Raw genomic sequence first — 57,259 nt, 5'->3', positions numbered from 1 at the left:
ATTTTTCGATCAAACGTTGCTGCGATGGGCGCATGCAAAACTCTGTTTCCTTGAACCGATCCTTGTCCATAGTCTAGACCTGCTGGAGTTGTCCAAGTCCGGGTAGTCGTGTCAAATTTTAGCTCTACTGCACCACCTGTCGCTTTTGCACCAACTCAAATTTTCCCTTTGATATGATTCCGCCACGGCACAAGCAGCCCCTCCAGCAGGACTCGATCAATAACACCATCATCAATGGCGCCGACAAAAGTAGTATCTAGCTGAAACTCAAAGGAAAGACTTTCTTTTTCAGATAGTTTTTTTACGGCACAGATTAGTTCCTCTACTTCATCTAGATTTTTCGAGTCCATATCAACAGAGAGTATATTTGGTTGCAGTGCTGAATAAATTTCCAACATTCCACCCACTACTTCCGCGCCCCCTTCGTCTATCGCGTCAATAAAGGTTGGCGGGGCAACGCTCCATATTCTTGACGCGGCGACCTCATTCACAAGCTGCCGCACATTAGATCTAATGGACTGATCCAAATCCTGAGCCACGTAGAAAATAAACTTTTGCTTCTCATGCTCTAGCGGTACGGAATGCATTATTCAGCTCCTTTTTTCGGAGGGTATGCCGGGAGAGCCGACCCTGGACCGCCCGGATTATATCTAAACCCTCCTGGCATATGCGCGTCCAAATGCCGTGTATCAGGCAGTGGCACAGTAAGTGGAGACCCCTGAACATGGTGCATAGGAATTCTCTCGCCCTTTAGCCCTGCATCTTCAGGAAAAACCTTAACCCATGTATCGTCGACTTTTGGAGTCCTTCCTTTAGCAATCGCGGCCCGATTTTCAGTACTTAAGATTTGACCATACCCAAGGTCATCCCAGTTATCACGCAGTGCTCTCCAGTCTGCGGCATTTGTACGAACAACACCTGTCCGAGTCGCACCAGAAGTAACAATAGGCGCGGGAGGCACTACTTCGCCTGTCGCTTTTGCACCGCCGGTTTCAGCGTTAACCTTACTCCAGTACGCCTCTGATTTACCAGCCTGCGCACCTGCTGTCTCACCCTCTCGAAGCGTAGGCTGTTTAGGACGCACGCCTCCAGCAACACCACCAGCTATGCCTGCAATATAAGGCTCATAGGTGTTAACCAACGTATGGAGCTTATCCAGATTCTCATACGCCCTAGCCTCCAATGTCTGCTTGTAGTTAAAACACACATCTGTTTGGCAGTTGAGCGATTTAAGCGCAAACAAACCACCTTCGAGCGTTGTTATCTGAGACTTTGCCCACGCCGGGCCAGCGGTTTTCATGGCCTCTTCATAATTTCCGAGGCTGATATCGTCGTACTTACCTGCCTTCCACGTTTTCTGCTGGCACGTCACGTCTTTCCCGCAGATATTCATATCTGCTACAAAATCGGCGGCATCTTCATGATTTAAGCTGTTGTAATTGGTGGCATTCTGAGCAGCCCATGCGGCAACTTGAAGATTTTTCGTGTCGGCGCCACCATCAACAACTGCTGCTGCAGCGACACCAATCAGTTGAGCGGCGGTGGTTAGAAGGACGTCCCGCTTCTCAGGGCTTATATCGGTAGCCAAGCGGCGTAGATGGTTTGCCAGTGCTTCGTTAGCTCCGGCGGCGATAGCCCCGCTAACAAAATCTCCTCCGGCCACCTCCGCGATAAATCCACCAACGAGCGCGTGGGTAGCTACTTTTTCGATGCTGCCCGTCTTCAAACCTATTTCACCAACTGCGTTGAAGCTGGTGGCCGCTAATGTATTGAATAACACGCTGGTGAGTGCATCACCCAAATCGGCATCCTGACCCAGCGCTTTTTTAAGCACGGTCGATGTGCCGTTCTGTAGCGTCTGGTTGGCCGCAAACTGCCCTACGCCCTTCAGCGTATTAGTTGTAAGTCGATTTTTCCGGAAGCTTGAGTCGTTTTACTTCCCGTCCAACCGTCAAAATATGCCGCCGTGAAACCTGCTGTGAGGCCAGATACTGCGTATCCCTTCATCGCATCAGACGAAGTGACGTCTTTAAATACCGCGCCGAGGTTGCCGCGATTATTAACCGCACTCACCGTGGCATTAGTCGCAGCACCTGCGGCAATAGCGCCCGTGCCAGCCGCGACGCCAATACCAGCCCCTGCGGTGGTCATTGCCCCCATGGCTGCAGGTCCAACAAATGCAGCCATCACAATCGCAATAATGATCTGCGAAGCCGGCCCCAGCCCCGAGTTGCTGTACTTGAAGCTGTCGTGAATCTCCTTGACCTGCCTCCAGTCCACATCCCCACGAGCCTCGGCCTCTTTAATCCAGGCCAATTGCGGATCGGCCTTGACCATCGCATCAATCGATTGGCTGACGGTTTGCTGGTTGACCTGCCTGACGTCGATCTCCAGGCCTTCCACCGCCTTGATCGCGATATTTCCCTCAGCCACCATTTGGGTCTGGCGCAGGGTCTCATCTGTATTTCCTTTTCCTTTTGACGATGTCCAGAACGCATCTCCCTTGCTCTTCTCGTGGCTCTCCTGATGCAGATCCTTCACCGCCTCAAACTCGACCGCCCCCCCACTGACAATCGCAATATCCCCCCCACTCTCAAGCTTCGCCGCCTGATACTTCTGATCCCCACCGCTCTCCAGCGTCAAATCTCCCCCAGTCTTGACCTCACTCCCGACATTCTTCACATCGGTCACTTCATCACGCTGGGTCTTCTTGCTGCCCCAATTACCCTTCTTGCTCATGTCATACAGCGAGTAGTGGCTGTCCTGCGCCGCCAGCATTTGCAGTTCGTTATCAGCGTGCACATAGGCTTCATTGCCGGCGCTGATTTTGCTGGCGACCAGCGTGAGGTCGGTGCCGGCGATGGCGATCAGGTCGCCGCCAGTGACCAGGCTCACGTCCTGGCCCTGGATCAGCGCGCCGTTGGGGGCCAGGCGGTTGTTGGCCTGGGCCAGGTAGAGCACCGGGGTCAGGACTTTCTGGCCGTTGACCTCGGCTTCTTCCATCCACACGATGTCGTGGGTCAGCGCCGCGACTTGCTCGGCAGACAGCGACACGCCCAGTTGCAGGTTGAGCGAGTCCTTGTAAGAGATGGCGTTGTCCATCAGGTAGCGGAACAGTTGGTCATCGCTGGCGAGGCCATTGATGTAGCGTTGGCCCGTGCGGGCCACCACGGCTTCGCGGATCAGGCGTTGCTCGTACAGGCCGTCGCCCAGGCGCTTCCAGCTGGCGTCAGGGTCGTAGCCCAGTTTGCCGAGCAGGTAGTCGGAGCTCATGAATTGCTTGAGGTCGGTGAGCGCCGGGTTGGTTTCGATCAGGTACTTGTGGCTGTTGTCTACCGGGGCTATGTCCGGCATTCCTTGAACGCGGGTGACGGAGGGCGCGCGGTTGTCCAACGCCAGCGGGCCCTGGCCGTTGACTGCCCCGCTGAGGGGCTGGCCGTCGAGGTTGAAACCGCGTTCTTGCACGGCGCTGTAGTCGAGGGTTTTCTCGCGGCGATCAGATAGAGTTGTTACAAGGATAGTTTGGTGACTTGCACCGTCTCATACCGCAGGCTTATAGTCCGCCGGTCGCCCACATGGCGATTCAGGTTTGGCGACCTGACGGTAGAGAATGCGCAAGCTGGTGGCTTTTTTGCAGCCACTTGCGCGGCTGCAAAGTCGTTTTATGACGGCTGTGCGCGGGAGACCCTCGGGTCTGCCGGTTTTCTCTACTGCCGGTTCGCCAACCTGCGTACAGCTGTCACCCATTCGTTTGGCGACGATTGAGTGATCGCATTTATCACTTAAGTAGAGAGCTTAAACATGAACCGATACATGCCATTAACAGGCCACGACTCAACCATTCCCGCGCTGGTGATCGACACCCAAGCTCCCGTTGATGTCCTCTATGATGCAGCCGCATATCGTATTCGAGCGGTGACTCAGTTTTTGGAAAACCTGGCGTTTCGGGAGCAGATTAGTAGTGATGCGGTTGTGCTTCACGATTTTGCATTGCTGCTGGCCATCCCTCTGAGGGATGGGTGTGATTTGTTGGATGTAATTAGTCGAAAAATGAGTTCGCAGGATTCATAAATAAAAAAGGGCGGTCTGCAACCGCCCGCTTGACTAAGCTCAAGCTCGTCAAGTGCACAAATAAAAAATAAATTATTAAAGAGCTATAATACGCCAAACCACTTCTAAACCAATAGAGCAAAAAACCAAACCCGCCCAACTTCCACTTTTGGCTAGTACGGAACAGCGAGCGCCAAGCAAGACTTCATGCAGGGAGCCCGGCTATTAGCTCATTTACCTTGGTGATATCTTCTGGATGAAGTTGGAGGTATTTCTCGCAAGCGAGCCTCACAAGACGGTAACCATCCGTTTCGGAAACAACAACTTCCCCATCAAAAACACCAAACATCAATCCATCGAATTTTAGTTCCTCATCTGAACCTTCTAGGTCCGGCAGATGAAAGTATGCCTCATCAAAACAAAAGCCAACACCATCAGCAAGCAAAGACAACCCGCACAAAAACTTCTTACTCATATTTATAGAGTTAAAGAATTCCTTAACAACCCAAAACTCATCATTATCATAATCGATACCTTTAAAAATATACTCACTTAAGACCCCCTCACCTGCGAAATCACTAGCCATTCAGTTAGCCTCCGGAAAGAAATTTTTCACAGTCTTACCGTCCAAGTAAACTCTAAACTTCACACCGCCTGCTGCTGCCGTGTACTCTCTCAACCCCTGTGAAATTGCTGAGTTGTATCCACTAGCAGCGGCCTGCTGCCCAAGGTCCAATATTTTTGAATCAGTAAACACCTTGGGATCATAAACAGTTTTTGTAAACACCTCTGCTTTATAGCCAGTCACATTTCCTGCTCTGTCATAAGCTGGAATTTGATATTTAATCTCGGATATTCCATTTACCCCTCCCGGAGTCTGGCTAACAACCTTGGCCCCGTTCTGGGTTGCGGCCTGAGAAAAAGCATCAAGATTGTGGGTTCCATTTATCCCTTTCCTCTGAGTTAACCCATCAAAACCACTCAGGTGATTTTTGATACTTGGATTAAAACTCATCCCCTCAGGGAACGTGGCTACTCCTTTTGCACTCGCATCTACAATATTCCTATCAACCAGCGTACCAGCTTCCGAATCAGTCCGCGCACTCGTCCCGTTTGGATTTTTAGACGGTGTCTCTTTCGCCGCACTCGCCATCGCACGCTTATAAGCCAACGCCCCAGCCGCAGTCCCTAACCCCACCGCCAGCGCGACTTTCAGGTCATCCGTGATGGCTTGCGCCTGCGCATCACTAAGCCCCCATTTGGCTTTGAGCGAATCAACCATCGCGCCTACCGAATGCTCAGTGGTAGCAGTGGCCAACATCTCCTGGAATTCATAATTTGAATTTATGAGGCTTTGTACTGCGTCTCGGGCCTTCGGTGAGCCGTAATCGACGATGTCCTTGATGGGGTCCAGGTCCGCCATAGTATTGGCGACCACTTTGGAATGGTCAGCGCAAGACGATGGAGTGGCCCGGCAGCTGGCTATCGCCTCCAGGTCCTGTTGAATACTCAGCTCTTTGAACTTACGCGTGGTGTCTTCAATACAGGCATCAGAGGTACACGCCGCTATCTTTTTCGCCGCTCTCTCAAGTTGGTTGTGAGACAGGTAGTTATATTGCGTAGAGTTCTGTGCAATCCATTTCCCTTGCTCCAGAGTGGCTGCATCTGCATCCTTCTGCCCGGCAGCGGCCAGTACACCCACGATCTGCGAACTCATCGTCAGCAACTCTTCGTTGCCTTTAACCAATGCATCCAAGTGGGTAACCAGTGCCTCGTTCGCTCCCGCCGCCAACGCACCGGTTTTAAAATCGCCGTCTGTAGCCTCAGCCAGCAAACCACCCACCATCGCGTGAATCGCAACCTTAGGTACCGAGCCATCGGCAATTACACCTTCGGTGTAATTTCCCACTAGGTTGAAACTGGCTGCCGCCAACGTATTGAACAGTGCACTTTTCAGCGCATCGCTGGCACTGCCGCCCTGCCCCAGCGCCTTGCTCAGCAGCATGGATGTGCCGCTTTGCAACGTCTGGTTGGCGGCAAATTTACCGACACCGCTCCACGTATTCAGTAGACCTGGCGTCGTGACTTTCCCAGTGATTGTGTTTGTTTGAGTCCCCGTCCAATCACCAAAATAAGCCGCGGTCATGCCAGCAGTGACGCCAGCAATCACATATCAGCGTGCACATAGGCTTCATTGCCGGCGCTGATTTTGCTGGCGACTAGCGTGAGGTCGGTGCCGGCAATGGCGATCAGGTCGCCACCGGCTTTGAGCTCGGCGCTTTGTTGGGTGACGTCGTCCAGTTGGGTGGTGGTTTTGGTGCCGCCTTTTTTGCCTTTGGAGTAGTCGTGCTGTTCGTTGGCGGCGGCGGCCAGGGTCAGGTTTTCGCCGGCCTTGACGCTGAGGTCTTTGGCGGCGCTGACGGTGCTGGCGACCACGGCGATGTCGCGGCGGGCGTCGATGGCGAGGTTGCCGCCCACGTCCACGGAGGAGGCGTGTTGCAGGATAGTTTGCTCGGTGCCGCTGATGCGGCGGCGTTGGTAGGCGTAATCGTCCTGTTCGGTCTGGCTTGCGATCAATACGTCACGCCCTGCGGTCGCGCTGGCGTTGCCACCGGCTTTCAGGTTGCTGCCGAGGTTGAGCACGTCGCGGCCGGCGTTCAGTTTGAGCGTGTCGGTGGCTTCGAAGCGGGAGGCTTCGCTGGCCACGTCGTTGCGCAGTTGGTAGCCCTGGCCGTCCTGTTTGAAGGTGGTGACGGTGCGTTCGTTGATGATGGCAAACTAACATCGTCCGCCCCTCACGCCAATAAACCGACTGTACTTTAGGAAATTTCTTAAAAACTGCTTAAGCAGCTGAAAAAAAAGAAAAAACAAGAAAACAGTAAAGAATTTCGTTTGAAGTTTCGGGTTGGTTTCCGACCAGCGGTATCAGATTTGATACGCACTAAACACACACACGAACGACCGGACTATCGGTCAGCGCCGGTCCGCGTATGAGTATTTGAATTTAAGGAATGCTTTTTGGACTGCGACGGAATCTGAGCAAGAGATGACTCAGCGTCGACTCGGACCCGCCAAGTGACAGGCAAAAAAAAACCCGGAAATCCTCACTTACGTGGGCCTTCCGGATTTTCTAAACCGCCAAAAATGGTGGGTCGTGTGGGATTCGAACCTACGACCAATTGGTTAAAAGCCAACTGCTCTACCAACTGAGCTAACGACCCGCTGTGTGGTGGCGCGTATAATACTGATTTCTAAGGATTATTCAACACCTTATTTGAAATAAATCAGAAAAAACGCATTTGAACGGTAATTCGGTCGGTAGAACGCCTCTCGCAGCCGCCTGATCAACGTCCCGGCTCGTCGTTCCACAGGTACTTATGCAGCTGCAATTGCAGGCGCACCGGCAGGTTGTCGGCCACGACCCAGTCAGCCAGGTCGCGAGCGTTGAGGTCGTGGTGGCTGGGCGAGAACAGCACCTCGCCCGCGCGACGGTCCAGGCCGTATTGGATCAGCTTGGAGCTGGCCCAGTCATAATCGTCGCGGGAACAGATGACGAACTTGACCTGATCATTGGCCGTCAGCAAGTCGATGTTCTCGTAGCGGTTGCGGTGGGCTTCCTTGGAGTCGGGGGTCTTGAGGTCGACCACTCGGCTGACACGCGGGTCGACCGCAGAGATGTCCAGGGCGCCGCTGGTTTCCAGTGAGACCTCGTAACCCGCGTCACACAGCTGCTTGAGCAAAGGAATGGCATTGGGTTGCGCCAATGGCTCACCGCCCGTCACGCAGACGTAGCGCGGCCGGTAGCCGGCAACCTGTTCCAGGATGTCGTCGAGGGTGCGCACGGTGCCGCCGCTGAAGGCGTAGGCGCTGTCGCAGTATTGGCAACGCAATGGGCAGCCGGTCAACCGTACGAATACGGTAGGCAGGCCAGCAGTGCGCGTTTCACCCTGCAACGAGTAAAAGACTTCGGTAATACGTAATGTGTCTTGCATAGTCGCCACGGGCGTAACAGCTAAACAGGCTGTCCGCCTCCGTCAGGCACTTCAAGGGATTGCGCCAACGCGCCAACCCCAGGAAGCGTATTTCATAAAAGGGCGTGGATTCTAACGAAAAAACCCGCGCCAGGCGCGGGTTTCTTCTCAACGGGAAAGATGCGCTTACAAGCGCTGCAGATCCCGCTGGGCCAACTGGGCGGCGGATGTCCCCGGATATTGGGCAACCACCTGTTGCAGAATGCCTTTGACCTTGTCGGTATGACCCAGGCGGCGTTCTACGTCAGCAAGCTTGTACAGCGAGTCCGGCACCTTGGCGTGCTTGGGGTACAACTGGCTGACCTTGGCGAAAGCCTGGCCTGCCCCCTGCAAATCGCCCTTTGCCAGGTTGACCTCGCCCAACCAGTACTGGGCATTGCCCGCGTACTGGCTGTTGGGGTACTTGCGCAGGAATGCGGTAAAGGCCTGGCTGGCCTTATCGAAATCCTTGGCTTTGATCAGGTCGAAGGCTGCATCGTAATACAGTTTTTCCTTCGCCGGATCACCCGGTTCGCTGCTGGCGGCAGGGGCAGCCGCGGCGGCCCCTGCTGCTGCGCCACCGGCGGCAGCGCTTGGCGCGCCACCGGTAGAAGAATTATCAGGAGTAGCGGCAGGTGCAACACCGGCTCCAATACGACGATCAAGATCCTGGTATCGCTCCAGGCCTTCTTGCTTGAGCTGGTTCACCTGATTCTGCAGCACTTCAATGGCGCCTTGTTGCTGCGACAATTGATCCTGCATGCGTTGCAGTTGGTTGAACAGCTCGCCCTGTGCCGAGGGAGCGGACGTAGCCGCTCCCCCAGCATAGGCGCCGTTCGTGCCATAACCCGCTGGCGGATAACTGCTCCCGCTATTGTTATAGCCTGAGTTGCTATCCGTTACAGGAACCGCAGCCCACACCGCAAGCGGCGCGAGGCTGAGAGCCAATACAGTTAGAGCACGACGGCACGTTCGCATGACGAATTACTTACGCAGTTCGACGCGACGGTTCTGAGCCCACGACTGCTCGTCGTTGCCAGTTGCAACTGGACGCTCTTTACCGTAGGAAACCAGTTCCAGTTGGCCTGGAGCAACACCTTGCAGTACCAGGTAGCGCTGAACGGCTTTCGCACGACGCTCGCCCAGTGCCATGTTGTACTCACGAGTACCACGGGCGTCAGTGTTACCTTCCAGAACAACGCGAGCGCCGTTAGCTTTCAGGTCCTTGGCGTGAACGTCCAGAGCGCGCATGGCTTCTGGCTTCAGGTCCGAACTGTCGTATTCGAAGTAGAAGGTGGTGATAGCGCGCAGAGCAGCTTCTTCGCTCAGGGAGCCGTCAACTGCACCAGTGTTAGCGCCGTAACCAGCGTTTGGATCAACAGCAGCGCCTTCACCGGCGTTGTCGCCGCCTTTAGAGGAGCAACCAACGGCTACGGACAGAGCCAGAGCCAGAGCAGCAAACTTACCAAACTTCAGCATTTCCATCGTGAAACTCCTAATGAACCCCAGTGTGTTAAGTACTTCTTTTTGTAGCGCCGCGTCAGTTCAGGTAAGGGGACCAGGATGGTTCTCTGACTTCGCCTTGTGCGGTAGGAAGCGGGAGCCTTACGCGTCCGTTAATGGACACGAGCATCAAGACTCCCCGGCCCTGCTGGCGGGTGGCGTAGATTACCATGGTGCCGTTGGGCGCAACAGTGGCTGACTCATCAAGGTTGGTATCTGTAAGGATTTTCACGGTTCCGCGCTGCAAATCCTGGGCCGCAACCCGGAAATTAGTGAAACCATCCTGACGGTGAATCATCACCAACGTTTTTTCGTCCGCTGAAAGCTTAGGGTTGGCGTTGTAGTTACCGATAAAGGTCACTCGTTCCGCACCGCCGCCGTTCACGTTTGCCTTGTAGACCTGAGGCTTGCCGCCACGGTCGGAGGTGAAATAAATGGTGGAACCATCTTTACCCCAGAACGGTTCGGTGTTGATACCCGGGCCGCTGGTTACGCGACTCAGTTGGCGCGAGGCCATGTTCATCACGTAGATATCCGGGTTGCCGTCCTTGGACAGTACGAAAGCCAGGCGCGAACCATCCGGCGACCAGGCCGGTGCACCGTTGAGGCCTTCAAAGTTGGTGATCTGCTCACGGCGACCTGTATCAATGTGCTGCACGAAGATACGCGGACGGCGCTGTTCGAACGATACATAGGCAATACGCTTGCCGTCCGGCGCAAAGCGCGGCGACAGGATAGGCTCACGGGACTGCAGCAAGGTCACTGCACGTGCACCGTCGTAGTCCGAACGTTGCAGGGTGTAGCGGGTGTTGTCCACCGAGAAACGCTCAGCCGTCACATACAGCAGGCGTGTCGAGAAAGCGCCCTTGATGCCGGTAAGCTTTTCAAACGACTGGTCCGAGATGTAGTGGGCCATGTCGCGCAGTTGCTCTGCGGTACCCGATACGCTGCCGGTCAGGACCTGCTGCTCGGTAGCCACGTTGAACAAGGTGTACTGGATCTGCAGGCGACCACCGGCCGGCGTGATGTTGCCGACCATCACGTACTGCGCGCCCACGGCTTTCCAGTCACGGAACACAACTTCGCTGGCCTGGTTGGGCTGGCTGATCATGTTGCCTTTGGGAATCGGCGCGTAGTAACCGGAGTTACGCAGGTCGTCGCTGACGATCTGCGCCATGTCATCCGGCAGCACGCTGCCGCCCTGCCAACCGAAGGGTACAACTGCAATCGGAGTGGCCCGATCGCTGCCGCTGGTTACCAGGATGTTCTTTTCATCCGCCGCCGCTATCCCTGCCATACAGCAAATAACGACAAGCATTCCTCGAAGAAGGTTTCTCACAAGGCTAGATCCTCAGGTGTGAATGTCATCTTGAATGAACGATAGGGAGCGAAGTCACTTGGTTTCATTCCCTGCATCTCGGTCAACCGGCCAATATTCTTGACCGCGGCAACCGCTGAACTGTCGAACGTACCGTCACCACTGGACTTGGCCACGCTGACCGAGGTCACCGTACCGTCCGGCAACATGCCGATCTGCAATACTACTGTCATGCCTTTGCGTGCCGAAGGTGGTCGTGTCCAGCCTTCCGCTGCCCGCGCCCGAATCAGATCGTCGAAACTGCCCGCGACTTCATCACCACGTTCATCGGCCAAGGCTTGCTGACGTTGCGGCGTGTCGGAAAGCAAATCTGCCAGGGCCTGGGCCTTTTTCTCTTCCGCGGATTTGCGCGCTGCTTCCTGGGCCTTCTTCTTGGAGGCGTCGGCGGCAGCTTTCTTCTTCGCTTCGTCGGCGACTTTCTTTTTCGCCTCGTCTGCTTCAGCTTTTTTCTTGGCGTCTTCGGCGGCTTTCTTCTTCGCGTCTTCGACTATCTTTTTCTTGGCTTCTTCAGCGGCCTTTTTCTTGGCCTCTTCTTCGGCAGCCTTCTTGGCTTCTTCTTCAGATTTCTTCTTGGCTATATCAGCCAGTTGTTTCTCTTCGGCCTTTTTCGCTTCGGCAGCTTTCTCGGCTTTCTTGGCTTCATCAGCCTTTTTCGCCTCGTCGGCTTTCTTGGCTTCGTCAGCCTTTTTCGATTCCTCGGCCTTTTGAGCCGCCTCTTCTTTCTTTTGTTCCGCAGCAGCCTTCACCGCTTCCTGCTCGACCTTCTTCTGTTCCATCTGCTCGACTTCAGTCTGGCGCGCAGCCGACTTCTGGGCCTCACCCGCAATCTTCTGATTGGTCTGGGTGGTGGCCTGGCTCTTCGATTTCAGCTGATACAGGGTCGCCTGCACGATCGGCTTGGCTGGCGGCAGGTCCGGGGTCATGGCAAAGCTGACGAACAGCATGCCGAACACCAGGACGTGCAGGGCAATTGCCCACACGCCAGGCCAGAAGTAGCTTTCCGAGGCGGACGGCTCTCGCTGTTGCTGCATCAGGGCGCCTCGGTAATCAAGCCAACGTTACCGACGCCGGCCTTCTGCAGTCCGCCCATGGCGCCCATGACGGAACCGTAGTCGACCGATTTGTCGCCTCGGATGAACACCTGGGTGTGCTTGCCGCCTTCGTTGCCGGAGCGAATGATCTTGGTCACCGCATCGGTCATCGCCGGCAAGGTCAGGGCCTTGTCCTGCTGCTTCTGGGTGTCGACTTCGCTGCCAAGGTTCCAGTAGTAGGTCTTGTCAGCCTTGATCGAAATGGTCAGGACCTGAGTGTTGTTGTCTTGCGGCAAGGCTTCACTGGAAACCTTGGGCAGATCAACCTTCACGCCCTGGTTGAGCATCGGCGCGGTCACCATGAAGATCACCAGCAGCACCAGCATCACGTCGATGTAGGGCACTACGTTCATCTCGGCGACCGGCTTGCGCTTTTTGCGAGCTCGAGCGATTAAAGCCATTGGGAATTACCTGCTTATTCTTCGCTGGTGTGCACTTTACGGTGCAGGATCGCCTGGAATTCATCGGCGAAGGTGTAGTAACGGCCGATCAAGGTTTCGCTGGTTGCAGCGAAACGGTTGTAGGCGATTACTGCGGGGATCGCGGCGAACAGGCCGATCGCGGTGGCGATCAGGGCTTCGGCAATACCCGGGGCCACGGTGGCCAGTGTGGCTTGCTGGGCCTGGGCCAGGCCGCGGAAGGAGTTCATGATCCCCCACACGGTACCGAACAGGCCGATGTAAGGGCTGACGGAACCTACGGTGGCGAGGTACGGCAGGCCTTGCTCGAGCTTTTCTTCCTCACGGGAGATGGCCACGCGCATGGCCCGGGCCACACCTTCCATCACGGCTTCCGGGTCAACCCCAGGCTGCTGGCGCAGGCGCGAGAATTCCTTGAAGCCGGCACGGAAGATCTGCTCGACGCCCGAATCCGGGTCCGGGTTGCTGCCGGCCTGGCGATACAGCTTGGACAGGTCGATACCCGACCAGAAGCGCTCTTCAAAGCTCTCCAGGGCACGTCGACCGGCGCGCAGCATGTTGCTGCGCTGAAAAATCATGACCCAAGAGGTAACCGATGCGGCTACCAGGGTCAGCATGACCAGTTGAACCACGACACTGGCATTGCTGACCAGGCTCCACATGGAGGAATGGTCGACGACGGTAGGTTCCACGCTAAATCTCCTGCTTTGATTGTTGACCCGCGCCGCTCACGGCAGCAAAGGCCGCACGTAGAGTTTCGGGAATGGCCCGAGGTTTCAAGCTGTTGGTGCGCACACACGCCACCAGGAACTGCCCCTCGCAGAGCAGCGTTGCATCCGTGGCCCGCCTGACCTGCTGCTTGAAGCGCAGGCTGGCACGGTTCAATTCGATGACTTCAGCGCTGACCAGCAACTCGTCGTCCAGTCGCGCCGGCGCGTGGTAACGCGCCTCGCTGGAATGCACGACGAATAACAGGTCCTCCCCTGCAAGCTGGGATTGGGCAAAGCCCAGCTCCCGTAGCCGCTCGGTGCGAGCCCGCTCCATGAACTTGAGGTAGTTGACGTAATACACGATGCCGCCGGCATCGGTGTCCTCGTAATAAACGCGACAGCGATGTGCGAACGACTGATCCCCGTTTTGCGCGCGCATACTCTAGTGCTTACTCCTCAGGTTGCCAATTGGCTGGGCAACTGTTTTTTCAATACCTGAAAACATTTCCACTGCCTGAATGACGACACCAGACACTGGGACAGCACAAACTTCAGATAAATCACCCCACGTGGCAAATACCCTGTAGGAGCGAGCTTGCTCGCGAAAAACCCTTAGGCGCCGCGTTTACTCAGGAAGCACGCGTTATCGTTGCCGTTTTTCGCGAGCAAGCTTGCTCCTACATTTTTTAATCGTCCCCTGCATCGAGGAATTCGTCTACAGCAGGCATCTCCCCCAATCGTGACGGAATATTTAACCCGAAGTGCAGGTAAGCATGGCGCGTGACCACCCTGCCCCGCGGTGTACGCATGATGTAGCCCTGCTGGATCAGATATGGCTCCAGCACATCCTCAATGGTATGGCGCTCCTCGCTGATGGCCGCGGCCAGGCTGTCCACGCCAACCGGGCCACCGTCGAACTTCTCGATCATGGTCAAGAGCAGGCGCCGGTCCTGGTGATCGAAACCATGTTCATCCACGTCCAGCAGGTTCAATGCCAGGTCCGCCACCGCCTTGGTGATGTGGCCCTTGGCACGCACTTCGGCAAAGTCGCGCACCCGGCGCAGCAAGCGGTTGGCAATCCGTGGCGTACCGCGGGCGCGGCGGGCGATTTCAAATGCGCCTTCCGGGTCCAGGGGCAAGCCCAGGATGCTCGCCGAACGGCTGACGATGGTCGCAAGGTCGGCAGTGCTATAGAACTCTAGACGTTGAACAATGCCAAAACGGTCTCGCAGCGGATTGGTCAGCATGCCCGCGCGGGTGGTCGCCCCGACCAGGGTGAACGGTGGCAGGTCGAGCTTGATCGAACGGGCCGCCGGGCCTTCGCCGATCATGATGTCGAGCTGGAAGTCCTCCATCGCCGGGTACAGCACTTCCTCGACAATCGGCGACAACCGATGGATCTCGTCGATAAACAACACATCGTGGGGTTCAAGATTGGTCAACAGCGCCGCCAGGTCGCCAGGACGCTCCAGCACCGGGCCGGAGGTAGACTTGATCGACACGCCCATTTCCTGGGCGATGATATTGGCCAGGGTGGTCTTGCCCAACCCCGGCGGGCCGAAGATCAAGGTGTGGTCCAGGGACTCACTGCGCCCGCGCGCAGCCTGGATGAACAGCTCCATCTGCTCGCGCACGGTAGGCTGGCCGATATACTCGGCCAGGCTCAGGGGGCGGATGGCCCGGTCCTGGACTTCTTCACGGTCACGCGGGCCGGTGGCCGCGATCAGACGATCAGCTTCAATCACTTAAATCATTCCCTTCAGGGCTCGGCGGATCATGTCTTCGCTGCTCAGGTTCTTGTCTTTGATGGCCGATACCGCCTTGCTCGCCTCCTGGGGCTTGTAGCCCAGGGAGATCAGCGCACTGACCGCATCGCTTTCGGCGCTGGCGACCTGGCCCGCCGGCATATCCGGCTGGTTCGGCACCAGGGCGAACATGCTCGGCACCACCTCCCAGGCCTTGAAGCGATCCTTGAGCTCCACCAACAGGCGCTCGGCGGTTTTCTTGCCCACGCCCGGCACCTTGGTCAGGGCCGAAGTGTCCTGGGCGGAAACGGCACGTACCAGCTCATCCACTTCCAGGCTGGACATCAATGCCAGGGCCAGTTTCGGCCCCACGCCATTGAGACGGATCAGTTCGCGGAAGAAATCGCGGTCGCGCTTGCCGATGAAACCATAGAGCAGTTGCGCGTCTTCACGCACCACTAAATGCGTGTGCAAGGTTATCGGCTCGCCGACCGACGGCAGGCGATACAAGGTAGTCATGGGCACTTCCAGCTCATAACCCAATCCATTCACATCCAGAATCAGGTGCGGCGGCTGTTTCTCAGCCAGGGTGCCGCGCAAGCGTCCAATCACGGTTCAGATCCTTAAGGCTTGAGGGTCAGGTCAGGGCCTGACCGCAAATAACGAATGCGCTGATGCTATCAGAGACGTAGCCGCCCGCCACGACTACGTGCGGTGCCCAAGCCGTGAGGCAACAGGCTGGAGCGGGTGTGCGCATGGCAAATAGCGATGGCCAGGGCATCGGAGGCGTCGATCTGCGGCTTTGACGTGAGCTTGAGCATGTGCATGACCATCATCTGCACCTGCTCCTTGTTCGCTGCACCAGTGCCAACGACGGCCTGCTTGACCTGGGTCGCGGTGTATTCGGCGATCTCCATGCCCTCCTCGGCCCCCGCCACGATAGCGGCGCCACGGGCCTGGCCGAGTTTCAACGCAGAGTCGGCGTTCTTGGCCATGAACACCTTCTCGATGCCCATGGTAACGGGGCCGTAAGTCTGGATGACTTCACGTACGCCGCGATAGACGATCTGCAGCCGTTCGGCCAACTCACCGGCGCCGGTACGGATGCAACCCGAGGCCACATAGATACAGCCGCGCGGGGTGTGCTGCACCACGCCAAAACCGGTGATGCGTGAACCGGGGTCGATACCTAGGATTAAAGTCATAACGCCTGCGGAATAAATAATACTTTTTTCGATACAGCGAGAATCCAATGTGGGAGGGGGCTTGCTCCCGATAGCGGTGGGTCAGTTACTTATAAATCGACTGAACTACCGCCATCGGGGGCAAGCCCCCTCCCACACAAGCCCCTTCCACATTGGGATCTACATCGTTCTTCAGCCTAGCTGTTCAGCCACCGATTCCGGGATGTCGGCATTCGAATACACATTCTGCACATCATCCAGATCTTCAAGCATATCCAGCATTTTCAACACCTTCTGCGCCCCCTCCAGGTCCAGTTCGGCACTGGTGGTCGGCAGCATCACGATTTCTGCATCGGTGCCGTTGAAACCAGCGGCCTCCAGGGCATTACGCACGGCGTAGAAACTGGCGAACGAGGTAAACACGTCGATAGAGCCGTCTTCGTTGGTGACCACGTCGTCGGCGTCCGCTTCCATTGCGGCTTCCATCAGTGCGTCTTCATCGGTGCCAGGGGCGAAGGTGATCTGCCCTTTGCGTTCGAACAGGTACGCGACCGAACCATCCGTGCCGAGGTTACCACCGCACTTGCTGAACGCATGGCGCACGGCTGCGGCGGTCCGGTTGCGGTTGTCGGTCATGCACTCGACCATCACCGCCACGCCGCCTGGGCCGTAGCCTTCATAGGTCAGCTCGACCATGTCGTCGGTATCGGCCGCACCGGCACCACGGGCCACAGCGCGGTCAATGATGTCGCGGCTCATGTTTGCGCCCAGCGCCTTGTCCAGCGCCAGGCGCAGACGCGGGTTGGAACCCGGGTCACCGCCGCCCTGGCGGGCAGCGACGGTCAGTTCGCGAATCCACTTGGTGAAGATCTTGCCCTTCTTGGCATCCTGACGCTCTTTGCGGTGCTTGATGTTCGCCCACTTGGAATGGCCAGCCATAACACAACTCCGAAATTCTCTAGAAACCTTATCAATCCCGCCCCAGGCAGGATTTCCCTCTTTTAAACGCAAAGGCGCATCCGAAGATGCGCCTTTTTGACTGCGTACAACCTTATTGCGCTTTCACGCCGCAGCCTTACTCAGCCTTCGGCGCCTCGCGCAGGCGAATGTGCAGCTCGCGCAGTGCCTTGGCATCCACCACACCCGGAGCCTGGGTCATGACATCCGCAGCGCTCTGGGTTTTCGGGAAGGCAATCACTTCACGGATCGACTGGGCGCCGGTCATCAGCATGACCAGACGGTCCAGGCCAAAGGCCAAGCCACCGTGGGGCGGTGCACCGTACTTCAGGGCGTCGAGCAGGAAGCCGAACTTCTCTTCCTGTTCCGCTTCGTTGATGCCCAGCAGGCGGAACACCGCTTGTTGCATCTCTTTGCGGTGGATACGGATCGAACCGCCACCCAGCTCGGTACCGTTCAACACCATGTCATAGGCACGGGACAGCGCGCCTGCCGGGTTGGCTTCCAGCTCCTGCGGGGAGCACTTCGGCGCGGTGAACGGGTGGTGCAAGGCGCTGAAGCTGCCGTCGTCGTTCTCTTCGAACATCGGGAAGTCGACGACCCACATCGGGGCCCATTCGCAGGTCAGCAGGTTCAGGTCGTGACCGAGCTTGATGCGCAGGGCGCCCAGGGCTTCGCTGACGATCTTGGCCTTGTCGGCGCCGAAGAACACGATGTCGCCATCGACCGCACCGACGCGATCGAGGATCGTGTTCAGGTTGGCTTCAGGGATGTTTTTCACGATCGGCGATTGCAGGCCGTCAACGCCATTGGCGCGCTCGTTGACCTTGATGTACGCCAGGCCCTTGGCGCCGTAGATGCCGACAAACTTGGTGTAGTCGTCGATCTGCTTGCGCGGCATGCTCGCGCCGCCAGGCACGCGCAGGGCGGCGATGCGGCATTTGGGGTCGTTGGCCGGGCCGCTGAACACCTTGAAGTCGACGTCCTTGAGCTGGTCGGCCACGTCCACCAGTTCCAGCGGGTTACGCAGGTCTGGCTTGTCGGAACCGTAGCGGCGCATGGCCTCTTCGAAGGTCATGTGCGGGAATTCGCCGAACTCCAGGTTCAGCACTTCCTTGAACAGGTTGCGGATCATCTGTTCGGTCAGGCCCATGATCTCTTTTTCATCGAGGAAACTGGTCTCGATGTCGATCTGGGTGAATTCAGGCTGGCGGTCGGCGCGCAGGTCTTCGTCACGGAAGCACTTGGCGATCTGGTAGTAACGGTCGAAGCCGGCGACCATCAGCAGTTGCTTGAACAACTGCGGCGATTGCGGCAAGGCAAAGAAGCTGCCCGCGTGGGTACGGCTGGGCACCAGGTAGTCACGTGCGCCTTCCGGGGTAGCCCGGGTGAGGATCGGCGTCTCGACGTCGAGGAAGCCGTTCTCATCCAGGAAACGGCGGATGCTGGTGGTCATGCGCGAACGCAGGCGCAGCTTCTCGGCCATTTCCGGACGACGCAGGTCCAGGAAGCGGTAGCGCAGGCGGGTTTCTTCGCCCACATCGGAGTATTCGTTGAGCGGGAACGGCGGGGTTTCCGATTCGTTCAGCACTTCCAGCTCATAGCCCAGCACCTCGATGCCGCCGGAGGCCATGTTCTTGTTCACGGCACCGGCCGGACGCAGGCGCACCTTGCCGGTGATCTTCACTACATATTCGCTGCGCACACGGTCGGCGGCGGCGAAGCTCTCGGCGCGGTCCGGGTCAAACACCACCTGGGCCAGACCATCACGATCACGGATATCGAGGAAGATTACCCCGCCGTGGTCGCGGCGACGGTGAACCCATCCGCAAAGGGTGATTTCCTGACCTTCCAGGGTCTCGTTCAGTTGGCCGCAATAGTGGCTGCGCATCATGGTCGTGGTTTCACTTCTCGTAATTCGAATTTCGGTGGCAGGCTTGCCTCGTCACCGTACATTAAAGCAGGGGACGGATAATGCAGGAGCCTGCGCGTAGAGTTCAACTCAGTCTGCTTTGTCGCCGCCCGCCAGGTTCTTCTTGGCGCCGGTCTTGAAATCGGTCTCGTACCAGCCACTGCCGCTCAGGCGGAAGCCCGGCATGGACAACATCTTCTTCAACTCAGGTGCCTGGCAGGCAGGGCAATCGACCAGCGGCGCTGCGCTGATCTTCTGAATGGCTTCCAACTGGTGACCACAGGAAGCGCATTGATAGTCGTACATGGGCATGGGGATGTCTCGGCGATCAGAACGTTACAGCGCCACGCCCTGCCCTGTGCATTAAAGCCCGGCATGCGCAGCAAAGCGCGGGATTATATCTGGTAAATCGAGGCAGCGCAGCCGGCTTTCTGCCCCAGGGCAGGCCCGCGAGGTTGAAGGGCCGGCCCCGAAGCCAGCGGGCTATTGCACAAGCGTGTCCGCAGACGCGGCGGCGCGGCCTTTGAGTACATGAACCACGCACACCACCCTCACCAACCCACTGAAGTTCTTCACTCCTCCGTAACGCAGATGCACTTCCCGATCGACATAGGACAACAAGGCACTGACTGAGCAGGTATTGATCCTGGCGATCTCCGTCAGGATATTCCAATAAATCTGTTCAAGCCGCAGGCAGGTAGAAAACCCGTTGAGCCTGACCGAACGGGACAATGGCTTGGCCATCCCCATATCAAACCCCTTGTCAAAGGGGTCGACCTTCATCTTGTGAAAACCACAGGTTTCCATCACTCCCTTACCTACTCCACGTGACATACACCTGACACTCCATTGCCAAACAGCAGCCAATGGGCTTCTCCCATTGGGCGATGGGTCTATAAAACCGCAGGACGCGCGGAGCAGCCAGAAGACGGGGAGTTGTTAGTCGTAGGACAACGCCAGGAAGCGCAGGGAAACAAGCAGGCAGCGCCCAAAAGGCGCCGCCCGGGTTCGACAGTTACTGGTTTTCGAGCAGGGAACGCAGCATCCACGCGGTTTTCTCGTGAACCTGCATACGCTGGGTCAGCAGGTCCGCCGTCGGCTCATCACTGACCTTGTCGAGCAATGGGAAGATGCCACGGGCGGTACGCGTGACCGCTTCCTGACCGGCCACCAACTGCTTGATCATCTCTTCGGCGCTCGGCACGCCCTCTTCTTCCTTGATCGAAGACAGGCGGGCGTAGATCGAATAGGCGCCAGGTGCCGGGAAACCCAGGGCCCGGATGCGCTCGGCGATGGAGTCCACTGCCAGCGCCAGCTCGTTGTACTGCTCCTCGAACATCAGGTGCAGCGTACGAAACATGGGGCCCGTGACGTTCCAGTGGAAGTTGTGGGTCTTCAGATAAAGAACATAGGTATCGGACAGCAGCCGCGAGAGTCCATCGACGATGGATTTACGGTCTTCTTCACTGATACCAATATCGATTGCCATGTTTTTCCCCTTCAATTGACGAGCATTCATTGATCAGGTGCAGGACCACTCTAGCAAGAGAGCGGGCCTCGTGCAGCCCTACACACCCAGGCTGCATGCGGCAAATCGACCCTGCCCCGCCTGCAGATGTGAACTGGCAAGCCTTTCTCCCTGTAGGAAGAGTCTCTGCAAGCCATTAAAAAAACCTGCACCTGTCTAGGACAAGCGTTTGCCGCAGAAATGCCGTGCCCGGCGCAACACCCCGAAATGCTTGATTTGAGTAGGCACGGCCTTTGCTGTTAAATAGACGCCGTGTGGCTGCCGTTTATGTCTGCGGCACGCCACATAGGCTGATACCCGCGCACGTGCTCAACGCCTCCCATTGTTCAGAAGCGAACCGTGCCAGTCAGCTCTTCCTTGTGATCCGTCTTAACGTGAGTTAATCAAAATGTTGAAAATCGTCCACCTGCTAACGGGCGTTGCAGCTTTGCTGCTGTCCTTTATCCCGAGCCTGCAGCCTGAAAGCCTGCCCTACCTGCAACAACACGACGCTCTGTACCTGGCCTTGTTCGGCCTTCTTAACCTGACGCTCGCACCGGTAATCCCTTACTGGAACAAAGGCACACGTCATCAACTGCAAAACCTGGTCAGTGCGCTGCTGGTGCTGACTGTTGTCGTACAAACCCTCACCCTCCTGGCGCCCATGCCTGAAGTCGGTGGCCATCCGGCTATCCTGCTCAGCCTGGTGATTGCTGTGGTTGCCATCGTTCTTCACCTGGCCATCAGCTTCTACCGTTCGTCCCCAGCGGCCGCCTCGCAAAACTACGACATGACCAATCGGGATACCGGGACCGTCAAGTGGTTCAACACCTCCAAAGGCTTCGGCTTCATTTCCCGCGACTCGGGCGATGATATCTTCGTCCACTTCCGGGCTATCCGTGGCGAAGGCCACCGCGTCCTGGTCGAAGGCCAGCGCGTGGAGTTCTCGGTGATGAACCGTGACAAGGGCCTGCAAGCCGAAGATGTCATCGCTGCCCTGCCGCGTCGCTGATCCTAAGCTTTCGCAGCAAAAAAAACCGCGATCCAGCGTTGCCTGGATCGCGGTTTTTTATTGTCTGCCCGTTCAATAGTGCGGCGGCGGCGCTTCTTCTTCGGACGACTCGAACTGCCCGCCCATTTCTTCCTGGCGCTTGAGCAGGGCCTTCATCTGCAATTGCAGGCGCTCGACCGCCCGCTGCTGGGTGACCAGGATGTCATTGAGGGTCTCGATAGTGTCGTCCTGAAAGGCCAGGCGGCTTTCCAGGTCGGTGACGCGATCTTGCAGGTCCATGGTTCAGTCCTGGGTAAAGATGAAGTCGGCGGGCAATAGCTCACGCAAACGGGCGCGGATCGCCGACACTTGCTCGTGGTTATAAGGTTGAGCGGGATGTTTGCCCCACACTGGAGCCGGCCAGGCGGCGTCATCGCGTTTACGCACGATCACGTGCACATGCAACTGGCTGACCACGTTGCCCAGCGCGCCAATGTTCATCTTATCGGCGGCCAGCCCTTCATTAAGCAGCTGCGCCAGGGCCGTCGTCTCTTGCCACAAGGTTTGTTGATCTGCGACATCCAGTTGAAACACTTCGCTGATACCGTCGATGCGCGGTACCAGGATGAACCAGGGGTAGTTCGAGTCATTGGACAGCAGCAGGCGACACAGCGGGAAGTCCCCAATGGCCAAGGTATCTTGTTGCAGGCGTTGATCTAGGGCGAACACGTGGGCACTCCGTTCGGCAGGTCAGTTTCAGGCGTCCAGCATACCTTCGAATGCCCACGCGTTCACGGCGAATGGGCACAAGCCTTGAAGCAATCGGATAAAAACTACGCACCCTTTCGAGGCAGGCGCACAGTCGAACACGCTACGTCGGGCCTCGGCGGCACGCACCAAAATGACCCGCTTGTGCCTCAAAGGGATCCGCCAAGTACCCACTGACGGGGTGGACCGGTAACGTTTTACCCAGGCGAACGCTTTTGTGAATGAACGCACAGGTGTAACACCCCGGCGCCAAGCTCGAACCTAAGGGTCTAAAAGCCCCGTGTTTATGCGGTTTTTACACTCCCTTCACGCTTTTCACGAAAAAATGACATTCGGCTACCAGTTTGAGCACGCTTGTTGCATTCACCCTCATATCGTCGGCAACGGCACCCGTTTGGAAGCAGGTGTTTCGCGATAAAAACCAGCGGCGGTTCAATGCGCATCAAGGAAGCTTTCAAACTTTGAAAGATGTAGGAAAAGAGCATTGAAGTTGTCAGCCCGGTTACATTTGGGCTGTGAATTTGCGACATGGATCTAGCGATTTACGACAGCCTCGTAAAGAAGCTGAAAGGAAAGATGGGTAAGTATCGTCATTAGAGTCTGCGTGATATAACTTTGCGCCGACACAAATAAAGAAAGAGCCGCCCAGACAAAAATACAGGTGGGACGGCAGTACTCTTCCTAAAACCAAAGGAGCAAATCACGATGCGCGTGATGAAGTGGAGCATGATCGCCCTGGCTGTTTCAGCAGGCACCTCGCAGTTCGCAATGGCGTCCGCCCAAAGCGATTCCAAAGGCTTTGTTGAGGACAGCACTTTCAGTATCAATACTCGCGCGCTGTACTTCAGCCGGGACTTCCGTAACAACCCGTCGGGTCCGGGTTCGAAGAGCCGTGCAGAAGAAACCGGCCTGGGCTTCAACGCCCTGTACGAATCGGGCTTCACCCAAGGCACCATTGGTGTCGGTGTGGACGTGATCGGCCTGATGGGCCTCAAGCTCGACAGCGGCAAGGGTCGCGCTGGCACGGGTCTGTTCCCCACCGGTTCCGACGGTCGTTCGCAGGACGATTACTCCAAGGGCGGCGGCGCGGTTAAGTTCCGCATCTCCAATACTGTGTTGAAAGTCGGTGACCAGTACACCACCGCGCCAGTGTTCGCTTCCGACGACAGCCGTCTGTTGCCGGAGCTGCCACAAGGTATCTCGATCACCAGCAACGAAATCAAGGGCCTCAAGCTTGAGGGCGGCCACTTCACCTCCAGCGTCGCGCAGGCACAGACCTACCACGACAGCCTGGGCCTGACGAAAACCGACTTTGTCGGCGGCGTCTACGCGTTCACTCCGGAATTCACCGGTAGCCTGTACTACGCGAAAACCGAAGATTACTTCCGCAAGTATTACAGCAACCTGAACTGGACCCACGCGCTGAGCGATGATCAGTCCTTCGCGCTGGACTTCAACATCTACGACACCAAAAGCGATGGCGCAGGCCTGCAACGCGCAGAGAAGGATGGCGTGACCAAGCTCGACAACCGCGCCTTCAGCTTGCAGGGCGCGTACACCATCGGCGCTCACACCTTCACCCTGGCAGCCCAGAAGGTTACCGGTGACGGCGACTACGGCTACGGCGTAGACGGCGGCGGCACGGTATTCCTGGCCAACTCCGTTGCCCGTTCCGACTTCAACGCCGAAGGCGAGAAGTCCTACCAGGCGCGTTACGACATCAACATGGCGACCTTCGGCATTCCTGGCCTGAGCTTCATGACTCGCTACATCACCGGTAGCGGTGCCAACACCGGCACTACCAGCAACGGTAAAGAGTGGGAACGCGACATCGAAGCCAAGTACGTGATTCAGAGCGGCCCGGCTAAAGACCTCAGCCTGCGTCTGCGCCAAGCGACTTACCGCTCCGGTGATGGCGTTTACTACGGCTCGCCATCTATCGACGAACTGCGCCTGATCGCGAACTACCCGCTGAACATCTTGTAATCGTCTGTTTAATTACATCGATGGCTTAAGGCTTCGGCCTTGAACAAAAAAGCCGCTCCCTGTTTAAACAAGGAGCGGCTTTTTTATTGCAGTTTTGTTTCAATCAAAAAAACAACTAGCAAGCTAAGTAACTAGTTTACCGAAGCTGACCTATCGGCCAAGTTTGACAGCCTCAAACCCAGTTATTTCGCCGCACTTTCCTGCATCACACGAATAACCCGCTGCGGAAACGGAATATCAATCCCCGCTGCTTTCAAACGATCACGCGCCAGTTCATTAAACATGAACATCACGTCCCAATAATCCGGGGTACTGGTCCAGCAGCGCAGGGAAACCGTGATGGAGCTGTCGCCCAAGGTCGAAACCACCGCCACCGGTGCAGGATCAGCCAGCACCCGTGGGTCCTTGGCCAGTTCCAGCAGGACTTCGCGAGCTTTTTGCAGGTCTGCCTCGTAATCCACACCGACATCAAACACCACCTTGCGGGTTGGCTGGCGGTTGGTGTTGGTGATGATGCCGTTGGACAGGATGCCGTTGGGCAGGATCACCGTCTTGTTGTCGCCGGTACGCAGCACGGTGTGGAAAATCTGGATGCTGTCGACGGTGCCGGAGGTGCCTTGGGCTTCGATCCAGTCGCCAATACGGAACGGGCGGAACAGCAGGATCAGCACGCCACCGGCAAAGTTGGCCAGGCTGCCTTGCAATGCCAGGCCAATGGCCAGGGTCGCGGCGCCGATAGCGGCGACGAACGAGGTGGTTTCCACACCGATCATCGAGGCCACGCTGACCACCAGCATGACTTTGAGCACGATGTTCGCCAGGCTGGTAATGAAGTGCTGCAGCGCCAGGTCAGCGTTGCGTACCGCCAGCAAGCGGCCCACGCGATGGGTCAGTTTGTTGATCAGCCACCAGCCGATGGCCAGGGTCAGCATGGCCAGCAATACACGGCTACCGTATTCCATGATCATCGGGATCCAGGACTGGGAGGTCTTGATCAAATGATCCACTTCTGCGTTTAAATCCATGTAGCTTCTCCTGTCTTTGCGGATATGCGGCTTGATTGACTGCCTGAAAACGCAATTGAGCCCCGTAGGGCTCAATTGTAGGCGCTGAGTCTGGGGCGTGGGACGTCAAAAAAACCCACAGGTTCCCCAAAGCGCCATCAGTCGCGGAAGTTATTGAACTGCAGCGGCATGTCGAAGGTCTTGGCGCGCAGGGCCGCGATGGCCTCTTGCAGGTCGTCGCGCTTCTTGCCGGTGACACGCACCTGCTCGCCCTGGATGGCGGCCTGGACTTTCAGCTTGGCATCCTTGATATGCGCGACGATCTTCTTCGCCAGCTCCTTGTCGATGCCTTCCTTGAGCACGGCTTCCTGCTTCATCAGCTTGCCGGAGGCGTAGGCGTCCTTGACTTCAAGGCACTGCACGTCGATCTTGCGCTTGACCAGGGCCAGCTTGAGGATCTCGATCATCGCTTCCAGCTGGAAATCGGCTTCAGCGGTCAGGTTGACGGTCAGTTCCTTTTCCTTGAATTCGAAGCTGCCCTTGCCTTTCAAGTCATAGCGACGGTCCAGTTCCTTGACGGCGTTCTCGACGGCGTTGGTGACTTCGTGTTTGTCCAGTTCAGATACCACGTCGAACGAAGGCATGTGATTTCTCCAATATAAGGGGCGGGCTCAGTAAAGATGGAGCGCGCCCGAGCTAAAATGCCGAGGCATTATAGCGGTTCTTTCGCCCCGTTCACTGTGAGCGACCCTACGGAGCACAAACTGATGTCGACCCCCTGGCATATTCTCGGCGCTGGCAGCCTGGGCACCCTCTGGGCCACGCGGCTGGCGCGTGCCGGCGTGCCGGTCAAGCTGATCCTGCGTAATGAGGCGCGCCTGGCCAGCTATCGAGCCGGCCAGGGCCTGACCCTGGTTGAGCACGGTGTGGAACACACCTATGCGGTGATTGGCGAAACAGCCGAAAGCCCGGAGCCGATTCATCGCCTGCTGGTGGCATGCAAAGCCTACGACGCCCAATCCGCTATCGCCCAGTTGCAACCTCGACTGGCGCCGGATGCTGAACTGATCCTGCTGCAGAACGGTCTCGGCAGCCAGGACGCCGTGGCTGCACAAGTGCCATCGGCCCGCTGCATTTACGCGTCCAGCACCGAAGGCGCATTTCGCGATGGCGATTGGCGGGTAGTGTTTGCCGGCCATGGCTACACCTGGCTGGGCGACGCCAACCATCCCACCCCACCGCTATGGTTGGACGACCTGCAAGCTGCGAGCATTCCCCACGAATGGGCCACCGATATCCTCACGCGGCTGTGGCGCAAGCTGGCGCTCAATTGCGCCATCAACCCATTGACCGTGCTTTACCAATGCCGCAACGGCGGCTTGCAAGACCACGAGTGTGAAGTGGCAACCTTGTGCGCTGAATTGGCACAGCTGCTGGAGTGCTGTGGCCAGCCCGCCGCCGCACAGGACCTGCACAACGAAGTACAGCGTGTGATCCAGGCCACCGCCGCCAATTACTCGTCCATGTACCAGGATGTCGCCAACGTCCGGCGTACCGAAATCAGCTACCTGCTGGGCTACGCCTGCCAGGCCGCCGCTCGCCACCAGTTGGTATTGCCCCATCTGCAACAGCTGCAAGCGCGGCTGGTCGAACATTTGCTGGCACGCGGATTGGCCAGCGACTGAGGCACGCGCTACCCTGCCTACCTGTCTATCACCTGGGAAACCCCTGATGCCACTGCGCCAGCGTCTTGAAAATCTACCGGTAGGGCAGAAATTGCTGGTGGCCCTGCTGGTGCTATTGACCACGGTGTTGCTGGTGGCCAACCTCACGTTTATCAGCGCCGCCTACTGGATCTCCCAGGAAAGCATGGCGCCCCAGGCATTGCAGGCCATTGGACGACTGGTGTCCAACCCATCGCTCGCCGCCGAGGCGCTCGAATCCCCGGCGAAGGCCGAGGCGCTGCTCAATGAACTGACCAGCTACTCACCCCTGCGCGCCGCCGCTCTCTACGACGGTGAAGGCAACCGTCTAGCGCAGATGCAGCACGGCGACCGCCTGCACCTGCCGGACAATTACCGGCATATCGAGGCCTGGCGCCTGACCGAGTTTCGCAGCAACCAGGTCATCACCCTGCCCCGCGGCACCCAGCCTTCCGGGCATTTACTGCTGGTGGCCAGCAGTGAGCTACCGGTGGCCTTCTATACCGGCACGCTGACCGCAAGCCTGGGCATCCTGATTTTCAGTGTGCTGTTGTGGCTGGTCATCGCCCGGCAAATCAAACGCCTGATCACCCGTCCCATCCATGAGCTGGAAGAACTGTCGCGGCAGGTCACCCGTGAAGAGAACTACGCCCTGCGCGCCGGGCGTGGCAACCATGACGAGATCGGCAGCCTGGCCGAAGCCTTCAACACCATGTTGTCGCGTATCGAAGCCCGCGAGCAGCAGCTCAAGCGTGCGCGTGACGATTCCCAGGCTGCTTACGACCAGGCCCAGGGGCTGGCCGAAGAGACCCGGCATACCAACCGCAAGCTGGAACTGGAAGTCCAGGTGCGCAGCAAGATCGAGAAAAAGCTCACGGGCTTCCAGAACTACCTCAACAGCATTATCGACTCGATGCCCTCGGCGCTGATCGCCCTGGATGAACAGCTCTACGTCACCCAGTGGAACCAGGAAGCCACCGCCCTTTCCGGCACGCGCCTGGATGAAGCCCTGAACCAGCCGATCTTCCTTGCCTTCCAGCCGCTCAAGCCGTACCTGCCGCAAATCAAGGCCACCGTGGAGCAACATACGGTGGAGCGGATCGAGCGGGTCACCTGGATCAAGGATGATGAACCCAAGCATTATGCCCTGACGTTTTACCCATTGATGGGTGGTGCCGGGCGTGGCGTGGTGATCCGAATCGACGACATCACCCAACGCCTGTCCCTGGAAGAAATGATGGTGCAGTCGGAAAAAATGCTCTCGGTGGGCGGCCTGGCCGCCGGCATGGCCCACGAAATCAACAACCCACTGGGCGCGATCCTGCATAACGTGCAGAACATCCGTCGCCGCCTGTCTTCGGAGCTGCCCAAGAACCTGGAGTACGCCGAGCAGGTGGGCATCGAGCTGGACACGGTCAATCGTTACCTGCAAGGCCGCGAAGTCCCGCAGTTGCTCGACGGTATTCAGCAGGCCGGGGCGCGGGCGGCGAAAATCGTCACCCATATGCTCAGTTTCAGCCGCCGCAGTAATCGCCAGATGGCCCCCTGCGACTTGCCGGCCTTGATCGACCAGGCCGTGGAAATCGCCGGCAACGATTTCGACCTGACCATCGGCTTCGACTTCAAGGGCCAGGCGATCATCCGTCAGTTTGACCCGCAATTGGGCCCTGTGCCCGGCACCGCCAACGAGCTGGAGCAAGTGCTGCTCAACCTGCTGAAGAACGCCGCCCAAGCCATTCACTTGCGCGAAGACGACAGCGAGCCGGGGCGTATTATCCTGCGCACCCGCCTCAACCCGCCGTGGGCAGAAATACAGGTGGAAGACAACGGCATCGGCATGAGCGAAAACGTGCGCAAGCGCACCTTCGAACCGTTCTTCACCACCAAGGAAATCGGCCAGGGCACCGGGCTTGGGTTGTCGGTGTCGTATTTCATCATCACCAACAACCACAAGGGCCAGATGGAAGTGCACTCCACCCCGGGCCAAGGCACCTGCTTTACCTTGCGCCTGCCCCTGGCCGGCAGCCAATTGTCCCCCACAGAACTCACCCAACTGGAGCACTGACCATGGGCTTTCGCCTGTCGAAGATCTACACCCGTACCGGCGACAAGGGCGAAACCGGCCTCGGGGATGGCCGCCGCGTGCCCAAGGACCACCCGCGCGTGGAAGCGATCGGCGAGGTGGATACGCTGAACAGCCAGTTGGGCCTGTTGCTGGCCAACCTGGAAGAACAAAGCGGCAAGCACCCGGCGTTAAATGATGTGATTGAAGTGCTCACGCCGTGCCAGCATCGTCTGTTCGATCTGGGCGGTGAGCTGGCGATGCCGGTGTACAAGGCGCTGAACGCGGCGGAGGTGGATCGGCTGGAAGCGGCGATTGATCGCTGGAACGAAGAAGTGGGGCCGCTGGAAAACTTCATCCTGCCCGGTGGTTCGGCGCTGATCGCCCAAGCCCATGTGTGCCGCAGCCTGGCGCGCAGTGCTGAGCGGCGGTGTCAGCACCTGAATGCGCTGGAGCCGCTGGAGGGGGTGGGATTGGCGTATATCAATCGGTTGTCGGATCTGTTGTTTGTGGCGGCCAGGGTGATTGCCAAGCGCCAGGGTGTTGCTGAAGTGTTATGGCAGGCCGCTGCCAAGCCACACTGACATTTTTCAGGTGACTGACGGGGCCTCATCGGGGGCAGGCCCCCTCCCACATTTTTGAATTGTGAATACATTCAAGTGTGGGAGGGGGATTGCCCCCGATAGAGCCCGTCAGGGCACCATCAAGCCTCAGGCCAGAACGCCCGAATACCTGCCACACCTTGCGCACCAGCTTCCCAAGCCTGCTCCCGTTGCGCAGGCCCAACCCCGCCCAGCAGGAATACCGGCTTACTGAACCCGGCAATCAACTGCGCCGCCTGCTCCCAACCCAACGGCTGCGCATCCGGATGAGTCTGGGTCGGCTGCACCGGCGACAGGGTGACAAAATCCACGTCCATCATCTCTGCCAGCGCCAGCTCTTCAGCGTTGTGGCAAGAAGCCGCCAACCAACGGTCCTTCGGCAGCGGGCGGCCCTTGCTCGCATATTTGCGCAATTGCGCCGAGGTCATGTGCCAGCCGGCGGCGGGGAAATCCCCCAGCCACTCGAACGGCCCCTTGAGCATCAATTGCGCCTTGCCGGCACACAGGCCAACCGCATCCACCGCCAGGTCACGGTATTTAGGGTCGTAGCCGTTGGGCGCACGCAGTTGAACCAGCTTGATCCCCCCTGCAATGGCCTTCTGGATGCCGCGCAACAGCGTTGAGGTTTCCAGCTCGCCCGGCGTGATCAGGTACTCGGCGGGCAAGCGCGCAGCGGCAACAATCGGCGCATTTGCCGCCGGGAACTCATAGTTGACCAGGTCTCGTTGCGTCACCCATTCCAACGGCTGCCCTTCGGCACCATGGGGCTCGCCGGTAAAGGCCGAGACTTCCCAGACGTCCAGCAATACCTGCTTGTCCGGGTAATCATGTTGCACCTTGATCAACGGCCGCGCCGTAGTGACCTGGATGCCCAGCTCTTCCTGCAGTTCTCGTGACAAGGCCGTGGCGACCGACTCATCGGCCTCCACCTTGCCACCGGGGAACTCCCAGAGCCCGCCCTGATGCTGGGTATCGGCACGGCGCGCCAGCAGGATCCTGCCATCGACACCGCGGATCACCGCTGCTGCTACATGCACTCGTTTCACGCCACTGCTTCCTCTCGTTATAGCCCTTGTAGGAGCGAGCTTGCTCGCGAAGAACGGCAACGATAACGCGCACATCCTGGATAAACGCGGTGGCATTGAGTTTTTCGCGAGCAAGCTTGCTCCTACATCAGGTACGGTATTCCGCATTGATCTTCACGTACTCGTGGGACAGGTCGGTGGTCCAGATGGTTTCGCTGCACGCGCCGCGCCCCAATTCGATGCGGATGGTGATTTCTTCCTGCTGCATCACCGCCGAACCCTGGGCTTCGGTGTAGGTTTCGGCACGAGCACCCCGGCTGGCAATGCACACGCCGCCGAGGAATACGTCGATCTTGCTCACGTCCAGGTCCGGCACGCCGGCACGACCGACAGCCGCCAGGATACGGCCCCAGTTCGGATCCGAGGCAAATAGCGCGGTCTTGATCAGCGGCGAGTGCGCCACGGTGTAGCCCACGTCCAGGCATTCCTGATGGTTGCCGCCGCCGTTGACTTCAACCGTCACGAACTTGGTCGCGCCCTCGCCGTCGCGCACGATGGCCTGGGCCACGTCCATGCACACTTCAAACACCGCCTGCTTCAACGCCGCGAACAGCGGGCCGCTGGCTTCGGTGATGGGCGGCAGGTCAGCCTGGCCGGTAGCAATCAGCATGCAGCAGTCGTTGGTCGAGGTGTCGCCATCGATGGTGATGCGGTTGAACGACTTGTTGGCCGCGTCCAGGATCAGGCTCTGCAGCACGTCGCGGGAGACTTTGGCATCGGTGGCGATATAGCCGAGCATGGTGGCCATGTTCGGGCGGATCATGCCCGCGCCCTTGCTGATGCCGGTCACGGTGACCGTCACGCCGTCGTGCACGAACTGACGGCTTGCGCCTTTAGGCAAGGTGTCGGTGGTCATGATGCCAGTGGCCGCAGCCGCCCAGTTATCCACAGACAGGTCATCCAGCGCGGCTTGCAGGGCGCCTTCGATTTTTTCCACAGGCAGCGGCTCACCGATCACGCCGGTGGAGTACGGCAGCACCTGGCTGGCGTCCACGCCGGTCAATTGGGCCAGCTTGGCACAGGTACGCGCCGCGGCCACCAGGCCAGGCTCGCCGGTGCCGGCGTTGGCATTGCCAGTATTGGTCAGCAGATAACGGATCGTACCGGCCACGCGCTGCTTGGCCAGGATCACCGGCGCGGCGCAGAAGGCATTGAGGGTGAACACACCGGCGACGGTCGAGCCTTCGGCACAGCGCATCACTACCACATCCTTGCGCCCCGGGCGCTTGATGCCGGCCGAGGCGATACCGAGCTCAAAACCGGCAACCGGGTGCAATGTGGGCAAAGGACCAAGACCAACAGCCATGAATGCGCTCCTCAAAAATAGGTGATGTCTGTGCCGTCGTGATCGACGGTGGGAATTAATGGCAAAACGCCGCGACGGCTAGTGCCGGTCGCGGCGCGGGGTGTTGCAGCGTCAGGCGAAAATCTTAGTTGATTTCGCCGTGGCAGTGTTTGAACTTCTTGCCCGAACCGCACCAGCACAGTTCGTTGCGGCCCAGCTTCTGATCGTTGCGCACCGGGGTTTGCGCAAGGGCCACATCGACCTCTTCGCCCAATGCCTCAGGCGCTTCCAGGCCCGGTGCTTCGTCATGCTGGAACTGCAGGCGCGCAGCCAATGCCTCGGCTTCCTGACGCAGGCGTGCCTCTTCCTCGATCGGGTCTTCGCGACGCACCTGAACGTGGGACAGCACGCGGATCGAATCGCGCTTGATCGAATCCAGCAGCTCGGAGAACAAGGTGAACGACTCGCGCTTGTACTCCTGCTTCGGGTTCTTCTGGGCATAGCCACGCAGGTGAATGCCGTGACGCAGGTGGTCCATGGTCGACAGGTGGTCTTTCCACAGGTCGTCCAGCACGCGCAGTACGATTTGCTTCTCGAAGGTGCGCAGTGCTTCGGCACTCGCCTGCTCTTCTTTTTCGTTGTACGCGGCCAGCAGTTCGGCCATCAGTTTTTCGCGCAGGGTTTCTTCGTACAGGTGATCGTCTTCGTCCAGCCATTGCTGGACCGGCAGATCGACCCCGAAATCGCTCTTCAACGCGGCTTCCAAACCGGCGACATCCCACTGCTCAGGCAGGGACTGTGGCGGGATGTGGGCGCTGACGGTGGCGTTGAGCACGTCCTGACGGAAATCGGCGATGGTCTCGCCAATATTGTCGGCGGCCAGCAACGTGTTACGCATGTGATAGATCACTTTACGCTGTTCGTTGTTGACGTCATCGAACTCGAGCAATTGCTTACGAATGTCGAAGTTGCGGCCTTCGACCTTGCGCTGGGCCTTCTCGATGGCGTTGGTCACCATGCGGTGCTCGATCGCTTCACCGGACTGCATGCCCAGGGCCTTCATGAAGTTCTTCACGCGGTCCGAGGCGAAGATGCGCATCAGGCTGTCTTCCAGCGACAGGTAGAAACGGCTGGAACCGGCGTCACCCTGGCGACCGGCACGGCCACGCAGCTGGTTGTCGATACGACGCGATTCGTGGCGCTCGGACGCGATCACCTGCAAGCCACCGGATTCGAGCACAGCCTGGTGGCGTTTCTGCCAGTCAGCCTTGATCTGGGCGATCTGCTCGGGGGTCGGGTTATCGAGGGAGGCCACTTCCACTTCCCAGTTACCGCCCAACAGGATGTCGGTACCACGACCGGCCATGTTGGTGGCGATGGTCAGCGCGCCTGGGCGACCGGCCTGGGCGATGATCTCGGCTTCTTTCTCGTGGAACTTGGCGTTGAGGACCTTGTGCTCGATGCCTTCCTTGTTCAGCAGGTTGGACACGTGCTCGGACGTCTCGATGGTGGCGGTACCCACCAGGATTGGACGGCCCTTGGCCATGCCATCCTTGATGTCATTGATGATCGCCGCGTATTTCTCTTCGGCGGTCAGGAACACCAGGTCGTTGTAGTCTTTACGGGCCAGCGGCTTGTTCGGCGGGATGACCACCACCGACAGACCGTAGATCTGATGGAATTCGAACGCTTCGGTGTCGGCCGTACCGGTCATGCCGGACAGTTTGTTGTACAGACGGAAGTAGTTCTGGAAAGTAGTGGACGCCAACGTCTGGCTTTCAGCCTGGATGTTGAGGTGTTCCTTGGCCTCGATGGCCTGGTGCAGGCCTTCGGACAGGCGACGGCCCGGCATGGTACGGCCGGTGTGCTCGTCGACCAGCACGACCTGGCCGTCCTGGACGATGTATTCGACGTTGCGATGGAACAGCTTGTGGGCGCGCAGGCCGGCATACACGTGGGTCAACAGGCCCAGGTTGTGCGCCGAGTACAGGCTTTCACCTTCGGCCAGCTCGCCGATCTGGGTCAGCATCTCTTCGACGAACTGGTGACCGGCTTCGTTGAGTTCGACCTGGCGGGTCTTCTCGTCGATGGTGAAGTGGCCTTCTTTGGTCACCACGCCTTCGACTTCCTCGATGTGCTGCTCCAGGCGCGGGATCAACTTGTTGATCTCGGTGTACAGGCGCGAGCTGTCTTCGGCCTGGCCGGAGATGATCAGCGGAGTACGGGCTTCGTCGATGAGGATGGAGTCGACTTCGTCGATCACGGCAAAGTTGAGTTCGCGCTGGAATTTTTCTTCCATGCTGAACGCCATGTTGTCGCGCAGGTAGTCGAAACCGAATTCGTTGTTGGTGCCGTAGGTGATGTCGGCGGCATAGGCGGCGCGCTTTTCTTCCGGCGGCTGGAACGGCGTTACCACGCCGACGGTCAGGCCGAGGAACTCATACAGCGGGCGCATCCAGTTGGCGTCCCGGCGAGCCAGGTAGTCGTTCACCGTCACAACGTGCACGCCCTTGCCGGACAGTGCGTTGAGGTACACACCCAGGGTGGCTACCAGGGTCTTGCCTTCACCGGTACGCATTTCGGCAATCATGCCTTCATGCAAGGTCATGCCGCCAATCAACTGCACGTCGAAGTGGCGCATGCCCATCACACGCTTACCGGCTTCACGGGCGACCGCGAAGGCTTCGGGGAGCAGCTTGTCGAGGGTTTCACCTTTGGCTATGCGGGCCTTGAACTCTTCGGTCTTGGCGCGCAATTGCTCGTCCGACAGGGCAACCATCTGCTCTTCGAAGGCATTGACCAGCTGCACCGTCTTGAGCATGCGTTTGACTTCGCGCTCATTCTTGCTTCCAAAAAGTTTCTTTAACAAAGGCGCAAACATATCGGCAGGTTCTTCCACACATAGGGATGGAGGGCGCACCGTCAGTGGCCCGAGCAGCCCTCACGGCCGCATGCGAACGCGCATTCTACCCTGAAACGTGGGTGAGGAAAGTGGCGTTGTTCCCCGATGCTGGCATGGGCCTGTGAGAGGGCTTGTTTAAAATAAGGGCTTTTGCTGGAACTTCAACCCATGAAGTGAAGAAGTTACCTATTGATTTCATGGGAAAAGCCCTGCAGAAGCATGGCTTGGGGCCGTATCGGTGCTTTCTGTTAAGATGAGCGCTCTGTTACTTAAGGTGTCCAGACATGGCATTTCGCCCTCTTACAGCCCGCGCTCCCGGCGTGTTGCTCCGCGAAGCCAAGCCGTTGAAAGCCATCTTCGGCCAGGCGCGACGCTTGGGCCATTTACAACGCCTGCTTGAAAGCCAACTGCAACCAGCCGCCCGTGAACACTGCCACGTGGCGTCCTGGCGAGAAGGCAACCTGCTGCTAATTGTGACCGACGGCCATTGGGCGACCCGTTTGCGCTACCAGCAAAAACGCTTGCAGCGGCAATTGATGGTATTCGATGAATTTGCCGGTTTGACGCGCATTCAATTCAAGGTACAGCCGCCCGCCGTGCCGCAGCGCACGGTGGGACACACGTTGGACCTGTCGGTAAATGCGGCCGAAACCCTGCAGGCAACGGCCGACGGGATCAGCGACCCGGACCTGCGTGCCGCCCTGGAGCGGCTGGCCGCCCACGCCCGGCCCAAGCCCTGAGTCGCTATTTGCGCTTGCTGCCGCCCAGCAGCGAGCCCAGCAAGCCACGCACCAACTGGCGCCCCATCTGGTTGGCGGCCTGCTGCATCGCTGACTTCAACGCCTTGCCTGCGGTGGTGCCGAGGAATGCGCCGGCCTTGTCGGTAAAGCTCGGTTCTTCGGCGGTCGGTGCAGTCTCGCCAGTAGGCCCAAGTTCCTTGCGCGCCATCAGCACCTCATAGGCCGACTCACGATCAACCGGCTTGTCATAGCGACCCAGCAGCGGCGAACTGGCGACCAAGGCCGCACGTTCGGCTTCGCTGAGCGGCCCGATCCGCGATTGCGGGGGGGCAACCAGCACGCGCTGGACGACTTCTGGCGTGCCTTTTTCCTGCAAGGTGCCCACCAACGCCTCACCGGTGCCCAGCTCTGTCAGTACCGACAAGCTATCGAACGCCGGGTTGGGCCGAAAACCATCCGCCACCGCCCGCAGGGATTTCTGTTCTTTTGCGGTAAAGGCGCGCAAGCCGTGCTGGACACGTAAGCCCAGTTGCGCCAGCACCGTATCGGGCAGGTCGCCTGGCGATTGGGTGACGAAGTACACGCCGACACCTTTGGAACGGATCAAGCGCACCACTTGCTCCAGACGCTCCTGCAGGGCTCTGGGCGTGTCGGCGAACAACAAATGGGCCTCGTCGAAAAACAGCGCCAGCAAGGGTTTGTCGGCATCGCCGCGCTCCGGCAACTGTTCGAACAACTCCGCCAGCAGCCACAACAGGAAGGTCGCGTACACCTTGGGCGCTTCATGCACCAGGCGGCTGGCGTCCAACAGGTGGATGCGCCCACGGCCATCGCTGGCTGGCTGCAAAATATCCTCCAATTGCAGCGCTGGCTCGCCAAACAAGGCTTCGGCGCCTTGCTGTTCCAGCACCGCAAGCCGCCGCAGCAACGCCTGACTGGAGCCCGTGGTCATCAATGCCGCGTCTTCGCCAAGCAGTTCCGGGTGATAGCGCAGGTGGTTAAGGAGCGCCTTGAGGTCCTTGAGGTCCAGCAGCAACAGGCCTTCGCGGTCCGCCACCTTGAATGCCGCGTAGAGCGCCGATTGCTGGCTGTCGGTGAGTTCCAGCAGGCTGCCGAGCAATAACGGGCCCATTTCGCTGATGGTGGTGCGCAGTGGGTGGCCGGACTGGCCATGGATATCCCAAAGGGTGACCGGGTACGCCTGGGCCGTGTAATTCAGGAACGGCATGCCGGCAATCCGCTCGGCGACCTTGCCCTGGGGGTTGGCGGCGGCGCCCAGGCCGCACAGGTCGCCCTTGATGTCGGCGGCGAACACCGCCACACCCGCATCACTGAAGGCTTCGGCCAGGCGCTGCAAGGTGACGGTCTTGCCGGTGCCCGTGGCGCCGGCGATCAACCCATGACGGTTGGCCAGGCGCATGGACTGGGCGATGGGCTGGCCGTCTGGGCCGGCACCGATAAGCAGTTGAGTGGAGTCAGGCATTTCGTCACCTATGGTTAATCTTTAGTGCTGCGAGGTCGATATAGACAAATGTAAGCCCGACAAAGACTAAAAAATGGTCAGATAATTCCGATATGGACCAACGGAGCTATCACCAGAAATACCACACCTTTTTTGACGCTGCCATTTTGCGCCTCCCGCCCAGGACGCGCCTCGGATATTAAGACCTTAGCGGACCCTACAAGCCATGAATAAAAATCTGCGCTTCAGCCACAAAATCCTGCTTGCAGCCTCCCTTATCGTCATCGCCGCCTTCGCGTTGTTCACCCTCTACAACGACTACCTGCAACGCAACGCGATTCGCGACGACCTCAATAACTACCTGCATGAAATGGGCGACGTCACCGCCGGCAATATCCAGACCTGGCTCACCGGGCGTATCGCCCTGGTGGAAAACGCAGCACAAAATATTGCTATCAACCCTGAACCGTCCGTGGTCGCCAGCCTGCTGGAACAGAAAGCGTTGACCTCTTCATTCATGGCAACCTACGTCGGCGACAGCCAGGGCACTTTCACCATCCGCCCTGATACAAAGATGCCCGACGGCTTCGATCCGCGCGTTCGTCCCTGGTACAAGGGCGCCCAGGCCAGCAACGGCTCAACCCTGACCGAACCCTATATCGACGCGGCCACCGGTCAACTGATCATCTCGGTTGCCACTCCCAGCGCCAAGGCCGGCCAGAGCATCGGCGTGGTAGGCGGCGACCTCAGCCTGCAAACCCTGGTGGATAACATTGGCGCGCTGGACTTCGGCGGCATGGGCTATGCCTTCCTGGTCAGCGCCGACGGCAAAGTGCTGGTGCACCCGGACAAAACCCTCGTGATGAAGACCCTGGCTGACGTGTACCCAAAGGACACGCCGAAGATCAGCGGCGATTTCAGCGAAGTACAAGCCAACGGCAAAACCAACATCGTGACCTTCACCCCGATCAAAGGCCTGCCATCGGTGAACTGGTACCTGGGTGTGTCGGTGGATAAAGCCAAGTCGTTCGCCATGCTCAGTGAATTTCGCACCTCGGCCGTGATCGCCACGATCATTGCGGTGGTGATCATCATCGCCCTGCTGGGCATGTTGATCCGTGTCTTGTTGCAACCGCTGCACCTGATGACCCGCGCCATGCAGGACATCGCCGACGGCGAGGGCGACCTGACCCGCCGCCTGGTCATCCAGAACAACGACGAGTTCGGCACCTTGGGCACTGCCTTCAACCGTTTCGTCGAGCGCATCCACACCTCGATTCGCGAAGTCTCGTCAGCCACCGAGCAGGTCAATGAAGTGGCGCTGCGCGTGGTCAGCGCCTCCAACTCGTCGATGGTCAACTCCGACGAACAGGCCAACCGCACCAACAGCGTCGCCGCCGCCATCAATCAACTGGGGGCCGCTGCCCAGGAGATCGCTCGCAACGCCGCCCAAGCTTCCAACCAGGCCAGCGATGCACGGCACTTGGCCGAAGACGGCCAGCAGGTGGTTGAACGCAATATCAAGGCGATGACGCAGCTGTCGAGCATGATCAGCGCCTCGAGCAGCAATATAGAAGCACTTAATAGCAAGACCGTGAATATCGGTCAGATTCTTGAAGTGATCACCAGCATTTCCCAGCAAACCAACCTGCTGGCGCTCAACGCGGCCATCGAAGCGGCACGCGCTGGAGAAGCCGGACGCGGCTTTGCGGTAGTGGCCGATGAAGTGCGCAACCTGGCCCACCGCACCCAGGAGTCGGCGCAACAGGTGCAGAAGATGATCGAGGAGCTGCAAGTCGGCGCGCGGGATTCGGTAAGCACCATGAGTGAAAGCCAACGCCACAGCCTGGACAGCGTGGAAATCGCCAACCTGGCCGGCGAACGCTTGAACAGCGTGACCCAGCGTATTGGTGAGATCGACGGCATGAACCAGTCGGTCGCCACTGCCACCGAAGAACAGACCTCGGTAGTGGAGTCGATCAATATGGACATCACCGAGATCAACACCCTCAACCAGGAAGGCGTGGAAAACCTGCAATCGACGCTGCGCGCCTGCTCGGACCTGGAACGGCAAGCTTCACGCTTGAAGCAATTGGTGGGCAGCTTCCGCATCTGATAGACAGAGGGGGGCTGGCGGTACTCAGTCAAAATGTGGGAAGCGGTGCGACAACTCGACTACACAACTTCGGGTCCAGCGGCGTACCCCTCCCACATTTGCCAGCATTTTCAATGCTTGAACATACCTCACGGCATCAATCCCAATCGAACATCTCTGCGCGTCTCAGGTCCACGTTAATGAGAGCAATGGATCGGAGGGATGTTTATCGTGCATATCGCTGACATAACCATGTTCTACGCCCCGGCGAGTGGCGGCGTACGCACTTATCTCGACGCCAAGCACCGGCGCCTGGCGCTCAAGCCTGGGATTCGCCACAGCCTGCTGGTGCCTGGCGCTCACTTGAGCGAGCACGACGGGATCTTCAAGGTGCCGGCGCCTGCCCTGCCCTTTGGCAAGGGCTATCGCTTCCCCCTCCGCTTGGCGCCCTGGCGAAATGTGCTGCACGATTTACAGCCCGATCTTATCGAAGTCGGCGACCCCTACCTCACCGCCTGGGCCGCGCTCGATGCACGGCGCCAGCTGGACGTACCGGTCATCGGCTTTTACCACTCCGACCTGCCACTGCTGGTAAGCAACCGCATGGGGCCCTGGTTTACGCCCAACGTCGAGGCGTATGTCAGCAAGCTCTACGGGAATTTCGACCGGGTGCTGGCCCCCAGCAAGGTGATGGCCGACAAACTCACCGGCCTTGGGGTCAGAAATGTCTTCGTCCAACCGCTGGGGGTGGACCTGCAGACCTTCACCCCCGACGTGCGCGATCCTGGCCTGCGCGCCGAGCTGGGGATAGGCGAAGACACCCGATTGTTAATCTTCGCCGGGCGCGGTTCCAAGGAGAAAAACCTGCCGGTGCTGCTCAATTGCATGAAGCGCCTGGGCGACGGCTACCATTTGCTGCTGGTGGGCTCGGGCATGCCGGCCAACGTGCCGGATAATGTCACCGTGGTCGATGGATTCCGCCCTGCCCAGCATGTCGCCCGGCTGATGGCCAGCGCCGACGCCTTGCTGCATGGCGGCGACCAGGAAACCTTCGGCCTGGTGATCCTGGAGGCCATGGCCTGTGGCATCCCGGTCGTCGCCGTTGCGGCCGGGGCCTTCACTGAAATTGTCGACGAGCGCTGTGGCCTGCTGTGTGCGCCCAACAACCCCAAGGCGATGGCTGACGCGGTGCGCGAACTGTTCGGTGCCGACAGCCGACGCCTGGGCGCCCAGGCGCGGCAGCACGTTGAGCAGCATTATGCGTGGGACACCGTAGTCGATAGCCTGCTGGGCCATTATCACGCCGTGCTGGGCACGCACAAACCGATGCTCGCCCATGGCTGAGCGTTCGGTCATGCTGGTGTTGCACGATGTAGCACCGAGCACCTGGGCCGACTATCGGCCGTTTGTCGAGGCCGTGGATGCACTGGGCAACGTGCCCATCACCTGGCTGGTGGTGCCGGACTTCCATCGCCATGACGACCTGGCCGCCCACGCCGACTTTCGCCGCTTGCTCGACAGCCGCGTAGCCAGGGGCGATGAACTGACCTTGCACGGCTATTATCATTGCGACGACCAGCCCAGGCCACGCACACCAAAAGACTGGTTCATGCGGCGCATCTATACCCATGAAGGCGAGTTTTACCAGTTGTCCCAGGCCGAAGCGTTGAAGCGGCTTACCGCTGGCATTGAGGTATTTCAGCGCAATGACTGGCCGCTGCACGGGTTTGTCGCCCCCGCCTGGTTGATGAGCGACGGCACCCGCCAGGCATTGCGCCAGTTGCCGCTGAGCTACACCAGCGACCCGCAGCATCTTTATCGACTGCCTGACTTCACACGCATCGACGCCCCAGGCCTGGTCTGGAGCGCCCGCAGCGCATGGCGGCGCGGCCTGTCCAAAGTCCTCAGCGACCAACGGGAGCAGCGCTGGCAGAGCGCTCCGGTGATCCGGTTGGGGCTGCACCCGGTGGACATGCGCCACGAGTTTTCTCGTCGTGCCTGGCTACAAACCCTGCAACGCCTGCTCAATGCTGGGCGCACTCCACAGACCAAGGCCGCCTGGCTGGCGACGCAGCCATGAGCCGACTGATCTGGCTAGTGCTGGCCCTGCTCATCGCGCTGGTGATTCCCGTGTGGCTGGGCGGCGGCGAAACCCTTTTGCGCCTGCGGCAGTTCCCCTTGCCCCAATTGCTGGGGATGTTTGCCATGATTATCGGCTGCTGGCTGATCAACAGCCTGCGCATCCGTCTGCTGCTCGGCGAGCAGCGCGGCCAGTTGGGGCCGCTCAAAAGCCTTGGCGTGGTGATCTCCACCGAGTTCGCGATGTGCGCTACGCCCGGGGGCAGCGGTGGGCCCCTGACACTGATGGCGCTGCTGGCGCGCAATGGCATACGTCCTGCCCATGGCAGCGCGGTGTTTGCCATGGACCAGTTGAGCGACTTACTGTTTTTTCTCTGCGCGCTGGCGGGCATTCTCTTGTATGCGCTGTTCCATAGCCTCAACCCACGCATGGAGTGGCTGCTGGGGCTCAGCGCGGTATCGATGGTCGGCGGGATCATCAGCGGCTGGCTGGTCGTGCGTTATCATCGCCGCCTGATTCGCCTGACCGGCCTGGCGCTCAAAACCCTGAAAGTACGCGCCAGCACCCGCCGACGCTGGGCGCGCAAATTACTGCGCTTTCTCGCGGCCTTTACCCAAACCCTGAAATTGCCTTGGCACACGCTGTTACGGGTGTTTGCGCTGACCAGCCTGCATTGGTTATTGCGCTACAGCGTGTTGTACCTGGCGCTGCGTGGCCTGGGCGGCGATGTGCAGTGGGCCTGGAGCTTCCTGATCCAGATGCTGGCATTGACGGCGGGGCAATTCAGCCTGTTGCCGGGCGGAGCCGGGGCGGCCGAGCTGACCTCGGCGGCACTGTTGGCGCCCATGGTGGGCAAGTCCACGGCCGCGGCGGCGATTCTGATCTGGCGGGCGGTGACCTATTACTTCTACCTGCTGGCCGGCGCACCGGTGTTTCTATTGATGGTCGGCAAACCGCTGCTCAAACGTCTTTTTCGGGGGGCACGCAAGGCTCGTCCTGTTGCAGCTGTTCCCACAAGCGGGCAGCCCCGGGGAAATCAGTACCATCCTCGGCATCCAGCGCATCCGGGTCGTAGCGACTCAGACAGCCCTCGCCCAAGGTAGCGGGCGCCCTGGAGGTGGCTTTATCTAGGGGGTCGGTCATGTGGGTGTCCTACAAATAAAAAAGGGCCTGGGGAGTTTTACCCCCAGGCCCTTTCTTATTCAACCCAACGGGCTGGTCAGAACACCACGGTCTTGTTGCCATGCACCAACACGCGGTCTTCCAGGTGATAACGCAGGCCACGGGCCAGCACCATCTTCTCGACGTCACGGCCGAAACGCACCATGTCTTCGATACTGTCGCTGTGGCTGACGCGTACGACGTCCTGTTCGATGATCGGGCCGGCATCCAGCTCTTCAGTGACGTAGTGGCAGGTCGCGCCAATCAACTTCACGCCGCGCAGGGAAGCCTGGTGATAGGGCTTGGCCCCGACAAACGACGGCAGGAAGCTGTGATGAATATTGATCACCTTGCCGGCGTATTCACTGCACAGTTCCGGCGGCAGGATCTGCATGTAGCGCGCCAGCACTACCACGTCTGCATCGTGCTGCTTGACCAGGCGCGATACCTCGGCGAACGCAGGCTCCTTGTCCTGGGGATTGACCGGCACGTGGTAGTACGGGATGCCATGCCATTCGACCATGCTGCGCAGATCGTCATGGTTGGAGATCACACAGGCAATCTCGCAATCCAGCTCATCGCTGTGCCACCGGTGCAGCAGGTCCGCCAGACAGTGGGATTCGCGGCTGGCCATCAGCACCACGCGCTTCTTCTGCTCCGTGTCGGTGATGTGCCAGGTCATCGAAAACTCTTCGGCGATGGGCGCAAACGCCTCGCGGAAGGCTTGCAGGCCAAAGGGCAAGGTGTCGGCACGAATTTCGTGACGCATGAAAAACCAACCGCTGAGATCATCCGAGTGATGGCTCGCTTCGGTGATCCAGCCATTGTGGGAAGCCAGAAAGTTACTGACCTTGGCAACGATGCCAACCCGGTCCGGGCAAGCAATCACCAGCCGAAAAGTGCGCATTAGGGGGAAACTCCAGAACTTCGCAAAGGCCGCTATTCTAGCGATTGCGCAGAAAAACTGCAGTATTCCTGACGCCTTATTCGCGGCGCTGGTCCTGGCAACACCCCTTAATCGCGTAAGGTTTTACCACCGCTGTATGATCGTATAAGGCAAACACGAGCAGTTAACCGGAAATTAACGCGATTATCTTTCTGCCCAGCGCCTATTAATTAACTCGTTTGCAGCGCTTTGCCACAAACATTCAATCTAATTCACATAATCACCGTCTTAAATGTTTACTTGGCGAAATTGGCTGACTATTATTGGGCCACTCACCCTGCCAATCAGCGTTCTACATAAGGTAGTCCACATGTCTCTGATCAACGAATACCGCGCCACCGAAGAAGCCATCAAAGAGCTGCAAGCTCGTTTGAAGAACCTGTCCCAAGACGACAAGCTGCAAACCGAGCTGGAATTCGAAGGTAAATTGCGCACCCTGATGGGTGAATACTCCAAATCCCTGCGTGACATCATCGCGCTGCTGGATCCAGAGTCGAAAGTTAAAGCACCACGCGGCGCTGTAAAAACTACCGGCACCAAGCGTGCTCGCAAGGTCAAGCAGTACAAAAACCCGCACAACGGTGAAGTGATTGAAACCAAAGGTGGCAACCACAAGACTCTGAAAGAGTGGAAAGCCAAGTGGGGCGGTGATGTCGTTGAAGGTTGGGCTACCCTGCTGGGCTAAGCCTGGTCGGACCTTCGCCCGATACGCAACACATTAAAAAACGCCAGCTTGCTGGCGTTTTTTAATGTCAGGATATTCTGTAGTTATCCACCTACAGATTCAGTCGAGCGGCTAAAGAGTCGGCATAGTCCTGCCATTGCTTGAGTACCCTGCACTGAAACGATGTAGCACTAACGGCCAACTCCTCACGCGCCTGCTTAAATGCCAGCAAGGTATTCGGTGCCCCCCACTGCGGATCCGACAAACGTTGCTGGCAGAACAGTTTCCAGCGCTGTTGCTCCTCATTGTTCAAGGTTTCAGGAAAGTTACGCGCGCGGTAGCGAAATAATAATTCCGGCAAACGATGATCATCGAACGGCCACTGCTGACGCGCTAACTGCGCGGGCTCTGCCATGCGAACTTGTTCACATAAACGCCGGTCACGGTCGCCAATAAAGCCATCGTAGAGCTGCTGCTCCGGGTCTTGGTTCGCCGCAAAATCTTCCTCGGCGTAAATGGCCGCCAACTTGTCACGCCAAACTGCTTGTGCGTCAGTTAGCCGCAGCGCCCGTGCCTGAAAAGTATCCATATCCAATTGCAGACGCTCGCGATCTTGCGGGCGCAGCACCTTCAACGGCGCGACCACCGGGCAGCGGTTGATATGCAACAACTTGAGGGGCACCGGCAGTTCACCTTCGGCCAACTCGTCACGGCGCGTGTAAAGGCGCTCGCGCAGGGTCTCGGCATCCAGGTCCAACAACCCCTGCGGGTCGAGCCCCAAGTCACAGACGATCAAGGCATTGCGATTGCGCGGGTGCCAGGCCAGTGGCAATACCACCCCCAGGTAATGGCGCTCGGCAGAAAAGCGCCCGGAGATATGCACCATCGGTTGCAGCAACCGCACCTGATCCATGACCCGCTGCTTGCTACGCAGTTGAAACAACCATTCATATAGCTTGGGCTGTTTTTCCCGGACCAGGCGCGCCAGGGCGATAGTCGCCCGCACATCAGATAACGCATCGTGTGCCTGGCCATGCTCGATACCGTTGGCTTCGGTCAACCGCTCGAGCTTGAGCGTCACGCGCCCGTCTTGTTCAGGCCAGGTAATGCCCTCGGGCCGCAATGCATAGGCAGTACGCATCACATCGATCAAGTCCCAACGGCTGTTGCCGCCTTGCCACTCCCGCGCATAAGGATCGAAAAAGTTGCGATACAGGCTGTAGCGCGTCATTTCATCGTCAAATCGCAGAGTGTTGTAGCCGGCGCCGCAGGTGCCTGGAGTGGCCAGTTCGGCGTGCACCCGGGTCATGAAGTCGGCTTCGGCAAGGCCTTGTTGCATCAGGACGCCAGGGGTAATCCCGGTGATCGCGCACGCAGCCGGATGGGGCAGGATATCGTCGCTGGGCTGGCAATAAAGGTTGATCGGCGCACCGACCTCGTTGAGGTCCAGATCAGTGCGGATACCCGCTACCTGGAGCGGGCGATCGCTGCGCGGGTTGATACCGGTGGTTTCATAGTCGTACCAGAAAATCGAGGTCACGGGCTATTCCTGTGCTGAAGACCGACAAAGTCTAGGCGCTGCAAGGTGCTCGGGGCCAGCGATACCTTTACTGTATAAATACCCAGCAAAACCTTGAAGGGTTGCTTCCACCGTCGACACTGCTAGCATCCGTGTCTCTTAGTCGCGGTGCAAAGGATCGCAATGGCATCAACACCCCTGGATACCCACTACCAGATCGAGACGCCGGAAGGGATCGACCTGCCCTTGCGTCCTGCCGGCCTGCCACCCCGGGCATTGGCCTTTGCCTTCGACCTGGGCGTGCGTGGGATCATCATGGGTATCCTGCTGGTGCCCCTGGCGCTGCTTGGCAACATTGGCGTCGGGCTAGGCTCTCTGCTGCTGTTCCTGATGAGCTGGTGGTACATGGTGCTGTTCGAAGTCCTCAACCAGGGTTCCTCCCCAGGCAAACAGGTGATGGGCCTGCGGGTGGTACAGGACGACGGCACGCCGATTGGCTGGTCGGGGTCGTTGATCCGCAACCTCTTGCGCTTTGTCGACATGCTGCCCTTCGGTTACTTCCTCGGTGCGATCAGTTGCCTGCAACACCCGCATTTCAAGCGGCTTGGCGACCTGGCCGCGGGCACGCTGGTGGTCTACCGCGAACTGCCGCTGGTGCGCCCGCGAATCCCTCAAGCCACCGCCCTGCGCCTGCCCTTCGCACTGCAACTGAGCGAGCAGCGGGCCATCCTCGGTTTCGCCGAGCGTCAGGCCGAGCTCTCTGCCGAACGGGTGCATGAATTGGCCGCCATCCTCGCCGAGCCCCTGCAGGTACCCCCGGCCCGCGCCGTGGAGCAGCTCAACGGTGTGGCCCGTGGCTTGTTGGGGCCGACATGAAGCAGAGCCATTTTGAAAGCCGCCACCAGCCACAATGGCAAGCCTTTGCCGAACAGCTCAAGCAATTGGAGCAAGGCAAAGCCAAGGCCGCCGATGTCGCGGGCTTCCCTCATCAATACCGACGTCTGTGCCAGCACCTGGCCCTGGCCCAGGAGCGCGGCTACAGCAGTTACCTGGTAGACCCGCTGCAACAACTGGCGCTGCGCGGCCACCAACAGCTGTATCGCCATCGCAGCCAGCTGCCGGCAAACGCGCTGGCGTTCATCCTCGCCGACTTCCCACGCCTGGTACGCCAGCAGTGGCGCTTCGTACTGATCGCCGGCCTGCTGTTCTTTGGCAGCCTGGTGGGGATAGCACTGCTGGTCTACCTGTTTCCCGACCTTATCTACAGCATCGTCAGCCCCCAACAAGTAGCCGAAATGCAGGGCATGTACGACCCCCAGGCCAGCCGCCTGGGCCGTGCCGCCGAGCGTGCCGCCAGCGAAGACTGGATGATGTTTGGCTACTACGTGATGCACAACATCGGCATCGCCTTCCAGACGTTTGCGGCCGGCCTGCTGTTCGGCCTGGGCAGCGTGTTTTTCCTGATTTTCAACGGTTTGGTCATCGGCGCGGTCTCCGGGCACCTTACGGAGATTGGCTATGGCCAGACCTTCTGGTCATTTGCCATTGGCCATGGCGCGTTCGAGCTCACCGCCATCACCCTGGCAGGTGCCGCGGGCCTGCAATTGGGCTGGTCACTGGTCGCGCCGGGCCGGTTGGCACGCGGCGAGGCCCTGCGCCTGGCGGCCCGCAAAAGTGTGCGGATGCTCTGCGGTGTCATGGTGCTCCTGCTCATCGCTGCGTTTATCGAAGCCTACTGGTCCTCCACCACCAGCATTACCCCCTGGATCAAATACCTGGTGGGCGCCGCGCTCTGGCTGCTGGTGGCCGCCTACCTGATATTCGCCGGGCGGACTCATCATGCGCCTGACTGACTCCAGCGTGATGATTCGCCCGCGTACCGCCTGGGAAGCCATGGACCTGGGTGTGTTGATGGCCAGACAACATCGCCTCTTGCTGATGGGCAGTTGGGCACTGGTAAGCCTGCCGGTGTTTATGCTGCTCACTGTGCTGATGTGGCGTTACCCGTCGCTGGCCATGTTCCTGTTCTGGTGGCTCAAGCCGGCCTTTGACCGCTTGCCGCTGTACATCCTGTCCAAGGCCCTGTTTGGCGAAACACCCAGCCTCAAACAGGCCGTTCGCCATTGGCCGCACCTGCTGAAGGAGCAACTGTTCGCCAGCCTGACCTGGCGGCGACTGAGCCTGAGTCGCAGCTTTACCCTGCCGGTCAGCCAACTTGAAGGTCTCGATGGTCATGGGCGCCAACAGCGCCTGGGGGTATTACTGCAACGCAATGCCGGAGCCGCACGCTGGCTGACGATCATCGGTGTACACCTGGAAATCGGCCTGTGGTTCGGCGCCATGGCCTTGTTCTATCTGTTCATCCCGCAAAACGTGGAACTGGACTGGGATTGGCAACGGATGGCCTTGGCAACGGGCTCGGACGTGCTATGGCTGGAACACCTGGGCAACGCGTTCTATGCCATGGCGCTGGTGTTCTGGGAGCCCATCTACGTCGCCTGCGGTTTCAGCCTGTACCTCAATCGGCGTACGGTCCTGGAGGCCTGGGACCTGGAGTTGATATTCCGGCGCTTGCGCCAGCGCCTGAGCAGTGTTGCGCCAGCATTGTTGCTGGTCGTGGGCCTGGTACTGCTGCAGCTCAGCCCATCAGCCATGGCCCAGGAACCGCCTGGCCCCAAGTCGCTCAGTACCCAGGCCGCCAGCCAATCCATCAAGGCGATGCTGGAAAAGCCACCGTTCAAGAATCCGGAAACCGTCACACGCTATCGGTTTGGCGAAGAAAAGGCGCCGGTCGGAAACCAAGGCCATGGCGATGGAAAACTACCCCGCTGGCTCCAGGCCTTGCTCGACAACCTCAACAGCGATGCCTTCGGGCAAGTCGCTAAAGCCTTGGAAATACTGCTATGGAGCCTGGTGATTGGCGGGCTGGCGCTGGTGGTGTGGCGTTACCGCGAATGGTTGCGCGCCTTTGTCAGTCACAGCCGACGGCCTCGCCCGAAAACAGCCAGTGCCATGCCCACCCAGCTGTTCGGCTTGGAATTGGGCACCGACACATTGCCCGATGACCTTGCCGGCGCCGCCGAACAGCTATGGCCCACCCAGCCACGGGAAGCCCTCGGCCTGCTGTATCGCGGCCTGCTCAGCCGGCTATTGCACGAATACAACCTGCCGCTGAAAAGCGCCGACACCGAAGGCCAGGTGCTGGAGCACGTGCATCGCTTGCAGCAGCCGCAGTTACTGGCATTCAGTGACGAACTGACACGGCACTGGCAAAACCTCGCCTATGGTCATCGCCTGCCTCCCTCCTCGGCCCAGAAGAAGCTATGCAACGACTGGCGTGGACTGTTCAGTGACGGAGCGGGCCAATGAACCGCCCATTAGTGTGGGTAGCACTGCTGCTGGTGTGCCTGCTGGGTATGGGCGGCTTGTATGCCTGGCACAAGGCAATTCCCTACGACGAAGTGGTGGATCGCGGCCCATCGCCTGATGCCCGGGCCAACCCCTATCTGGCTGCCGAGCATTTCCTGGGCGAGCAAGGCCTCACAGTGGAGCACGCCAACGGTCTTGAACGCCTCGCCGACCTGCCCGCCAAAGGCCATAGTCTGTTGCTGCTGGGGGATCGCAGCAACATGACTCCACGCCAGGTCGAGCAACTGCTCGAGTGGGCCAAGGCCGGGGGCCACCTGCTCTTGGTCGCCGAGGCCTTGTGGGACGAAGAAACCGGCAAAAGTGGCGATCTGTTGCTTGATCGCCTCAATATCCGTCAAACCTTGAGCGAGACCTTCGACGATCCGCCACGGCCTCGTAAAAAGCCGGCACCGGACCTGACCAAACTCTACGTCGACAACGAAACCGCCCCTGCGCATTTCAGTTTTGACACCGACTTCAACCTCATCGACCCCAAGCACCTGGCACAGTTCTCTGCCAACAGCGCGCAGTCCAGCCATCTGATGCAACTGAACCTGGGACAAGGCCGTGTCACGGTGGTGACCGACAGCGACCTGTGGAAAACCCCTGGCATCGGCAACCACGATAACGCCTGGCTGCTCTGGTACCTGAACCAGGGCACCCAGGTAACCTTGCTGTTCAACAGTGACGTGGACGATCTGTTTACCCTGTTGCTGCGTTATTTCCCCCAGGCCCTCGTCGCCCTCGCAGCACTGGTTGTCCTGGCGCTGTGGCAGGCCGGCATGCGCCACGGCCCCGCCCAGGCTCCGGCGCCCAAGGCTCGTCGGCAGCTACAGGAACACTTGAAGGCCAGTGCCGATTTCCTGCTGCGCCGCAGCGGCCAGGGCACCTTGCTGCGAGCCTTGCAGCTCGACCTCCTGCGCGCCGCCCGGCGCCGCCACCCAGGCTTTGAACACCTCGACAGCGTAAAGCAACGGCAGGTGCTGGAACACCTGACACGGCAACCTTCCCATATCATCAGCCAGGCGCTTGAACCACTAGCGCTGAAACGGCTCTCCAGTGCCGATTTCAGCCGACAGGTAGCGTGCCTGCAAACCCTCAGGAATGCCTTATGATCCGGCACGTTGTGATCGTTAGATCTCTGTGTTATCAGAATCATAGGTCTGTCCGATGCGGACTGTAGGGCCGTTGTATTAGCCCTCCCACAGTCCGAATAGACAGAGTCAGATAGCGATTGGTCGACGACAGGATGAAAGATGGAGCTAGTGTGGGGCACCAAGGACTTCGTGATAGCCGGACAACCGTACGAAGGGTTTCCGATTCTGCTCTGGGACTCGATGGAGAGCTGCAGTCACGCCAATCAATTCTTCCGCCATTACCTTCTTCGCGGGCAAATCGGTTCGAAGCAATCCTGGCCAAGTACGGGACGAGCGCTGTACGACTTCTTCAGCTTCCTGCAAGTCCATGATCTCGATTGGCGAGACGTGGATCGTGGTGAGGCCAAGGGCCTTGTAGCTGCCTACCGGGACTACTGTCTGGTGACGTGCGAACTGGCCAGCAATACTACCCGCCAGCGGCTGACCTACATCTGCGAGTTCTACGAGTTTGCCTTGGAAAAGGGTTGGGTTAAGCGCCTGCCGTTCGGTCATGAGGAGCGGATCGTCAAACGCGCAACAAGCTTCCTTGAACACGTTGATACCAGTTGTGGCAAGGCCTTGATGAACGATGTGATGCCGCGTCGTCAGAAGCCCCTGCCCAAGTTTCTGAGCATGTCCCAAACCAAATCACTTCTGTCCGTAGTGGATAATCCACATCACAAGATCATGATTCAGTTGGCCCTCCGCACAGGCCTGCGTCGCAACGAGCTGGCTACATTTCCTTTGGAGTGCGTTTTTAACCCGGACAAGGCCGGACATACAGAACGTAATCTGCGCATTCGATTAGACCCATTCGACGGCAGTGGGATGCAGACGAAGGGCAGAAAAGCACGATACATCTGGATCAGTCGCAAATTTATGGCTGAACTCTACCGCTATGTGTCGAAGGTGCGCGGTGAGCGGGTATCTCCAGGTGAGCTTCACAAGGCCCTCCTCCTCAACCACCTCGGAGAGCCTTACGGCAGCGACGGCAAAAGCCTGAATCGGATCATCGTCGAGGCGGGGAAACGTGCTGCCATTGAAGTACACACCCACATGCTTCGACACACTTATGCGACCCACACCCTGGTCAGTCTTCAGCGCAAACCACAGCAAGGCCTTGATCCTTTAATTTTCCTTCAGCGGCAGCTTGGCCACAGCTCAATCCAAACCACCATGATCTACCTGCATCTGGTTAACGAGATAGCCGACGATGCTGTGCTGGCGTACGACGACGAACTGAACGAAGTGGCGGGAAAAGTCTGATGGGGAAGCGCAAGGTATTCATCAGGACTGACATCAGCGTTCCGCAAGTCGAGCACGACATCAATGCCGAAGGCAATGTAATCATTTTGCCCGAGGCTATCCCTTCAGGGAACACAGTGATCTCATTCGAGCGCAACTCATCCAGCCGCCGAACATTCGATTTTGCTCGATGGTACGGTTCAGGTATCGACGCCATTACCTACGCATGTCAGCGACAAATTGAGCGTTTCGTAGCAGGACAAGAGGGCACTCTTTCGGTCGCTACCGTAGCGGGTTATTGCAACAGTGGATTAGTACAATTTCTTGATTTTTGCATGCTCCGAGCAACGGCTCTAGAACGTGAGTTGACGCTGAATGATCTGAACCGGAGCCTTGTTGAGAGCTATCTAAGCCATCTCAGTGGACAGGAATTAACGACCACTGCGCAGAAAAATTATTATGCTCATGCCAAAGCAGTGCTTCATGCCCTGGGCAGACGGGGCATTTTTTCATTAGTGGTATCTGGCAGTGACGCTACGTTCCCACGTAATCCATTTCCGAACATCAATCGCAAGGTCAAAGGGGAGTCGGCGCTATCTAAGCGTGAGCGACAAGAGTTCGCAGCGGCGTTGAGACAAGCTATCAAGCCAATATTGACCAACGACACGCCGCCAACCGGTGAGCTATTAAGCTATGCCCTGTTGGTCGTAGCGCTGCATACCGGGCGTAACGCCACTCCATTGCTGGAAATGGGCCGGAACTGCTTACGTCCTCACCCCAAAGATGACGCTGTATTCTTAGTGCTATGGAAGCGCCGTGGCTACAACACCAACAAAGTGGCTATTCGAGCTGAGTCGAAGACTGAGCGAGTGGTGGAAGCGATGCCCAGCGTCAGATTCAACGTGGAGCGCCTAATCCGTCGCGTCATGGCTTTGACTGAGCCCCTAGATACAGAAGCTCCGGACGACCTCAAGGGCCGGGTGTGGCTGTACCGCAGCCGGGCTTCAAATACAGTGGGCCAGGTCACGTCACTAACTAAAGGCACGTTGAATAACGGTGCCGCCCGTATTGTAGCGGACTATGGGTTAAAAGACAGCGACGGAAACCCAACACGTATCAACATCGCCCGCCTGCGTAAGACTTTTGCAAACCGCATCTTTGAAATAACTGATGGAGATCTCGCAACCACCGCCGCAGCTCTAGGCAATACGCCACGAGTAACCGACCAAAACTATCTTGCCCCAAGCGAAAATTCCCGTCGAAACTGGAGATTCATGGGGGAATTGTTGGTGGAGGAGCTTCTGACTGCGACTATCGGTGCGACCTACAAGGAAAACCCCTTGGGTCGTTGTGCAGACCCTGCGTATGGCGAGTTCGCCCCGAAACGCGAAGGCGCAACCTGCATGAACTTCATGAACTGCGTGCGCTGTAAACACTACGCAGTTACCGCCGAAGACCTCTACAAGCTGTTCAGCTTTTACTTCCGAGTGTTGAGTGAGCGCTCCCGCATAGGCAAACGTAGATGGGCACGTGAATTTTCTCACATCCATCGTCTCATCGACGACTACATCATCGCTGAGGGGCTTCGCCGTGGCACCTTTAAGCATGCAGCTGTGGAGGCAGCGAAGAAGCGCGCTCGTATCCGACCACACCCGTTCTGGTCGGTTGATCTTATTGGCAGCTTGGAGGTCTTCTCATGATTGACGACTTATCAGAAGAAATACCTTTCGCGGACATCTCCGCCCAACCTGGAGATGTCCGCGGGCTGTCCGATTCAGAGCGCGACAGGCTGATCATCCGCGCCAATCGAATTGGTGGACATTGGGTGATTATCAGCAAATATAGTGATGACGTTTGGTATCTCAGTGGTTTTCCTAATAACGTTGCGGCATGCAATAGGTTGATCGCTTTCGATACAGTGCCACCGGCGTTTCGTCAAATAGTGAAGGCAGTATTTTATCGTTATCTAATACGAGGTCGAGACGGAAGTAATCCGCCTAGGGGCGCGACAATTACCGGTTTATTCACTGGCTTGTCACCCTTCCTACGGCACCTAGACGCGCTGAAAATTAGCCAGCTCGGTAGCGTGACACCTATGATCGCCGCCACGTATGTCACCGCCTGCAAGGCTCATGTACAACCTCACACCGGTAAGCCGTTATCAGCAGGCGGCCTGCACGCTCGATACAAGGCTGTTGAGGCGCTGTATGAGTTGAGCCAATACACTGATGACAAGTTCCCACAACATCCTTGGCCCGAAACTTCTTCAAATGCCATGGCGGGAAAGCTCGGCGTGCCCGGCGAAGGGCGGACACCACTCATTCCCGATGATGTGTTCTGCACCCTGTTCGAAGCAGCTCATCAGCAGGTAGAAAAAGGAAAGCTACTGCTAGACATGCGCGACGACTTAGATGGGGTTGCATCGAAATATGGCGGTCACTCTAGATTCGACGTAATCCGATTTAAAAATCTACATTTGAAGTCAATGGGCTGGGAGGGCGGCCTCAGGAAATTCAATAGGTCGCTGCTAGACCTACGCACAGCCTGCTACATCGTTCTGGCAAGCACCTCAGGCTGTCGTAATCATGAACTGGCTAACCTGCAATCGGGCGCACATCGGCGCACCAAGGACGATGACGGGACGATTTACCACTGGATGCGATCTAAGTCAGAAAAGACTGATGAAGGACCTCATGACTGGCTGATCCCAGAGGTTGCAGTTCGCGCCATCCGGGTCATGGAGCGCTGGACTATGCACTACCAAGCGATGATTTCCGACGAAATGATTAAGCGACGTCTGGTGAACCCGCAAGATCCACAGATCAATGAAGCCCACGCGCATCGTAACTCCCTGTTTCTGGGTACTGATTTCAAGGTAGTTACTAAAGCTCGTACACTCTCTAACACGTCTTGGGAGGGCGCTTTAAAAGCATTCGCCAAAGACTGCGGATTGAAATGGAATCTCACCAGTCACCAATTCAGGCGCAAATTTGCTAACTATGCCGCACACAGCCGTTTTGGCGATCTGCGCTACCTCAAGAAACATTATGCTCACTGGTCGCTTGACATGACCTTGAGATACGCCATGGACGAAAGCTGGGGACAGCATCTGGATCTTGATCTGTACGCGGAAATTCAGGATGAGCTGGAAGACATCAAGGTTGGCGTCGTCGACGGATGGGTGGGTGATGCCCCCTTAGCTGGGGGTTACGGGCGCGCCGTAAAAGGTTGGCAACGAGAGCCGGAAAATCTGCTGATTTTCAAGGATCGTGCCTCCATGCTGAAGTCCATCTCTGAGAGCACGTCTATTCGCAGCAACGGCCACGCCTGGTGCACAGCAGACAACGACGGTTGTGTCGGCAACACCATTGAGCGAACCCGGTGCGGTGGTGGGTGCCACCACTCGGTGATCGGGATTACCCATGCGCCGATCTACCAGCAACTCTACGATGACCTGAAAGGGTTGCTGCTCTGCAAGGATATCGGTAAAGGAGGTCGGCAACGCATTGAGCGCGATCTGAAGCGTTGTCGCGAAGTGTTGGTGCATCTGGGCATGTCCACGGAAGATCTGACAGCATGAAAGACAAAGACAAACCAACGAACTACAAACCCGCCGAGGATCGAGAAAAGGATCTCAAGCTGGCCATCTACCGCATCCAGAAGGGGCGTACCCACACCAAGGAAACAAAGGTGAGCATCGCCGCGGTTGCCCGCGAGGCAGGCGTTTCGACGGCGCTAATCCATAACCATTATCCGGCTGTTGCGGAAGCCATACGTAAGATCCAAGGACGGTCCAGCCGCGCCATGCGGGACGTCAAACATCAAGACCTGATCGCCGAACGCCAAAAGTCAGCGGGCTATCGGCAGGAGATTGAGGAGCTGCGCGCCAAACTCGCCAGCATCGCATCCATCAACGAAGTCCTGCTGAACGATAATAATACGCTCAAGGCTAAGCTGAGGGACCGAAACGTGGTTCAACTGACCTTACCCAACTCGCGTAAGTAGGTCCTACATCTGCAGCTACGATCCCAAAATCCACGAAAATCAGGTGATTTATTTATGGAAGACAAACCGAATTGAACAATTAAAGATACTCAACAACGGGTGCCGTGCAGTCGGTAGACAGGTGTCCTCTGCACTTCTCGGGGCCCGGCTATACAAGTCCGTTTTGACACCAATGGAGATTTCGTCGCTTCATCAGTCAGTTCACTTTCGTTCAACTACCTGAGCCTTACGTGATAGTAGTTACTCTGCCTGTTCCCGAATCGCTCACCACCAACATGCTAAACATGTTCGCAGCATCGGGTCGTTTGATCAGTACGCCTGCACGCCCTGACCGGAGGGCCTACCTCCATCCATGTTGGAACATGGAGTGTCATGCCGCCGTTTTCATCTCGTCGTCATGACGCCTCCTTAGTGACACACATAGCCAGGCCTTGCGCCCGATGACAAACGGCTTTATCGCTCTTTCAGCCGCGTTGTTGTCTATGGGTTAAAAAAACCGCTTCGACATAGCGCTCCAAACGACTCCAGTTGTTTGCCAAGTAATGCACGGCCTTGCCTAACGCACTTTGCTATCCGATCCACGAACCACACCTACCGTCAGAGTACCGCCTCGTTTACCGTGGCATCTCTGGTGAGCAGTTCCACGGCAGCAGAGCCTCGTAGTCGGCGACCGACTGCACATGTGGCAATCGTTCCAGTACGTGGCGTAGCCACGTATAGGGCTACTGCCCGTTGATCTTGGCGGTCTCGACTAAACTGTAGATCTGGGCACTGGCGGTGGCACCTTTGGACGCGTCGCTGAATAGTCAGGCCTTGCGCCCGATAACAAACGGCTTTATCCCTCTTTCGGCGGCATTATTGTCGATCGGTAAAAAACCGGCCTCCGTATAACGCTCCAGCCGGCTCCAGTTGCTCGCCAGTAATTGACCGCCTTGCCCAGTACGCTTTGCGGCGTCACTTGTGACTGGGTTTTATCCAGCCAGCTTTTCAACTGCGCCAGGATTGGCAGGCTCTTTTCCTGACGGCCTATAAATCATTTACTGGCAACGGCGAAACTCAATGGGCTGGAACCGTCGGCCTGGCTGCGCGATACGCTGGAAAAACTCCCGACGTGGCCTAACAGCCGGATTGATGAGTTGCTGCCGCTGGGGTGAGAGGTGGTTTGCAAGGTGGCTGGGCTGGACGCTTACGCAATCGGCACCACAGCATCAGGCTTCAATTTCGGGCTTGGAATGTGGGGATCACGGATCCCTTACGAACCAGCGGCTATCTGATACTGATCAAGAAGAGCGACGCGACGGCGACTTCAGGGGTGGGGGGGTTAGCGCGGAGCTCAACCGGATGCCCCTGGCAGTACGCAAGAGCATGACCTACGATCAGGGGCGAGAGATGGCGCGGCACGCCGAGATCACCCAGCAGACCGGGGTGGCGATCAACTTCTGCGACCCGCATAACCCGTGGCAGCGCGGTAGCAACGAGAATATCAACGGCTTGGTCCGCCAGTACCTGCCCGAGGTACGGACTTGACGACACATAGCCAGGAAGAGCTGGACGCAATCGCCTTGCAGTTGAACATGCGGCCGCGCAAACGGTTCGACTTCAAATGCCCGATCGAGGTCATGGGTGAAGTGATGCAAGAAGCCATAGCCAGGTAGCTACTGACCCGACTTCAATTCATTAACCGTGTCGCACTCAGCTCCAGCATCCGCCCCCCTGTCCTAGCGAATGAATTTTCTGTAATGTAATGCGACATTTCCGTATTTGAATGTGTTTTTAGTTGGTCTCCGGCGACTGATTTTTTATCTAGTGAATAACGTCCTATAGTTCAGGCCCTTCCTGCCTACAAGTACAGGGTTACTAGAAAATCGACTCTGGTATTATAACGCCTAACACCTGAATCCCGTAAGTAACTGCGCGTACGACAGGCAGAGAATCAGCGACCGG

General features: G+C 58.2%; 51 protein-coding genes, 1 tRNA gene and 8 pseudogenes (1 of these 60 cut by a window edge). 24 read left to right on the top strand and 36 right to left on the bottom strand.

Annotation, left to right across the window (positions count from 1 at the left end; translation table 11 throughout):
• Positions 1-44, top strand: a pseudogene (locus KVH01_RS15110) (hypothetical protein); its annotated part reaches 268 nt to the left of the window's first position; the annotation flags it as partial.
• Positions 45-155: 111 nt separating this feature from the next.
• Here KVH01_RS15110 and KVH01_RS15105 read toward each other — a convergent pair.
• The 3 genes and pseudogenes from KVH01_RS15105 to KVH01_RS15100 form a co-directional block, all read right to left on the bottom strand.
• Entirely contained in the window at positions 156-587 is a 432-nt protein-coding gene (locus tag KVH01_RS15105) for a hypothetical protein (RefSeq protein WP_217881930.1), read from the bottom strand.
• Positions 587-1,528, bottom strand: coding sequence for a hypothetical protein (locus tag KVH01_RS30840; protein ID WP_455430333.1), 942 nt, complete (start codon positions 1,526-1,528; stop codon positions 587-589). Before KVH01_RS30840 ends, KVH01_RS15105 begins: the two co-directional genes overlap by 1 nt.
• Positions 1,508-3,465: pseudogene (locus tag KVH01_RS15100) on the bottom strand (DUF637 domain-containing protein); the annotation flags it as partial. The gene KVH01_RS30840 and the pseudogene KVH01_RS15100, both read right to left, overlap by 21 nt.
• Before the next feature lie 348 nt (positions 3,466-3,813).
• On the opposite strand from KVH01_RS15100, the gene KVH01_RS15095 reads away from it, so the two are divergent.
• Positions 3,814-4,071, top strand: coding sequence for a hypothetical protein (locus tag KVH01_RS15095; RefSeq protein ID WP_217882032.1), 258 nt, complete (start codon positions 3,814-3,816; stop codon positions 4,069-4,071).
• 184 nt (positions 4,072-4,255) lie between these two features.
• On the opposite strand, the gene cdiI is transcribed toward KVH01_RS15095, so the two are convergent.
• The 20 genes and pseudogenes from cdiI to KVH01_RS14990 form a co-directional block, all read right to left on the bottom strand.
• Entirely contained in the window at positions 4,256-4,636 is a 381-nt protein-coding gene (gene cdiI, locus KVH01_RS15090) for a ribonuclease toxin immunity protein CdiI (protein WP_217881929.1), read from the bottom strand.
• A pseudogene (locus KVH01_RS30445) lies at positions 4,637-6,223 on the bottom strand (DUF637 domain-containing protein); the annotation flags it as partial. It lies immediately after the preceding gene.
• A complete protein-coding gene (locus KVH01_RS15075) occupies positions 6,217-6,819 on the bottom strand; it encodes a hemagglutinin repeat-containing protein (RefSeq protein WP_404822070.1) in 603 nt (200 codons plus the stop codon). The pseudogene KVH01_RS30445 and the gene KVH01_RS15075, both read right to left, overlap by 7 nt.
• 376 nt (positions 6,820-7,195) lie before the next feature.
• A tRNA-Lys gene (locus tag KVH01_RS15070) sits at positions 7,196-7,271 on the bottom strand.
• 123 nt (positions 7,272-7,394) lie between these two features.
• Positions 7,395-8,042: a 7-carboxy-7-deazaguanine synthase QueE gene (gene queE / locus KVH01_RS15065; RefSeq protein ID WP_217881927.1), complete on the bottom strand. Its 648-nt coding sequence runs from the start codon at positions 8,040-8,042 to the stop codon at positions 7,395-7,397.
• A gap of 165 nt (positions 8,043-8,207) precedes the next feature.
• Positions 8,208-9,038, bottom strand: a complete 831-nt coding sequence (gene ybgF, locus KVH01_RS15060) for a tol-pal system protein YbgF (protein WP_046069314.1) — start codon at positions 9,036-9,038, stop codon at positions 8,208-8,210.
• A gap of 6 nt (positions 9,039-9,044) precedes the next feature.
• The gene (gene pal / locus KVH01_RS15055) at positions 9,045-9,545 is read right to left on the bottom strand and encodes a peptidoglycan-associated lipoprotein Pal (protein ID WP_003193861.1); all 501 of its coding nucleotides are present in this window, start codon (positions 9,543-9,545) and stop codon (positions 9,045-9,047) included.
• A 55-nt stretch (positions 9,546-9,600) separates the two neighbouring features.
• Positions 9,601-10,881 (bottom strand): Tol-Pal system beta propeller repeat protein TolB, encoded by a 1,281-nt coding sequence (gene tolB / locus KVH01_RS15050; RefSeq protein WP_032803700.1) that lies wholly within the window; start codon positions 10,879-10,881, stop codon positions 9,601-9,603.
• Between the two features lie 17 nt (positions 10,882-10,898).
• The gene (gene tolA, locus KVH01_RS15045; RefSeq protein ID WP_005790902.1) at positions 10,899-11,972 is read right to left on the bottom strand and encodes a cell envelope integrity protein TolA; all 1,074 of its coding nucleotides are present in this window, start codon (positions 11,970-11,972) and stop codon (positions 10,899-10,901) included.
• Positions 11,972-12,424 (bottom strand): protein TolR, encoded by a 453-nt coding sequence (gene tolR, locus KVH01_RS15040; protein ID WP_161793227.1) that lies wholly within the window; start codon positions 12,422-12,424, stop codon positions 11,972-11,974. Before tolR ends, tolA begins: the two co-directional genes overlap by 1 nt.
• A 23-nt stretch (positions 12,425-12,447) precedes the next feature.
• Positions 12,448-13,143: a protein TolQ gene (tolQ, locus tag KVH01_RS15035; RefSeq protein WP_043049112.1), complete on the bottom strand. Its 696-nt coding sequence runs from the start codon at positions 13,141-13,143 to the stop codon at positions 12,448-12,450.
• Position 13,144: 1 nt separating this feature from the next.
• Complete coding sequence (gene ybgC, locus KVH01_RS15030; RefSeq protein WP_043049114.1) at positions 13,145-13,600, bottom strand: tol-pal system-associated acyl-CoA thioesterase; 456 nt, start codon at positions 13,598-13,600, stop codon at positions 13,145-13,147.
• A gap of 247 nt (positions 13,601-13,847) precedes the next feature.
• Positions 13,848-14,906 carry a Holliday junction branch migration DNA helicase RuvB gene (ruvB, locus tag KVH01_RS15025; protein WP_043051416.1) on the bottom strand — a complete coding sequence of 353 codons (1,059 nt, stop codon included), beginning with the start codon at positions 14,904-14,906 and terminating at the stop codon, positions 13,848-13,850.
• On the bottom strand, positions 14,907-15,518 hold the full coding sequence (ruvA, locus tag KVH01_RS15020) for a Holliday junction branch migration protein RuvA (protein ID WP_003175802.1): 612 nt from the start codon (positions 15,516-15,518) through the stop codon (positions 14,907-14,909).
• A 68-nt stretch (positions 15,519-15,586) separates the two neighbouring features.
• The gene (ruvC, locus tag KVH01_RS15015) at positions 15,587-16,111 is read right to left on the bottom strand and encodes a crossover junction endodeoxyribonuclease RuvC (protein WP_032862494.1); all 525 of its coding nucleotides are present in this window, start codon (positions 16,109-16,111) and stop codon (positions 15,587-15,589) included.
• 171 nt (positions 16,112-16,282) lie between these two features.
• Positions 16,283-17,029, bottom strand: a complete 747-nt coding sequence (locus KVH01_RS15010; protein ID WP_043051417.1) for a YebC/PmpR family DNA-binding transcriptional regulator — start codon at positions 17,027-17,029, stop codon at positions 16,283-16,285.
• 136 nt (positions 17,030-17,165) lie between these two features.
• On the bottom strand, positions 17,166-18,941 hold the full coding sequence (aspS, locus tag KVH01_RS15005) for an aspartate--tRNA ligase (protein ID WP_043051418.1): 1,776 nt from the start codon (positions 18,939-18,941) through the stop codon (positions 17,166-17,168).
• Between the two features lie 108 nt (positions 18,942-19,049).
• Positions 19,050-19,271: an FmdB family zinc ribbon protein gene (locus KVH01_RS15000; RefSeq protein WP_003193872.1), complete on the bottom strand. Its 222-nt coding sequence runs from the start codon at positions 19,269-19,271 to the stop codon at positions 19,050-19,052.
• Between the two features lie 171 nt (positions 19,272-19,442).
• The gene (locus KVH01_RS14995; protein WP_217881926.1) at positions 19,443-19,793 is read right to left on the bottom strand and encodes a ribbon-helix-helix domain-containing protein; all 351 of its coding nucleotides are present in this window, start codon (positions 19,791-19,793) and stop codon (positions 19,443-19,445) included.
• Between the two features lie 181 nt (positions 19,794-19,974).
• Positions 19,975-20,448, bottom strand: a complete 474-nt coding sequence (locus tag KVH01_RS14990; protein WP_003193874.1) for a Dps family protein — start codon at positions 20,446-20,448, stop codon at positions 19,975-19,977.
• Between the two features lie 427 nt (positions 20,449-20,875).
• Between KVH01_RS14990 and KVH01_RS30440 the strand changes: the two genes are divergently transcribed.
• Positions 20,876-21,478, top strand: coding sequence for a cold-shock protein (locus KVH01_RS30440; RefSeq protein ID WP_005790922.1), 603 nt, complete (start codon positions 20,876-20,878; stop codon positions 21,476-21,478).
• Between the two features lie 72 nt (positions 21,479-21,550).
• Here KVH01_RS30440 and KVH01_RS14980 read toward each other — a convergent pair whose 3' ends face one another.
• Together KVH01_RS14980 and KVH01_RS14975 are read right to left on the bottom strand one after the other, a co-directional pair.
• Positions 21,551-21,757: a SlyX family protein gene (locus KVH01_RS14980; RefSeq protein WP_043051420.1), complete on the bottom strand. Its 207-nt coding sequence runs from the start codon at positions 21,755-21,757 to the stop codon at positions 21,551-21,553.
• 3 nt (positions 21,758-21,760) lie between these two features.
• Positions 21,761-22,186 (bottom strand): HIT domain-containing protein, encoded by a 426-nt coding sequence (locus KVH01_RS14975; protein ID WP_217881925.1) that lies wholly within the window; start codon positions 22,184-22,186, stop codon positions 21,761-21,763.
• 744 nt (positions 22,187-22,930) lie between these two features.
• Here KVH01_RS14975 and KVH01_RS14970 point away from each other — a divergent pair.
• Positions 22,931-24,211 (top strand): OprD family porin, encoded by a 1,281-nt coding sequence (locus KVH01_RS14970; protein WP_217881924.1) that lies wholly within the window; start codon positions 22,931-22,933, stop codon positions 24,209-24,211.
• Between the two features lie 182 nt (positions 24,212-24,393).
• On the opposite strand, the gene KVH01_RS14965 is transcribed toward KVH01_RS14970, so the two are convergent.
• Positions 24,394-25,236, bottom strand: coding sequence for a mechanosensitive ion channel family protein (locus tag KVH01_RS14965; protein ID WP_043051423.1), 843 nt, complete (start codon positions 25,234-25,236; stop codon positions 24,394-24,396).
• Between the two features lie 137 nt (positions 25,237-25,373).
• A complete protein-coding gene (locus KVH01_RS14960; RefSeq protein ID WP_003193880.1) occupies positions 25,374-25,859 on the bottom strand; it encodes a YajQ family cyclic di-GMP-binding protein in 486 nt (161 codons plus the stop codon).
• A 123-nt stretch (positions 25,860-25,982) separates the two neighbouring features.
• Between KVH01_RS14960 and KVH01_RS14955 the strand changes: the two genes are divergently transcribed.
• The 3 genes from KVH01_RS14955 to KVH01_RS14945 are packed head-to-tail and all read left to right on the top strand — an operon-like array spanning position 25,983 to position 29,564.
• Positions 25,983-26,900 carry a putative 2-dehydropantoate 2-reductase gene (locus KVH01_RS14955; RefSeq protein WP_217881923.1) on the top strand — a complete coding sequence of 306 codons (918 nt, stop codon included), beginning with the start codon at positions 25,983-25,985 and terminating at the stop codon, positions 26,898-26,900.
• A 46-nt stretch (positions 26,901-26,946) separates the two neighbouring features.
• Positions 26,947-28,983, top strand: coding sequence for a sensor histidine kinase (locus KVH01_RS14950; protein WP_217881922.1), 2,037 nt, complete (start codon positions 26,947-26,949; stop codon positions 28,981-28,983).
• 2 nt (positions 28,984-28,985) lie between these two features.
• Positions 28,986-29,564: a cob(I)yrinic acid a,c-diamide adenosyltransferase gene (locus KVH01_RS14945; RefSeq protein ID WP_198720185.1), complete on the top strand. Its 579-nt coding sequence runs from the start codon at positions 28,986-28,988 to the stop codon at positions 29,562-29,564.
• Positions 29,565-29,683: 119 nt separating this feature from the next.
• On the opposite strand, the gene KVH01_RS14940 is transcribed toward KVH01_RS14945, so the two are convergent.
• The 3 genes from KVH01_RS14940 to secA form a co-directional block, all read right to left on the bottom strand.
• Positions 29,684-30,628, bottom strand: coding sequence for a Nudix family hydrolase (locus KVH01_RS14940; protein ID WP_217881921.1), 945 nt, complete (start codon positions 30,626-30,628; stop codon positions 29,684-29,686).
• A 127-nt stretch (positions 30,629-30,755) separates the two neighbouring features.
• A complete protein-coding gene (gene argJ / locus KVH01_RS14935; RefSeq protein WP_217881920.1) occupies positions 30,756-31,973 on the bottom strand; it encodes a bifunctional glutamate N-acetyltransferase/amino-acid acetyltransferase ArgJ in 1,218 nt (405 codons plus the stop codon).
• Between the two features lie 124 nt (positions 31,974-32,097).
• Entirely contained in the window at positions 32,098-34,833 is a 2,736-nt protein-coding gene (gene secA / locus KVH01_RS14930) for a preprotein translocase subunit SecA (protein WP_043050017.1), read from the bottom strand.
• A gap of 305 nt (positions 34,834-35,138) precedes the next feature.
• Here secA and KVH01_RS14925 point away from each other — a divergent pair, with 305 nt between their 5' ends.
• Positions 35,139-35,594: a DUF721 domain-containing protein gene (locus tag KVH01_RS14925; protein ID WP_217881919.1), complete on the top strand. Its 456-nt coding sequence runs from the start codon at positions 35,139-35,141 to the stop codon at positions 35,592-35,594.
• A gap of 4 nt (positions 35,595-35,598) precedes the next feature.
• Here KVH01_RS14925 and KVH01_RS14920 read toward each other — a convergent pair whose 3' ends face one another.
• Positions 35,599-37,077 (bottom strand): helicase HerA-like domain-containing protein, encoded by a 1,479-nt coding sequence (locus KVH01_RS14920; RefSeq protein WP_217881918.1) that lies wholly within the window; start codon positions 37,075-37,077, stop codon positions 35,599-35,601.
• A 205-nt stretch (positions 37,078-37,282) separates the two neighbouring features.
• Here KVH01_RS14920 and KVH01_RS30630 point away from each other — a divergent pair.
• From KVH01_RS30630 to KVH01_RS14900, 5 genes and pseudogenes are all read left to right on the top strand, one after another.
• Positions 37,283-38,314: pseudogene (locus KVH01_RS30630) on the top strand (HAMP domain-containing protein); the annotation flags it as partial.
• 93 nt (positions 38,315-38,407) lie between these two features.
• The gene (locus KVH01_RS30625) at positions 38,408-39,172 is read left to right on the top strand and encodes a methyl-accepting chemotaxis protein (protein WP_370881239.1); all 765 of its coding nucleotides are present in this window, start codon (positions 38,408-38,410) and stop codon (positions 39,170-39,172) included.
• Positions 39,173-39,373: 201 nt separating this feature from the next.
• Positions 39,374-40,495: a glycosyltransferase family 4 protein gene (locus KVH01_RS14910; protein ID WP_046069332.1), complete on the top strand. Its 1,122-nt coding sequence runs from the start codon at positions 39,374-39,376 to the stop codon at positions 40,493-40,495.
• Positions 40,488-41,231, top strand: coding sequence for a DUF2334 domain-containing protein (locus KVH01_RS14905; protein WP_217881917.1), 744 nt, complete (start codon positions 40,488-40,490; stop codon positions 41,229-41,231). Before KVH01_RS14910 ends, KVH01_RS14905 begins: the two co-directional genes overlap by 8 nt.
• The gene (locus KVH01_RS14900) at positions 41,228-42,334 is read left to right on the top strand and encodes a lysylphosphatidylglycerol synthase transmembrane domain-containing protein (protein WP_217881916.1); all 1,107 of its coding nucleotides are present in this window, start codon (positions 41,228-41,230) and stop codon (positions 42,332-42,334) included. Before KVH01_RS14905 ends, KVH01_RS14900 begins: the two co-directional genes overlap by 4 nt.
• A 116-nt stretch (positions 42,335-42,450) precedes the next feature.
• Here KVH01_RS14900 and purU read toward each other — a convergent pair whose 3' ends face one another.
• Positions 42,451-43,299 carry a formyltetrahydrofolate deformylase gene (gene purU, locus KVH01_RS14895; RefSeq protein ID WP_217881915.1) on the bottom strand — a complete coding sequence of 283 codons (849 nt, stop codon included), beginning with the start codon at positions 43,297-43,299 and terminating at the stop codon, positions 42,451-42,453.
• 349 nt (positions 43,300-43,648) lie between these two features.
• Between purU and mvaT the strand changes: the two genes are divergently transcribed.
• Positions 43,649-44,023, top strand: a complete 375-nt coding sequence (gene mvaT / locus KVH01_RS14890; protein WP_005790963.1) for a histone-like nucleoid-structuring protein MvaT — start codon at positions 43,649-43,651, stop codon at positions 44,021-44,023.
• Between the two features lie 91 nt (positions 44,024-44,114).
• Here the strand turns inward: mvaT and sbcB are convergent, their stop codons facing one another.
• Positions 44,115-45,542 (bottom strand): exodeoxyribonuclease I, encoded by a 1,428-nt coding sequence (gene sbcB / locus KVH01_RS14885; protein ID WP_217881914.1) that lies wholly within the window; start codon positions 45,540-45,542, stop codon positions 44,115-44,117.
• 162 nt (positions 45,543-45,704) lie between these two features.
• On the opposite strand from sbcB, the gene KVH01_RS14880 reads away from it, so the two are divergent.
• From KVH01_RS14880 to KVH01_RS14845, 8 genes are all read left to right on the top strand, one after another.
• On the top strand, positions 45,705-46,397 hold the full coding sequence (locus tag KVH01_RS14880) for an RDD family protein (protein ID WP_217881913.1): 693 nt from the start codon (positions 45,705-45,707) through the stop codon (positions 46,395-46,397).
• Positions 46,394-47,374 carry a stage II sporulation protein M gene (locus tag KVH01_RS14875; protein ID WP_217881912.1) on the top strand — a complete coding sequence of 327 codons (981 nt, stop codon included), beginning with the start codon at positions 46,394-46,396 and terminating at the stop codon, positions 47,372-47,374. The genes KVH01_RS14880 and KVH01_RS14875 overlap by 4 nt, the downstream gene beginning before the upstream one ends.
• The gene (locus KVH01_RS14870) at positions 47,361-48,890 is read left to right on the top strand and encodes a DUF4129 domain-containing protein (RefSeq protein ID WP_217881911.1); all 1,530 of its coding nucleotides are present in this window, start codon (positions 47,361-47,363) and stop codon (positions 48,888-48,890) included. The genes KVH01_RS14875 and KVH01_RS14870 overlap by 14 nt, the downstream gene beginning before the upstream one ends.
• A complete protein-coding gene (locus KVH01_RS14865) occupies positions 48,887-50,044 on the top strand; it encodes a DUF4350 domain-containing protein (RefSeq protein ID WP_217881910.1) in 1,158 nt (385 codons plus the stop codon). The genes KVH01_RS14870 and KVH01_RS14865 overlap by 4 nt, the downstream gene beginning before the upstream one ends.
• Positions 50,045-50,185: 141 nt before the next feature.
• Positions 50,186-51,331, top strand: coding sequence for a tyrosine-type recombinase/integrase (locus tag KVH01_RS14860; protein WP_046069340.1), 1,146 nt, complete (start codon positions 50,186-50,188; stop codon positions 51,329-51,331).
• Entirely contained in the window at positions 51,331-53,010 is a 1,680-nt protein-coding gene (locus tag KVH01_RS14855) for a hypothetical protein (protein WP_217881909.1), read from the top strand. The genes KVH01_RS14860 and KVH01_RS14855 overlap by 1 nt, the downstream gene beginning before the upstream one ends.
• Complete coding sequence (locus tag KVH01_RS14850; RefSeq protein ID WP_217881908.1) at positions 53,007-54,890, top strand: site-specific integrase; 1,884 nt, start codon at positions 53,007-53,009, stop codon at positions 54,888-54,890. The genes KVH01_RS14855 and KVH01_RS14850 overlap by 4 nt, the downstream gene beginning before the upstream one ends.
• Positions 54,887-55,315 carry a hypothetical protein gene (locus KVH01_RS14845; protein ID WP_046069343.1) on the top strand — a complete coding sequence of 143 codons (429 nt, stop codon included), beginning with the start codon at positions 54,887-54,889 and terminating at the stop codon, positions 55,313-55,315. Before KVH01_RS14850 ends, KVH01_RS14845 begins: the two co-directional genes overlap by 4 nt.
• A 421-nt stretch (positions 55,316-55,736) precedes the next feature.
• Here the strand turns inward: KVH01_RS14845 and KVH01_RS14840 are convergent.
• From KVH01_RS14840 to KVH01_RS30615, 3 genes and pseudogenes are all read right to left on the bottom strand, one after another.
• Positions 55,737-55,884, bottom strand: a pseudogene (locus tag KVH01_RS14840) (IS66 family transposase); the annotation flags it as partial.
• Positions 55,885-55,929: 45 nt separating this feature from the next.
• Complete coding sequence (locus KVH01_RS30620; protein WP_404822069.1) at positions 55,930-56,004, bottom strand: hypothetical protein; 75 nt, start codon at positions 56,002-56,004, stop codon at positions 55,930-55,932.
• A 117-nt stretch (positions 56,005-56,121) separates the two neighbouring features.
• Positions 56,122-56,345: pseudogene (locus KVH01_RS30615) on the bottom strand (IS66 family transposase).
• On the opposite strand from KVH01_RS30615, the pseudogene KVH01_RS14830 reads away from it, so the two are divergent.
• Together KVH01_RS14830 and KVH01_RS14825 are read left to right on the top strand one after the other, a co-directional pair.
• A pseudogene (locus tag KVH01_RS14830) lies at positions 56,344-56,469 on the top strand (transposase domain-containing protein); the annotation flags it as partial. The pseudogenes KVH01_RS30615 and KVH01_RS14830 overlap by 2 nt on opposite strands.
• 8 nt (positions 56,470-56,477) lie before the next feature.
• Positions 56,478-56,970 (top strand): annotated as a pseudogene (locus KVH01_RS14825) (IS30 family transposase); the annotation flags it as partial.
• Between the last annotated feature and the right edge of the window lie 289 nt (positions 56,971-57,259).

The sequence above is a fragment of the Pseudomonas khavaziana genome (assembly GCF_019145205.1).
GTDB classification, from domain to species: Bacteria; Pseudomonadota; Gammaproteobacteria; order Pseudomonadales; family Pseudomonadaceae; genus Aquipseudomonas; species Aquipseudomonas khavaziana.
Note: the sequence above shows the minus strand (reverse complement) of the source record. Positions and strands in the feature narration are given on the sequence as shown.

Coding starts and splice junctions, on each gene's coding strand:
- KVH01_RS30440 (WP_005790922.1), top strand. CDS start 20,876: ATGTTGAAAATCGTCCACCTGCTAACGGGCGTTGCAGCTTTGCTGCTG.
- KVH01_RS14910 (WP_046069332.1), top strand. CDS start 39,374: ATGTTTATCGTGCATATCGCTGACATAACCATGTTCTACGCCCCGGCG.
- KVH01_RS14860 (WP_046069340.1), top strand. CDS start 50,186: ATGGAGCTAGTGTGGGGCACCAAGGACTTCGTGATAGCCGGACAACCG.
- KVH01_RS14865 (WP_217881910.1), top strand. CDS start 48,887: ATGAACCGCCCATTAGTGTGGGTAGCACTGCTGCTGGTGTGCCTGCTG.
- KVH01_RS15000 (WP_003193872.1), bottom strand. CDS start 19,271: ATGCCCATGTACGACTATCAATGCGCTTCCTGTGGTCACCAGTTGGAA.
- KVH01_RS14955 (WP_217881923.1), top strand. CDS start 25,983: ATGTCGACCCCCTGGCATATTCTCGGCGCTGGCAGCCTGGGCACCCTC.
- ybgC (WP_043049114.1), bottom strand. CDS start 13,600: ATGCGCGCGCAAAACGGGGATCAGTCGTTCGCACATCGCTGTCGCGTT.
- KVH01_RS15105 (WP_217881930.1), bottom strand. CDS start 587: ATGCATTCCGTACCGCTAGAGCATGAGAAGCAAAAGTTTATTTTCTAC.
- purU (WP_217881915.1), bottom strand. CDS start 43,299: ATGCGCACTTTTCGGCTGGTGATTGCTTGCCCGGACCGGGTTGGCATC.
- tolB (WP_032803700.1), bottom strand. CDS start 10,881: ATGCTTGTCGTTATTTGCTGTATGGCAGGGATAGCGGCGGCGGATGAA.
- KVH01_RS14950 (WP_217881922.1), top strand. CDS start 26,947: ATGCCACTGCGCCAGCGTCTTGAAAATCTACCGGTAGGGCAGAAATTG.
- KVH01_RS14855 (WP_217881909.1), top strand. CDS start 51,331: ATGGGGAAGCGCAAGGTATTCATCAGGACTGACATCAGCGTTCCGCAA.
- KVH01_RS14995 (WP_217881926.1), bottom strand. CDS start 19,793: ATGTCACGTGGAGTAGGTAAGGGAGTGATGGAAACCTGTGGTTTTCAC.
- KVH01_RS14980 (WP_043051420.1), bottom strand. CDS start 21,757: ATGGACCTGCAAGATCGCGTCACCGACCTGGAAAGCCGCCTGGCCTTT.
- ruvC (WP_032862494.1), bottom strand. CDS start 16,111: ATGACTTTAATCCTAGGTATCGACCCCGGTTCACGCATCACCGGTTTT.
- mvaT (WP_005790963.1), top strand. CDS start 43,649: ATGTCTCTGATCAACGAATACCGCGCCACCGAAGAAGCCATCAAAGAG.
- cdiI (WP_217881929.1), bottom strand. CDS start 4,636: ATGGCTAGTGATTTCGCAGGTGAGGGGGTCTTAAGTGAGTATATTTTT.
- KVH01_RS14920 (WP_217881918.1), bottom strand. CDS start 37,077: ATGCCTGACTCCACTCAACTGCTTATCGGTGCCGGCCCAGACGGCCAG.
- secA (WP_043050017.1), bottom strand. CDS start 34,833: ATGTTTGCGCCTTTGTTAAAGAAACTTTTTGGAAGCAAGAATGAGCGC.
- queE (WP_217881927.1), bottom strand. CDS start 8,042: ATGCAAGACACATTACGTATTACCGAAGTCTTTTACTCGTTGCAGGGT.
- argJ (WP_217881920.1), bottom strand. CDS start 31,973: ATGGCTGTTGGTCTTGGTCCTTTGCCCACATTGCACCCGGTTGCCGGT.
- aspS (WP_043051418.1), bottom strand. CDS start 18,941: ATGATGCGCAGCCACTATTGCGGCCAACTGAACGAGACCCTGGAAGGT.
- KVH01_RS14845 (WP_046069343.1), top strand. CDS start 54,887: ATGAAAGACAAAGACAAACCAACGAACTACAAACCCGCCGAGGATCGA.
- KVH01_RS14990 (WP_003193874.1), bottom strand. CDS start 20,448: ATGGCAATCGATATTGGTATCAGTGAAGAAGACCGTAAATCCATCGTC.
- KVH01_RS14875 (WP_217881912.1), top strand. CDS start 46,394: ATGAAGCAGAGCCATTTTGAAAGCCGCCACCAGCCACAATGGCAAGCC.
- KVH01_RS14880 (WP_217881913.1), top strand. CDS start 45,705: ATGGCATCAACACCCCTGGATACCCACTACCAGATCGAGACGCCGGAA.
- KVH01_RS14960 (WP_003193880.1), bottom strand. CDS start 25,859: ATGCCTTCGTTCGACGTGGTATCTGAACTGGACAAACACGAAGTCACC.
- KVH01_RS15095 (WP_217882032.1), top strand. CDS start 3,814: ATGCCATTAACAGGCCACGACTCAACCATTCCCGCGCTGGTGATCGAC.
- KVH01_RS15010 (WP_043051417.1), bottom strand. CDS start 17,029: ATGGCTGGCCATTCCAAGTGGGCGAACATCAAGCACCGCAAAGAGCGT.
- KVH01_RS14945 (WP_198720185.1), top strand. CDS start 28,986: ATGGGCTTTCGCCTGTCGAAGATCTACACCCGTACCGGCGACAAGGGC.
- KVH01_RS14870 (WP_217881911.1), top strand. CDS start 47,361: ATGCGCCTGACTGACTCCAGCGTGATGATTCGCCCGCGTACCGCCTGG.
- KVH01_RS14965 (WP_043051423.1), bottom strand. CDS start 25,236: ATGGATTTAAACGCAGAAGTGGATCATTTGATCAAGACCTCCCAGTCC.
- tolA (WP_005790902.1), bottom strand. CDS start 11,972: ATGCAGCAACAGCGAGAGCCGTCCGCCTCGGAAAGCTACTTCTGGCCT.
- KVH01_RS30625 (WP_370881239.1), top strand. CDS start 38,408: ATGGTCAACTCCGACGAACAGGCCAACCGCACCAACAGCGTCGCCGCC.
- KVH01_RS14905 (WP_217881917.1), top strand. CDS start 40,488: ATGGCTGAGCGTTCGGTCATGCTGGTGTTGCACGATGTAGCACCGAGC.
- KVH01_RS14970 (WP_217881924.1), top strand. CDS start 22,931: ATGCGCGTGATGAAGTGGAGCATGATCGCCCTGGCTGTTTCAGCAGGC.
- pal (WP_003193861.1), bottom strand. CDS start 9,545: ATGGAAATGCTGAAGTTTGGTAAGTTTGCTGCTCTGGCTCTGGCTCTG.
- KVH01_RS14925 (WP_217881919.1), top strand. CDS start 35,139: ATGGCATTTCGCCCTCTTACAGCCCGCGCTCCCGGCGTGTTGCTCCGC.
- KVH01_RS14850 (WP_217881908.1), top strand. CDS start 53,007: ATGATTGACGACTTATCAGAAGAAATACCTTTCGCGGACATCTCCGCC.
- ybgF (WP_046069314.1), bottom strand. CDS start 9,038: ATGCGAACGTGCCGTCGTGCTCTAACTGTATTGGCTCTCAGCCTCGCG.
- KVH01_RS14900 (WP_217881916.1), top strand. CDS start 41,228: ATGAGCCGACTGATCTGGCTAGTGCTGGCCCTGCTCATCGCGCTGGTG.